At 67.4% G+C, this 54,484-nt stretch carries 60 protein-coding genes and 2 tRNA genes (1 of these 62 cut by a window edge); 22 read left to right on the top strand and 40 right to left on the bottom strand.

Features of this window, described 5'->3' with window-relative positions:
• Window positions 1–514 precede the first annotated feature (514 nt).
• On the top strand, window positions 515–1,945 hold the full coding sequence (locus IEX72_RS09280; RefSeq protein WP_188787106.1) for an outer membrane protein assembly factor BamB family protein: 1,431 nt from the start codon (window positions 515–517) through the stop codon (window positions 1,943–1,945).
• Window positions 1,946–2,011: 66 nt separating this feature from the next.
• On the opposite strand, the gene IEX72_RS09285 is transcribed toward IEX72_RS09280, so the two are convergent.
• On the bottom strand, window positions 2,012–2,275 hold the full coding sequence (locus tag IEX72_RS09285) for a winged helix-turn-helix domain-containing protein (protein ID WP_188787107.1): 264 nt from the start codon (window positions 2,273–2,275) through the stop codon (window positions 2,012–2,014).
• A gap of 158 nt (window positions 2,276–2,433) precedes the next feature.
• Here IEX72_RS09285 and pan1 point away from each other — a divergent pair, with 158 nt between their 5' ends.
• Window positions 2,434–3,651 (top strand): proteasome-activating nucleotidase Pan1, encoded by a 1,218-nt coding sequence (gene pan1, locus IEX72_RS09290; RefSeq protein WP_188787108.1) that lies wholly within the window; start codon window positions 2,434–2,436, stop codon window positions 3,649–3,651.
• Window positions 3,652–3,687: 36 nt separating this feature from the next.
• Here the strand turns inward: pan1 and IEX72_RS09295 are convergent, their stop codons facing one another.
• From IEX72_RS09295 to IEX72_RS09305, 3 genes are read right to left on the bottom strand one after another with little or no spacing between them, the layout of a single operon-like run.
• Window positions 3,688–4,128, bottom strand: coding sequence for a DUF7346 family protein (locus IEX72_RS09295; protein ID WP_188787109.1), 441 nt, complete (start codon window positions 4,126–4,128; stop codon window positions 3,688–3,690).
• Window positions 4,129–4,153: 25 nt separating this feature from the next.
• On the bottom strand, window positions 4,154–4,594 hold the full coding sequence (locus IEX72_RS09300; RefSeq protein WP_188787110.1) for a DUF7322 domain-containing protein: 441 nt from the start codon (window positions 4,592–4,594) through the stop codon (window positions 4,154–4,156).
• Between the two features lie 43 nt (window positions 4,595–4,637).
• The gene (locus IEX72_RS09305; protein WP_188787111.1) at window positions 4,638–4,826 is read right to left on the bottom strand and encodes a DUF7331 family protein; all 189 of its coding nucleotides are present in this window, start codon (window positions 4,824–4,826) and stop codon (window positions 4,638–4,640) included.
• 172 nt (window positions 4,827–4,998) lie between these two features.
• On the opposite strand from IEX72_RS09305, the gene IEX72_RS09310 reads away from it, so the two are divergent.
• The 4 genes from IEX72_RS09310 to sufD all read left to right on the top strand — a co-directional run bounded on the left by IEX72_RS09310 (window position 4,999) and on the right by sufD (window position 12,762).
• On the top strand, window positions 4,999–8,958 hold the full coding sequence (locus tag IEX72_RS09310) for a DNA polymerase domain-containing protein (RefSeq protein WP_188787112.1): 3,960 nt from the start codon (window positions 4,999–5,001) through the stop codon (window positions 8,956–8,958).
• Between the two features lie 127 nt (window positions 8,959–9,085).
• Complete coding sequence (locus IEX72_RS09315; protein ID WP_188787113.1) at window positions 9,086–10,015, top strand: ABC transporter ATP-binding protein; 930 nt, start codon at window positions 9,086–9,088, stop codon at window positions 10,013–10,015.
• 52 nt (window positions 10,016–10,067) lie between these two features.
• Entirely contained in the window at window positions 10,068–11,495 is a 1,428-nt protein-coding gene (sufB, locus tag IEX72_RS09320; RefSeq protein WP_188787114.1) for a Fe-S cluster assembly protein SufB, read from the top strand.
• 1 nt (window position 11,496) lies between these two features.
• Window positions 11,497–12,762, top strand: coding sequence for a Fe-S cluster assembly protein SufD (gene sufD / locus IEX72_RS09325; protein ID WP_188787115.1), 1,266 nt, complete (start codon window positions 11,497–11,499; stop codon window positions 12,760–12,762).
• 39 nt (window positions 12,763–12,801) lie between these two features.
• On the opposite strand, the gene IEX72_RS09330 is transcribed toward sufD, so the two are convergent.
• From IEX72_RS09330 to IEX72_RS09375, 10 genes are all read right to left on the bottom strand, one after another.
• On the bottom strand, window positions 12,802–15,855 hold the full coding sequence (locus IEX72_RS09330; RefSeq protein ID WP_188787116.1) for a DUF7286 family protein: 3,054 nt from the start codon (window positions 15,853–15,855) through the stop codon (window positions 12,802–12,804).
• The gene (locus tag IEX72_RS09335; RefSeq protein ID WP_229663806.1) at window positions 15,855–16,757 is read right to left on the bottom strand and encodes a DUF7284 family protein; all 903 of its coding nucleotides are present in this window, start codon (window positions 16,755–16,757) and stop codon (window positions 15,855–15,857) included. The genes IEX72_RS09330 and IEX72_RS09335 overlap by 1 nt, the downstream gene beginning before the upstream one ends.
• Window positions 16,754–17,167: a DUF7285 family protein gene (locus tag IEX72_RS09340; protein ID WP_188787118.1), complete on the bottom strand. Its 414-nt coding sequence runs from the start codon at window positions 17,165–17,167 to the stop codon at window positions 16,754–16,756. The genes IEX72_RS09335 and IEX72_RS09340 overlap by 4 nt, the downstream gene beginning before the upstream one ends.
• Window positions 17,145–17,624 carry a DUF7283 family protein gene (locus IEX72_RS09345; RefSeq protein WP_188787119.1) on the bottom strand — a complete coding sequence of 160 codons (480 nt, stop codon included), beginning with the start codon at window positions 17,622–17,624 and terminating at the stop codon, window positions 17,145–17,147. Before IEX72_RS09345 ends, IEX72_RS09340 begins: the two co-directional genes overlap by 23 nt.
• 69 nt (window positions 17,625–17,693) lie before the next feature.
• Window positions 17,694–19,445, bottom strand: a complete 1,752-nt coding sequence (locus tag IEX72_RS09350) for a type II secretion system protein (RefSeq protein ID WP_229663807.1) — start codon at window positions 19,443–19,445, stop codon at window positions 17,694–17,696.
• A complete protein-coding gene (locus IEX72_RS09355; RefSeq protein ID WP_188787120.1) occupies window positions 19,442–21,541 on the bottom strand; it encodes a type II/IV secretion system ATPase subunit in 2,100 nt (699 codons plus the stop codon). The genes IEX72_RS09350 and IEX72_RS09355 overlap by 4 nt, the downstream gene beginning before the upstream one ends.
• A 47-nt stretch (window positions 21,542–21,588) precedes the next feature.
• Complete coding sequence (locus IEX72_RS09360) at window positions 21,589–22,056, bottom strand: DUF7311 family protein (protein ID WP_188787121.1); 468 nt, start codon at window positions 22,054–22,056, stop codon at window positions 21,589–21,591.
• Entirely contained in the window at window positions 22,053–22,805 is a 753-nt protein-coding gene (locus tag IEX72_RS09365; RefSeq protein WP_188787218.1) for a DUF7310 family coiled-coil domain-containing protein, read from the bottom strand. The genes IEX72_RS09360 and IEX72_RS09365 overlap by 4 nt, the downstream gene beginning before the upstream one ends.
• 55 nt (window positions 22,806–22,860) lie before the next feature.
• Window positions 22,861–23,937: a phytoene/squalene synthase family protein gene (locus IEX72_RS09370; protein WP_188787122.1), complete on the bottom strand. Its 1,077-nt coding sequence runs from the start codon at window positions 23,935–23,937 to the stop codon at window positions 22,861–22,863.
• A 115-nt stretch (window positions 23,938–24,052) separates the two neighbouring features.
• Window positions 24,053–24,355, bottom strand: a complete 303-nt coding sequence (locus IEX72_RS09375) for a helix-turn-helix domain-containing protein (protein WP_188787123.1) — start codon at window positions 24,353–24,355, stop codon at window positions 24,053–24,055.
• A gap of 89 nt (window positions 24,356–24,444) precedes the next feature.
• Between IEX72_RS09375 and IEX72_RS09380 the strand changes: the two genes are divergently transcribed.
• Window positions 24,445–24,720 (top strand): DUF7111 family protein, encoded by a 276-nt coding sequence (locus tag IEX72_RS09380; protein ID WP_188787124.1) that lies wholly within the window; start codon window positions 24,445–24,447, stop codon window positions 24,718–24,720.
• A gap of 40 nt (window positions 24,721–24,760) precedes the next feature.
• Here IEX72_RS09380 and IEX72_RS09385 read toward each other — a convergent pair whose 3' ends face one another.
• Window positions 24,761–25,462 carry a protein sorting system archaetidylserine synthase gene (locus tag IEX72_RS09385; protein WP_188787125.1) on the bottom strand — a complete coding sequence of 234 codons (702 nt, stop codon included), beginning with the start codon at window positions 25,460–25,462 and terminating at the stop codon, window positions 24,761–24,763.
• Between the two features lie 82 nt (window positions 25,463–25,544).
• Here IEX72_RS09385 and IEX72_RS09390 point away from each other — a divergent pair, with 82 nt between their 5' ends.
• Window positions 25,545–25,997, top strand: a complete 453-nt coding sequence (locus tag IEX72_RS09390; protein WP_188787126.1) for a plastocyanin/azurin family copper-binding protein — start codon at window positions 25,545–25,547, stop codon at window positions 25,995–25,997.
• Window positions 25,998–26,051: 54 nt separating this feature from the next.
• Here IEX72_RS09390 and IEX72_RS09395 read toward each other — a convergent pair whose 3' ends face one another.
• Genes IEX72_RS09395 through IEX72_RS09410 form a run of 4 tightly spaced genes read right to left on the bottom strand, consistent with a single transcriptional unit; the run spans window position 26,052 to window position 28,752 of the window.
• On the bottom strand, window positions 26,052–26,696 hold the full coding sequence (locus IEX72_RS09395; protein WP_188787127.1) for a 30S ribosomal protein S3ae: 645 nt from the start codon (window positions 26,694–26,696) through the stop codon (window positions 26,052–26,054).
• Window positions 26,693–27,016 (bottom strand): KEOPS complex subunit Pcc1, encoded by a 324-nt coding sequence (locus IEX72_RS15235; protein WP_229663808.1) that lies wholly within the window; start codon window positions 27,014–27,016, stop codon window positions 26,693–26,695. The genes IEX72_RS09395 and IEX72_RS15235 overlap by 4 nt, the downstream gene beginning before the upstream one ends.
• A 46-nt stretch (window positions 27,017–27,062) precedes the next feature.
• Window positions 27,063–28,277: a hypothetical protein gene (locus IEX72_RS09405; RefSeq protein ID WP_188787128.1), complete on the bottom strand. Its 1,215-nt coding sequence runs from the start codon at window positions 28,275–28,277 to the stop codon at window positions 27,063–27,065.
• A gap of 7 nt (window positions 28,278–28,284) precedes the next feature.
• Window positions 28,285–28,752, bottom strand: coding sequence for a 30S ribosomal protein S15 (locus IEX72_RS09410; protein ID WP_188787129.1), 468 nt, complete (start codon window positions 28,750–28,752; stop codon window positions 28,285–28,287).
• A gap of 235 nt (window positions 28,753–28,987) precedes the next feature.
• On the opposite strand from IEX72_RS09410, the gene IEX72_RS09415 reads away from it, so the two are divergent.
• From IEX72_RS09415 to hflX, 6 genes are all read left to right on the top strand, one after another.
• Window positions 28,988–29,059: transfer RNA gene (locus tag IEX72_RS09415), tRNA-Ala, on the top strand.
• 40 nt (window positions 29,060–29,099) lie between these two features.
• The gene (locus IEX72_RS09420; protein ID WP_229663809.1) at window positions 29,100–29,555 is read left to right on the top strand and encodes a hypothetical protein; all 456 of its coding nucleotides are present in this window, start codon (window positions 29,100–29,102) and stop codon (window positions 29,553–29,555) included.
• A gap of 233 nt (window positions 29,556–29,788) precedes the next feature.
• Window positions 29,789–30,049 carry an antitoxin VapB family protein gene (locus IEX72_RS09425; RefSeq protein WP_188787131.1) on the top strand — a complete coding sequence of 87 codons (261 nt, stop codon included), beginning with the start codon at window positions 29,789–29,791 and terminating at the stop codon, window positions 30,047–30,049.
• Window positions 30,046–30,441 carry a PIN domain-containing protein gene (locus IEX72_RS09430; protein ID WP_188787132.1) on the top strand — a complete coding sequence of 132 codons (396 nt, stop codon included), beginning with the start codon at window positions 30,046–30,048 and terminating at the stop codon, window positions 30,439–30,441. Before IEX72_RS09425 ends, IEX72_RS09430 begins: the two co-directional genes overlap by 4 nt.
• A gap of 100 nt (window positions 30,442–30,541) precedes the next feature.
• Complete coding sequence (locus IEX72_RS09435) at window positions 30,542–31,234, top strand: DUF1405 domain-containing protein (RefSeq protein ID WP_188787133.1); 693 nt, start codon at window positions 30,542–30,544, stop codon at window positions 31,232–31,234.
• 78 nt (window positions 31,235–31,312) lie between these two features.
• A complete protein-coding gene (gene hflX, locus IEX72_RS09440) occupies window positions 31,313–32,638 on the top strand; it encodes a GTPase HflX (protein WP_188787134.1) in 1,326 nt (441 codons plus the stop codon).
• Between the two features lie 66 nt (window positions 32,639–32,704).
• Here the strand turns inward: hflX and moaC are convergent, their stop codons facing one another.
• Together moaC and IEX72_RS09450 are read right to left on the bottom strand one after the other, a co-directional pair.
• Window positions 32,705–33,280 carry a cyclic pyranopterin monophosphate synthase MoaC gene (gene moaC / locus IEX72_RS09445; RefSeq protein WP_188787135.1) on the bottom strand — a complete coding sequence of 192 codons (576 nt, stop codon included), beginning with the start codon at window positions 33,278–33,280 and terminating at the stop codon, window positions 32,705–32,707.
• Window positions 33,277–34,719 (bottom strand): NAD(P)H-hydrate dehydratase, encoded by a 1,443-nt coding sequence (locus tag IEX72_RS09450; protein ID WP_188787136.1) that lies wholly within the window; start codon window positions 34,717–34,719, stop codon window positions 33,277–33,279. Before IEX72_RS09450 ends, moaC begins: the two co-directional genes overlap by 4 nt.
• A 227-nt stretch (window positions 34,720–34,946) precedes the next feature.
• Here IEX72_RS09450 and IEX72_RS09455 point away from each other — a divergent pair, with 227 nt between their 5' ends.
• Window positions 34,947–35,315: an ArsR/SmtB family transcription factor gene (locus tag IEX72_RS09455; RefSeq protein WP_188787137.1), complete on the top strand. Its 369-nt coding sequence runs from the start codon at window positions 34,947–34,949 to the stop codon at window positions 35,313–35,315.
• 200 nt (window positions 35,316–35,515) lie between these two features.
• Here IEX72_RS09455 and IEX72_RS09460 read toward each other — a convergent pair.
• A tRNA-Arg gene (locus IEX72_RS09460) sits at window positions 35,516–35,589 on the bottom strand.
• Between the two features lie 64 nt (window positions 35,590–35,653).
• Window positions 35,654–35,941: a Sec-independent protein translocase subunit TatA/TatB gene (locus IEX72_RS09465; protein ID WP_188787138.1), complete on the bottom strand. Its 288-nt coding sequence runs from the start codon at window positions 35,939–35,941 to the stop codon at window positions 35,654–35,656.
• A gap of 117 nt (window positions 35,942–36,058) precedes the next feature.
• Here IEX72_RS09465 and IEX72_RS09470 point away from each other — a divergent pair, with 117 nt between their 5' ends.
• Together IEX72_RS09470 and IEX72_RS09475 are read left to right on the top strand one after the other, a co-directional pair.
• Complete coding sequence (locus IEX72_RS09470) at window positions 36,059–36,538, top strand: redoxin domain-containing protein (protein ID WP_188787139.1); 480 nt, start codon at window positions 36,059–36,061, stop codon at window positions 36,536–36,538.
• A 66-nt stretch (window positions 36,539–36,604) separates the two neighbouring features.
• Window positions 36,605–37,417: an HD domain-containing protein gene (locus IEX72_RS09475; protein WP_188787140.1), complete on the top strand. Its 813-nt coding sequence runs from the start codon at window positions 36,605–36,607 to the stop codon at window positions 37,415–37,417.
• Between the two features lie 18 nt (window positions 37,418–37,435).
• On the opposite strand, the gene IEX72_RS09480 is transcribed toward IEX72_RS09475, so the two are convergent.
• From IEX72_RS09480 to IEX72_RS09490, 3 genes are all read right to left on the bottom strand, one after another.
• Entirely contained in the window at window positions 37,436–38,350 is a 915-nt protein-coding gene (locus tag IEX72_RS09480; RefSeq protein ID WP_188787141.1) for a mechanosensitive ion channel family protein, read from the bottom strand.
• Complete coding sequence (locus IEX72_RS09485; protein WP_188787142.1) at window positions 38,347–38,595, bottom strand: YhbY family RNA-binding protein; 249 nt, start codon at window positions 38,593–38,595, stop codon at window positions 38,347–38,349. The genes IEX72_RS09480 and IEX72_RS09485 overlap by 4 nt, the downstream gene beginning before the upstream one ends.
• A gap of 82 nt (window positions 38,596–38,677) precedes the next feature.
• On the bottom strand, window positions 38,678–38,959 hold the full coding sequence (locus IEX72_RS09490) for a ribonuclease P protein component 4 (protein ID WP_188787143.1): 282 nt from the start codon (window positions 38,957–38,959) through the stop codon (window positions 38,678–38,680).
• A 104-nt stretch (window positions 38,960–39,063) separates the two neighbouring features.
• Between IEX72_RS09490 and IEX72_RS09495 the strand changes: the two genes are divergently transcribed.
• Genes IEX72_RS09495 through IEX72_RS09505 form a run of 3 tightly spaced genes read left to right on the top strand, consistent with a single transcriptional unit; the run spans window position 39,064 to window position 41,639 of the window.
• Window positions 39,064–40,161, top strand: a complete 1,098-nt coding sequence (locus IEX72_RS09495) for a glycosyltransferase family 4 protein (protein ID WP_188787144.1) — start codon at window positions 39,064–39,066, stop codon at window positions 40,159–40,161.
• A 37-nt stretch (window positions 40,162–40,198) separates the two neighbouring features.
• A complete protein-coding gene (locus tag IEX72_RS09500; protein WP_188787145.1) occupies window positions 40,199–40,486 on the top strand; it encodes a hypothetical protein in 288 nt (95 codons plus the stop codon).
• A 28-nt stretch (window positions 40,487–40,514) separates the two neighbouring features.
• Complete coding sequence (locus tag IEX72_RS09505; protein ID WP_188787146.1) at window positions 40,515–41,639, top strand: glycosyltransferase; 1,125 nt, start codon at window positions 40,515–40,517, stop codon at window positions 41,637–41,639.
• A gap of 13 nt (window positions 41,640–41,652) precedes the next feature.
• Here IEX72_RS09505 and IEX72_RS09510 read toward each other — a convergent pair whose 3' ends face one another.
• From IEX72_RS09510 to cyaB, 8 genes are all read right to left on the bottom strand, one after another.
• Complete coding sequence (locus IEX72_RS09510) at window positions 41,653–42,111, bottom strand: hypothetical protein (RefSeq protein ID WP_188787147.1); 459 nt, start codon at window positions 42,109–42,111, stop codon at window positions 41,653–41,655.
• A gap of 361 nt (window positions 42,112–42,472) precedes the next feature.
• Entirely contained in the window at window positions 42,473–43,522 is a 1,050-nt protein-coding gene (locus IEX72_RS09515) for an RNA-guided endonuclease TnpB family protein (RefSeq protein ID WP_188787148.1), read from the bottom strand.
• A 456-nt stretch (window positions 43,523–43,978) separates the two neighbouring features.
• Window positions 43,979–44,296: a PRC-barrel domain-containing protein gene (locus tag IEX72_RS09520; RefSeq protein WP_188787149.1), complete on the bottom strand. Its 318-nt coding sequence runs from the start codon at window positions 44,294–44,296 to the stop codon at window positions 43,979–43,981.
• Window positions 44,297–44,423: 127 nt separating this feature from the next.
• A complete protein-coding gene (locus IEX72_RS09525; protein WP_188787150.1) occupies window positions 44,424–44,882 on the bottom strand; it encodes a DUF5804 family protein in 459 nt (152 codons plus the stop codon).
• Window positions 44,883–44,951: 69 nt separating this feature from the next.
• Window positions 44,952–45,221, bottom strand: coding sequence for a hypothetical protein (locus IEX72_RS09530; RefSeq protein ID WP_188787151.1), 270 nt, complete (start codon window positions 45,219–45,221; stop codon window positions 44,952–44,954).
• A gap of 126 nt (window positions 45,222–45,347) precedes the next feature.
• Window positions 45,348–46,538 carry a tRNA sulfurtransferase gene (locus IEX72_RS09535; RefSeq protein ID WP_394354603.1) on the bottom strand — a complete coding sequence of 397 codons (1,191 nt, stop codon included), beginning with the start codon at window positions 46,536–46,538 and terminating at the stop codon, window positions 45,348–45,350.
• A gap of 77 nt (window positions 46,539–46,615) precedes the next feature.
• A complete protein-coding gene (locus IEX72_RS09540; RefSeq protein WP_188787152.1) occupies window positions 46,616–47,821 on the bottom strand; it encodes a methionine adenosyltransferase in 1,206 nt (401 codons plus the stop codon).
• A 150-nt stretch (window positions 47,822–47,971) separates the two neighbouring features.
• Complete coding sequence (cyaB, locus tag IEX72_RS09545) at window positions 47,972–48,571, bottom strand: class IV adenylate cyclase (RefSeq protein WP_188787153.1); 600 nt, start codon at window positions 48,569–48,571, stop codon at window positions 47,972–47,974.
• A gap of 125 nt (window positions 48,572–48,696) precedes the next feature.
• Between cyaB and IEX72_RS09550 the strand changes: the two genes are divergently transcribed.
• Window positions 48,697–49,731, top strand: a complete 1,035-nt coding sequence (locus IEX72_RS09550; RefSeq protein WP_188787154.1) for an FKBP-type peptidyl-prolyl cis-trans isomerase — start codon at window positions 48,697–48,699, stop codon at window positions 49,729–49,731.
• Window positions 49,732–50,008: 277 nt separating this feature from the next.
• Here IEX72_RS09550 and IEX72_RS09555 read toward each other — a convergent pair whose 3' ends face one another.
• From IEX72_RS09555 to IEX72_RS09565, 3 genes are all read right to left on the bottom strand, one after another.
• On the bottom strand, window positions 50,009–50,635 hold the full coding sequence (locus tag IEX72_RS09555) for an RAD55 family ATPase (protein WP_188787155.1): 627 nt from the start codon (window positions 50,633–50,635) through the stop codon (window positions 50,009–50,011).
• 25 nt (window positions 50,636–50,660) lie between these two features.
• Window positions 50,661–51,263 (bottom strand): nucleotide-binding protein, encoded by a 603-nt coding sequence (locus IEX72_RS09560; RefSeq protein WP_188787156.1) that lies wholly within the window; start codon window positions 51,261–51,263, stop codon window positions 50,661–50,663.
• 85 nt (window positions 51,264–51,348) lie between these two features.
• Window positions 51,349–51,723, bottom strand: coding sequence for a YlbF family regulator (locus tag IEX72_RS09565; protein WP_188787157.1), 375 nt, complete (start codon window positions 51,721–51,723; stop codon window positions 51,349–51,351).
• A 187-nt stretch (window positions 51,724–51,910) separates the two neighbouring features.
• Here IEX72_RS09565 and dph2 point away from each other — a divergent pair, with 187 nt between their 5' ends.
• The gene (gene dph2, locus IEX72_RS09570; protein WP_188787158.1) at window positions 51,911–52,945 is read left to right on the top strand and encodes a diphthamide biosynthesis enzyme Dph2; all 1,035 of its coding nucleotides are present in this window, start codon (window positions 51,911–51,913) and stop codon (window positions 52,943–52,945) included.
• A 25-nt stretch (window positions 52,946–52,970) separates the two neighbouring features.
• On the opposite strand, the gene IEX72_RS09575 is transcribed toward dph2, so the two are convergent.
• The 3 genes from IEX72_RS09575 to IEX72_RS09585 all read right to left on the bottom strand — a co-directional run.
• A complete protein-coding gene (locus IEX72_RS09575; RefSeq protein WP_188787159.1) occupies window positions 52,971–53,426 on the bottom strand; it encodes a TIGR00725 family protein in 456 nt (151 codons plus the stop codon).
• Window positions 53,427–53,475: 49 nt separating this feature from the next.
• Window positions 53,476–54,252, bottom strand: coding sequence for a YkgJ family cysteine cluster protein (locus IEX72_RS09580; RefSeq protein ID WP_188787160.1), 777 nt, complete (start codon window positions 54,250–54,252; stop codon window positions 53,476–53,478).
• A gap of 88 nt (window positions 54,253–54,340) precedes the next feature.
• A protein-coding gene (locus IEX72_RS09585) for an MBL fold metallo-hydrolase (protein WP_394354604.1) crosses the window boundary here: on the bottom strand, window positions 54,341–54,484 show its final stretch. It continues 675 nt past the right edge of the window; the window shows 144 of its 819 coding nt (coding positions 676–819); its start codon lies beyond the right edge, outside the window; the stop codon is at window positions 54,341–54,343.

The raw sequence follows: 54,484 nt of genomic DNA on the forward strand, positions 1-54,484 counted from the left end.
TCTTTGCGGCGATCCCCAGACATACCTCATCATCAGACTCTACCTTCATAACTTTCACTAGGCACTAAGGTCCCTCCCCGCCTGCGACTCGGTGCGCTCCTCACTACGTTGCGGTGCTTACGTCGTCTCGGCTGACGGGCGACCGGCCCCGTTCAGCCCCGCCCACATGGGCTGGCTAACCGGCCGCCGCCGGCGGGGACTGATACTGTCGGCTATAACTACGTGAAGATTTTCGACACCCCGGGGTGTCAAAATACGTCACGCGACTATCGCCGACAGTATGAAACGGGCGATTCGCTGGAGGAAGGCGGGCGATGCAAGCACGCGACTGCAAGAGCGCGCGCAGCGAGCTCCCCGAGTCCAGCGAAGCGGGGCTTTCGAGGTGTCTCCAGTTGCACCGCCCTCATCTGAACACTGCGCGGATTCAACCCCCGGGTGAACACCGTCGTGGGTTCGGAGGGGGGACGCGGGACTCGACCGAAACTGTTGATGCCGACGCGTAACCGCTACAGGTATGGATCGAACGCGTCGGCGGCTGCTTGCGGCGCTCGGCATCACCGGCGGCGGGGCACTCGGTGGGTGTCTTCGTCTGACTGACAGCGGGGAGGAGGCTTCCGCGGCCGAGTCGACAGCCGCTCGACCGTCGGAGCGGTCGACAGCGGGGACGGCTGCCGGCACGGAACCCGAGACCGGGACCGAGTCCCGGACCGACGGGGCAACGATCTCGTGTACGGCCGACACGCAACCGCCGACAGGAGCCGAGCGGTTCACCCACCCGTTCGGCGACAGCCGGAACTCGTTCGCGGTTCCGGAGCGGGATGCACCCGCAGAGCAACCGTGTCTGGCGTGGACGCAATCGCTTTCGGGACAGGCGAACCGCGTGTTCACCGGTCCGGTGGTCACCGGGGAACACGTTATCCTGTACTCGAGTCGGGAGTTCCGGGCGCGACGGAGAACGGACGGGATGGTGGCGTGGGACGGCGCCGGGACGCCGGGGGGTGGACTCAGCAAGATACGGCCGGTCGGGATGCTGGACGGAAACCTCCTCGTCTCCGGACAGAACCGCCGGACGTACGACCTGATGCTCGTCGCGATCGACGACACGGGAAGCGCGGCCAAGTCTGCGGTCGTGTACGAGGCAGTGGGGCTGAACGACGCACACATCCCGACCGGGAGAGTCGTCGGCGATCGGGTGTACCTCGTTAGCAGCGACAGCGCAAACGAGGAGACGCGAGTGCTCGCGTACGACTGGGCGGACGGGGCGGTGGTGTGGGAGAAACCGATCGGCGGCGTCGACCTGCGCCTCGAGGATATGGGTGCCGACGCCGACGCAGTCGTCATCACGTCCGACGAGACAGTCGAGGGGAAGAACAACGTCTGGGCGCTCGCCAGCGACGACGGGTCGGTCCGGTGGTCGACGCGGCTGCCGGTCGGTGAGGGGGTTCCCGTGCTCGACGACTCTCACCTGTACCTGCCGATCGAGGGGTACGACTCCGACTCGGTCACCAGCCAGGTACGTGCGATGTCGAAAGCCACCGGTGACGTCGCGTGGACGTTTGAGGTGCAGAACCCGCCGCGGACCGGGGTTTCGGTCGACGACGAGCGGGTGTACCTCGTCGCAGGCAACCAACTGTACGCCGTCGACTCCGACACCGGCTCCCCGGAGTGGCGGTTCTCACCGGAGACCGGGCCGGAGATCCGCGGCGACGCCAACGGGCTGCCGATCGTCTGCCGGAACACGCTGTTGCTCGGAAGTGCGTTCTCCGACGAGGCGCCAGCGCGGGTTCGCGCGGTGAACAAAACCACCGGCGAGCTCCGGTGGTCGTTCGGTGTCGACGGGACGAGCGTCCAGTCGCCGATCCCCGTCGACGGGGCGCTGTACGCGGTGGTCGAAGACCGGTCGGAGGAGGACACGCGGGCCGTGCTGTACAGTTTCTACAAATAAGCAAGGCGAGTGCCTCGGGGCTTGACTCCGACGTGAGAGTAACTAGGACCGACCCACCCGGCGGCCTCAGATGTCCAGCGTGTACAGCCGCTTACGGGCGTCGGTGAACGAAAACCGGGAGTTCACGACGTCCGCGTCTTCGAGTCGGGTGAGAGCGTACCGAACAGTTCGGGGTGGGAGAAGCGTCTCCTCGGCGAGTTGGCTCTGTGTCAGTGTGTCGTTGTAGTCGAGGACCTTCGCCACGAGCTTCGCGCTCGGAGGCATCTCCCGAACCTGGGTCCAACGGTCGGCCGATTCCTCGTCCGGTGCGAGTGGTTCTGTGGCACTCATTCGTGTCTCCCGATAGTGAATGTAGGGTAATAATATTTTCTGTGTATATTTATTACCCGATTGCATAAAACGTCGCAGGGCTCGGTGCCGACCGCATCGGGTGTGGGGAAATTTCGTCCACCCGAAGCCTCTTATGAAGCCGAAACGTACGACTGGTGATGACTGACACCGTTGACGACGTCCAGCTTCCGTACGATGAGGAAGCGGCGTCGCAGCAGGAGAAGATCGAGGCGCTTCGGGAGCGCCTCGACGTTCTCGAGTCCCAAAACGAGGAAATGCGGGACAAACTTCTCGACGCGAACGCGGAGAACAACAAGTACCAGCAGAAGCTCGAGCGGCTCACCCACGAGAACAAGAAGCTGAAGCAGTCGCCGCTTTTTGTCGCCACCGTCCAAGAGCTCAACGACGACGGCGTCGTGATCAAACAGCACGGCAACAACCAGGAGGCGCTCACCGAGGTGACAGACGAGATGCGGGGCGAACTCGAGCCCGACTCCCGGGTCGCTGTCAACAACTCGCTGTCGATCGTCAAGCGGCTCGACGACGAAACGGACGTTCGGGCCCGCGTGATGCAGGTCGACCACAGCCCCGAGGTCACGTACCAGGACATCGGCGGGCTTGACGAGCAGATGCAGGAGGTCAGAGAGACCGTCGAGATGCCGCTCGAATCCCCCGAGATGTTCGAGCAAGTCGGGATCCAGCCGCCCTCGGGCGTGCTGCTGTACGGGCCGCCCGGAACCGGGAAGACGATGCTGGCGAAGGCGGTCGCCAACGAGACTGACGCGACGTTCATCAAAATGGCGGGGTCGGAACTCGTCCACAAGTTCATCGGCGAGGGCGCGAAGCTGGTGCGTGACCTCTTCGAGGTCGCCCGCGAGAACGAGCCCGCGGTGCTTTTCATCGACGAGATCGACGCCATCGCCTCCAAGCGGACGGACTCGAAGACCTCCGGGGACGCCGAGGTCCAGCGCACGATGATGCAACTCCTCTCGGAGATGGACGGCTTCGACGAGCGGGGCGAGGTACGGATCATCGCTGCGACCAACCGGTTCGACATGCTCGACGAGGCGATCCTCCGGCCCGGCCGGTTCGACCGGCTCATCGAGGTGCCGAAACCCGGCCGCGAGGGGCGCGCGCTCATCTTCCAGATCCACACCCGCGACATGAACGTCGCGACCGATGTCGACTTCGAGCAGTTGGCCGACGTGGCCGACGACGCCTCCGGCGCCGACATCAAGGCGATCTGCACTGAGGCCGGTATGTTCGCGATCCGCGACGACCGCACCGAGATCGCGATGGCGGACTTCGTGGAGGCGTGGGAGAAGATCCAAGCCGACGCCGTCACCGAGGGCGAGCCGAGCCGCGCGTTCGCCTGATCCGCGGGTTCTGGTTCTTCCGACCGGGTTTCGCGCCTACTTGTCGCTGTCGCCGCCGACTGTCCGGATCGATGCGACCCCCGCCCGCGCCGCAGCGGTCGCGTCGTACCCCCGTTCGCCGTGGACGGTCGTCTCGGCCGCGAGGTCGGCGGCGCGGAGCTCCGTCACCACCCCGTGGAGGTCCGACTCACACAGGTCGGTGGTCGAGAGCAGCTCCGCGGCCGAAAGCGGCCCGCGGTCGACGAGTTCGATCAAGAGTCCCAGCGAGCGGTCGTCGTGCGTGGCGGCCACGACCCGGCGAACCGGTTCGGGCACGGCGGCCGCCCGAACCGACAGCGGGGCTTCGGACTCGAACGTCAGCGCGTTGTTGGGGCGGTACTCCTCCTCGCCGGTGTCGGGGTCGCGGATCCGACTCGATTCCGCGGAGCGCTTCACGAGGAGGTATCGGTCGCCGGCGTCATCGCGGACGGTCTGCATACTCGATTGGAGGAGGATAGTCGGCTTATTGGTTGCGTCCGTCGCTGGTTAGGTGGTTGGTCTCGCGTCCGCCGTCGACTCCGCGGTCGTCTTCGCCACTGCCACCGCCGGTGCCGTCCCCCTCAACGACGCGTTCCTGGTGCGTCCGGTAGAGGTCGTAGGTCCGGTAGAGCGCGACGAGTCCGACCGCGATCCCGGCTCCACCCACCGTCACCTGCCCCCGGAACAGGACCAACAACAGTCCGATGGAGACGCCGCCGAGCGCGATGTTGGCGTAAACCACCGCGGCCCAAAACAGCCTCGCGAGTTCACCATCGATTTCGATGCCGGCACCCTCGGCTCCGGGGTCAAGAGCCGGCGACTCCACGCTCGGGACCGAAACGAGGTCGTCTTCGGGGTCGCCCCACCGGGATTCGGGGTCCGGTTCATCGGGTTCGTCGGGCCACTTGTCGGACTCGGGAGGCACGATCAGAACACGGCCGGCGGCCGCAAAAACGGTTTGCCCCGGATCAGCACCGCTCGGCGAGCGACACCGTCCGCGACGCTTCAACCCACGCAAGCGGGTTCTGGGGGTCGTAGAACACCATCCCCTCGTCGACCTCGTAGGACTCGACCGCCGCGAGCCCGCTCGCTTCACCAAGCCGCGCGGGTGCGGCCGGCGACTGATCCGTCCGCTCGGAGTTCTCGGAATCCACCATCGTGATGTTTGGTATGCGGTAGCATAGTATATGTCTTGCGTCCGGGTCGGTTATCGCCGGGCGATCCGAAACCGCACGACCGAAGCGGGATCCAGCCGGACGCGGAGCGGGGTCAGTGGGTCCGCCCGGAGGTAATGCCGAAGCTTTTACTCGGGAGCGGCGAAGGATCGGTATGGAACAGGCAGGGCTCACCGACGGCTGGACCGACGGTGACGACGCCGGCGCCCGGCCGGACGCAGAGGCGGTCGCGGTCGCTGGCAACGGCGGCGGTCACGTTTCCGAGGTCGTCGACAGCGAGGACATCCGGTTTCCCGACGCCGACGGCACGGTCGAGTTGATGGTGACGCAGGTGAACTACTCGATCGAGGGCAGCGGGAGTCGGGAGTACCCGGTCGTCCACGTCTTTGGCCGCACCGCCGACAACGAACCGGAGCACGTCCGCGTCCTCGGGTTCGAGCCGTACTTCTACGCGCCCACGGAGAGCCTCGACGACGACATCCTCGACCGCGACGTCATCACCCGCACCGAGGACGGGTTCGAGAGCATCCGCGGCGACGACCTCACGAAGATCTGCACGCGAACGCCGCGGGACGTCGGCGCGATCCGCGACGACTTCGACCACTACGAGGCGGACATCCTCTTTCCCAACCGGCTGCTCATCGACAAGGACATCAAAAGTGGAATGAGCGTCCCCGCTCGCCGGCTCGACGACGGTTCGGTCCAGATCCCCCACGACGAGGTCGAGCCCGTCGAGGTCGCAGCCGACCTCCGCGTGAACACATTCGACATCGAGGTCGACGACCGCTCCGGGTTCCCGGAAGAGGGCGAAGAGCCCATCGTCTGTCTCACGAGTCACGACTCCTACCGCGACGAGTATATCGCGTGGCTCTACAACGCGCCGGCCACCGTCGATGGGGTGGAGAGCCCCGACGACCTCCCCGGCTACGAGCCCTTCCGAGAGGACACTGAGGTCGAGGTCCGTACCTTCGAACGTGAGGAGGCGATGCTCGACGCCTTCGTGTCCTACATCCAGGAGACAAATATAGATATTATGACAGGGTGGAACTTCGAGGACTTCGACATGCCCTACCTCCTCGATCGAATGGAGGTGCTCAACCCCGCCGCCGCCGAGGACCTCAACCCCGATCGGCTCTCCCGGATCGACGAGGTGTGGCGCAGCGGGTGGGGCGGCCCGGACGTGAAAGGTCGGGCCGTGTTCGATCTGCTCTACGCGTACAAGCGCACCCAGTTCACCGAACTCGAGTCCTACCGGCTCGACGCCGTCGGCGAACTCGAACTCAACGCGGGCAAGGAGCGGTACACCGGCGACATCGGGGACCTCTGGGAGGAAGAGCCCGAGCGACTGCTCGAGTACAACGTCCGCGACGTGGAGCTCTGCGTCGAGATCGACCGCAAACAGGACATCATCGCCTTTTGGGACGAGGTCCGCACGTTCGTCGGGTGCAAACTGGAGGACGCGCCGACGCCGGGCGACACCGTCGACCAGTATATTCTCCACGAGGCCCACAACCGCTTCGCGCTGCCGTCGAAGGGCAAGGCCGACGCCGAGGAGTACGAGGGCGGCGCGGTGTTCGATCCGATCTCGGGGGTCAAGGAGAACGTAACTGTTCTAGATCTGAAGTCTTTGTACCCTATGTGTATGACAACAATTAACGCCTCGCCCGAAACCAAGGTCGACCCCGAGGCCCACGGCGGCGAGACGTTCGAGGCGCCCAACGGGACCCACTTCCGGCGGGAGCCCGATGGGATCATCCGGGAGATGATCGACACCCTCCTGTCCGAGCGGGAGGAGAAGAAGTCGCTGCGGAACGACTACGACCCCAACACCCAACCGTACGAACAGTACGACCGCCAGCAGCAGGCTGTCAAGGTAATTATGAACTGTTTCACGCCGGACACCGAGGTTCTCACGCCCGCAGGCGTTCAGAACATCCGTGATCTCGGTGTCGGCGACGAGGTCTACTCGATCGATCCTGACACACTGCGGATGGAGACGAAGCCAGTCGAGGAGACCCACGAGTACCCGGAGTATCGCGGGGACCTCGTGGACATTCAGACGAATAAGACCGACTTCCGAGTGACGCCGAACCACCGGATGCTGGTGCGGAAGAACTCGAAGAACGGGGCGACGTGGGACGGCTACCGGTTCGTCGAGGCCGGCGACCTCGACGAGTACTCCAACTACGAACTCCCGCACGACTGGTCGGCCGACCACGGGGATCCGATCGAGGAGGTGGATCTTACGGAACTCCTCGACGACAAGTATGAGGTATGGGTTCGGCCATCCGTTCACGGGCATACCTTCACTGCGGAACTGGGGTGGACACCGCGGCGCGTTCCGAAGGCCGGTCGCGGAGAGACCGGGTACGTGTTCACCGCCGACGAGTTCGAGACCCACCGCGAGTACATCGAGTCGGTCTGTGTGACCAGTTTCGTCCACCGGGAGTCCGGACGGAAATGGGTGCCGCGCACCTACGACGGTGACGACTTCCTCGAACTCCTTGCGTGGTACGTCACCGAGGGCAACGTCCACACATCGAGCAAGAAGCAGTTCGGCGAGAACTACCGCGGGCCCGCGACCACGGTCAAGATCGCACGGAACGCGGGATCCGACGGTAGCGAGAACGCGATCCCGGACGGCGGCGACGGGGGAGAAACCGATCACGCGCGGATCGGATCACTACTCGACCGCTTGGGACTGGACTACTACGTCGACGACCGGTCGTACCAGTTCACCTCCCGGCTCTTCGGTGACCTTCTCGAGCGTCTGTGTGGCGAGGACAGCTTCACGAAGCGGATACCCGACCTCGTCTTCGGCGCCAACGAGGCGCAGAAACGTCTGTTTCTGGAGACGCTCGTCGCGGGCGACGGTGACCGCCAGGTAGGATCGTGGCGGTACACCACGTTGAGCGAACGGCTTCGCGACGACGTGCTCCGGCTGTGTACACACTTGGGCGAGACCGCGAGCTACAATCACGACAGCGGGTCGTGGCGGATCTACTGCACGGAGGGTGCCAAGAACTCGTTCCGGATGCACCGCAGCGGCGGCCGGAGCACTGCCGACGACGGCGTCTACTGCGTGACCGTCGCCGACAACAACACCCTGCTCGCGGGTCGAAACGGAAAGTTCCAGTTTGTTGGGCAGTCGCTCTACGGCGTTTTGGGGTGGGATCGGTTCCGGCTGTACGACAAGGAGATGGGCGCTGCGGTCACCGCAACGGGTCGTGAAGTGATCGAACACACTGCCGAGGCCGCCAACGAACTTGACAGAGAAGTTATATACGGCGATACTGACAGCGTTATGTTAGAACTCGGACACGATGTCTCCAAAGCAGACGCCATCGAGCAGTCCTTCGAGTTGGAGGAGTATATCAACGACTCCTACGACGAGTTCGCGCTGGAAGAACTGGACGCCGCCGCCCACCGGTTCCAGATCGAGTTCGAGAAGCTCTACCGCCGCTTCTTCCAGGCGGGCAAAAAGAAGCGCTACGCCGGCCACATCGTCTGGAAGGAGGGTAAAGACGTCGACGACATCGACATCACCGGCTTCGAGTACAAGCGCTCCGACATCGCGCCGATCACGAAGGAGGTCCAAAAGCGCGTCATCGAGATGATCGTCCGGGGAGAAGAGACCGACGACATCGCGGACTACCTCAACGGGATCATCGAGGATTTCGAGACGGGCGAGGTCTCCGTCGAGGAGATCGGCATCCCCGGCGGGATCGGCAAGCGACTCGACGCCTACGACACCGACACCGCACAGGTCCGCGGCGCGAAGTACGCAAACGAGTTCCTGGGCACCAACTTCGGCCGAGGGTCCAAACCCAAGCGACTCTACCTCCGGAAGGTCCACCCCTCGTGGTTCCGCGAGATGGAATCGCAGGGGTACGATCCCCAGCGCGACCCGCTGTACACCGAGTTCAAGCGCGACCCCGACGTGATCTGCATTGAGTACGACGACCAACTCCCCGACGCCTTCGAGGTGGACTGGGACAAGATGCTGGAGAAGACGCTGAAAGGGCCGATCGAGCGGATCATCGAAGCGTTGGGGATGTCGTGGGACGAGGTGAAATCCGGGCAGGAACAGACTGGCCTCGGGAGTTTCACGTAGCCGACCACAACCCACGTATTCAGAAAGCACAAAATAAATTTTCCTTACAATAAACCTTCGGCTGGCGAATGCGTAACCATTATGGGTGGCTCTACCCATATAACGAGTGCGAGGAACCACTACAACAATGGCCACACTTGAAATCAGCAACCTCCACGCAAGCGTCGCAGAGGACGGCGGCGAACAGATTCTTCGCGGCGTCAACCTGGAAGTCAACTCCGGGGAGATTCACGCCCTTATGGGCCCCAACGGGTCCGGAAAGTCCACGACCGCGAAAGTCATCGCCGGCCACCCCGCCTACGAGGTAACCGACGGGGATATTCTGCTCCACCTCGAAGAGAGCGACTTCGGCGACGACTTCGAGATCCCCGAAGACAGGCGAACCTGGAGCCTGCTCGACCTCGAACCCAACGAGCGGGCGGCGCTGGGGATCTTCCTCGGCTTCCAGTATCCCGCCGAAATCGAGGGCGTCACGATGACGAACTTCCTCCGGACCGCGCTCAACGCCAAACTCGACGAACGAGACGAGCTCTTCGAGGACGAGGACGGCGAGGAAGACGCGGACGCCGACGAGGACGTCGAAGACGCAGCCGGCTACGACTCCTCTCCGATGGAGGGCGCAGCCGACGAAGGCGAGATCGGTGTCGCGGAGTTCCAGCGGCTCCTCAAAGAGAAGATGGAGCAACTGGACATGGACGAGAAGTTCATGCAACGCTACCTCAACGCCGGCTTCTCGGGCGGCGAAAAAAAGCAGAACGAGGTGCTCCAGGCGGCCCTGCTGGAACCGTCGGTTGCAGTGCTTGACGAGATCGATTCCGGGCTGGACATCGACCGGCTCCAAGACGTCTCAAACGGAATCAACGCCCTTCGCGACGAACAGGGCACCGGAATCCTCCAGATCACCCACTACCAGCGGATCCTCGACTACGTCGAACCCGACCACGTCCACGTGATGCTCGACGGCAAGGTCGCAAAGAGCGGCGACGCGTCGCTCGCCGAGGACCTCGAAGACGAGGGGTACGACTGGGTTCGCGAGGAAGTCTACGAAGCGGCGTAACTACTGAGAGTTACGCACAGACATATAAGAAACAAGGATCAACAACATACGCATGAGCTCAAACGAGGAACTTCAGAACACGAACACCGAGGAGCGCTTCGACTTCAAGAAAGAAGAGAAGTCGGCGTTCCAGACCGAGAAGGGACTGACCGAGGAGACCGTCCGCGTTATCTCCGAGGACAAAGGCGAACCCGAGTGGATGCTGAAGCGGCGCCTCCGCGCGCTGCACCAGTTCCAAGCGATGCCGATGCCAACCGACTGGCCCGGCCAGCCCGACCTCTCGGAGGTCAACATCGCCGAGATCGTCCCATACATCCGACCGGACGTTGACGTCCGCGCGGGCGTTGACGACTGGACGGAACTCCCCGACGAAATCAAAGACACCTTCGACAAACTGGGCATCCCCGAAGCTGAGAAGAACGCCCTCTCAGGCGTCGGTGCGCAGTACGAGTCCGAGGTCGTCTACCAGAATATGCAGGAGCGCTGGGAGGAGAAAGGCGTCATTTTCTGCAACATGGACGAGGCCGTCCAAGAGCACGAGGAGATCGTCAAAGAGCACTTCATGACGAAGTGCGTGCCGCCGAGCGACAACAAGTTCGCCGCGCTCCACGGCGCGGTCTGGTCCGGCGGGTCGTTCGTTTACGTCCCGGAGGACGTGACCGTCGAGATGCCGGTCCAGGCGTACTTCCGGATGAACTCCGAGGGGATGGGCCAGTTCGAGCACACCCTCATCGTGGCCGAAGACGGCGCGGAGGTCCACTACATTGAGGGCTGTTCCGCCCCGAAATACTCCGCGTTCAACCTCCACTCCGGCGGCGTCGAGGTGTTCGTCGGCGAGGATGCCCACGTGCAGTACTCCACGGTCCAGAACTGGTCGAAGAACACCTACAACCTCAACACCAAGCGCGCGCTGTGTGAGGCCGGCGGCCGGATGGAGTGGATTTCCGGGTCGATGGGGTCGAAGGCGACGATGCTGTACCCCTCGACGGTTCTCAAGGGTCCGCGCGCCTCCGACAACCACATTACCATCGCCTTCGCGGGCGAGGGTCAGAACATCGACACCGGCGCGAAGGTCTACCACAACGCCCCCGAGACGAAGTCGACCATCGAGTCGAAGTCGGTCTCGAAAGACGGCGGCCGAACGAACTACCGCGGCCTGGTCCACATCGCCGACGGCGCCGAGAACTCCTCGACGTCCGTCGAGTGTGACGCGCTGATGTTCGACAACGAGTCGACGTCGGACACGATGCCGTACATGGAGATCAACGAGTCGAAAGTTGACGTCGCCCACGAGGCGACGGTCGGCAAAATCGGCGACGAGGACGTCTTCTATCTCCAGTCGCGCGGCCTCGACGACGACGACGCAAAGCAGATGATCGTCTCGGGCTTCATCGAGCCGATCACGGAGGAACTACCCATCGAGTACGCGGTCGAACTCAACCGGCTCGTCGAACTCGAGATGGAAGGGAGCCTCGGGTAGTATGAGCGGGACACAACTGCCGGCGAACCTCTCGGCTGAGATGGTCCAAGAGATATCAGAGCGCCGCGACGAGCCCGAGTGGCTGCTCGACGCTCGCCTCGAAGCGCTGGAGGCGCTCGATGACCTCGACCTGCCGGACGTCATCAAGACACCCGGCCGCCGGTGGACCAACCTCGAGGCGCTGGATTTCGGCTCCCTGGTCGATCCGCTGAACCAAGCCGACGAGACAGAGCGGACGAGCGACGAGGGCGTCAAGGTGCTTACGTTCGCCGAGGCGATTGAGGAACACCCGGACCTGATCGAGGAGTCGTTCGGGTCGACCATCGATCCGACCGAGAACTACCTCACGGCGCTTTCAGCGGCGCTTTTCACGACCGGAACGGTGGTCTACGTCCCCGAGGGCGTCGACGCCGAAGACGTGACCGTCCGCGCGGAGATGAGCTCCCGGTCGCTGTTCAGCCACACCCTGGTGATCGCCGAGAAGTCCTCGTCGGTCACCATCCTCGAGAGCATCGAGTCCGGCGAGGGGGCGGCGCAAAGCGCCTCCGGATCGGCGAGCGGGCAGAGCCCGCAAGACACCGTCGACGCCGAATCGCGGTACTTCTCGAACCTCGTCGAGATCGACGCCGGGGAGAATGCGTACGTCCAGTACGGGTCGCTCCAGAACCTCGTGGCTGACACCTACAGTTACGCGCTCAAGCGCGCCGATGTCGGCACCTACGGCACGGTCAACTGGATCGAGGGTAACCTCGGTTCGCGGCTGACCAGAAGCGACGTGGAGTCCGACCTCAACGGCGACTCCGCGGAGACGAAGATCGTCGGCGCCTTCTTCGGCCACGGTGACCAACACTTCGACGTCAACGCCCGCGTGCGGCACCACGGCGAGAACACTACGGCCGATCTCGTCACCCGTGGCGTGCTCGACGACGAGGCCCGTTCGGTGTACGAGGGCGTCCAAGACGTCGGCAACGACGCGTGGAACACCTCGTCGTACCAGCGTGAGAACACGTTGATGCTGTCGGACGACAGCGAGGCCGACGCGTCGCCGAAGCTGATCATCCACAACCACGACACCGAGGCGTCGCACTCCGCAACGGTCGGGCAGGTCGACCAGGAGGATCTGTTCTACATGATCTCCCGGTCGATCGGTCCGACCCGAGCCCGGAACATGCTCGTGGAGGGGTTCTTCGTGCCCGTTCTCGAGGAGATTGCGGTCGACGAGTTCCGTGAAGATCTCCAGGAACTCATCGCTGCGCGGCTCGAGTAGGCCGCGCGTCCGTTCGTCGGTTTTTTTATTCCGGTTGAGTCACTCCCGCGAACACTCCCCGGTCGGCGTCACGCACCGCGGCCCCGGTTTGGGATCGCGCCACGCGACCGACCGCTCGTCGGCGTTGCCGTCGGTGTCGCCGACGCCAAGCCCACCTGACGGCACAGCCACGACCGAAACCGTCCGCACGCTAAACTCGATCCGCTTGCTCCGGCCCATCGGCTCTGCGACGCTGTCGCCGTCAACATCGAGTCCGACCTGTTGTCCGTCGCGGACGTAGGTGGTCGACCCCGACTCGGTGTGTACGGCGAACCGGCCGTATGCCCCCTTCGACTCGATCACCCAAACGTTGACCGTCGCGACCCACGGGCTGAGACTGGGCGAGATCGGTAGTCCGGCGGGGACGCCACCGACCTTGCCCTTGCTCCCGCGCTCGATCGCGACCTCAGTCGCGTTCTCCGCGAGGTTGTTCGTCTCCCGTTCGACGATCTTCCGCCGCTCGGAGACCACACCGTCGACAGCGTCTTCCGGCACGCGGACGCGCTTTGCGGTCGCAACCCGGCGGAGGTCGACACGGAGCGCGGTTCGGAGCCGATCCTTGACCACGTCACTGTCGCCGCCGTGGGTTGACACCTCCGCGACCGCCGCCTCGGCCGTCGCTCGGGCGAGCGATCCGTCCGTCGCCGCGAGAGCGCGTTCCCCGGGGGTGTCCCACTGACTGAACGCGCGGTCGACGGCGTTGCGTCGCTGCTCGGTCGTGAGCGAGGTTTCCCGGGCGAGAGATTCGATCGCGGTATGTCTGACCGCCCGCATCGAGCGCTCCACGTTCGGTTCGAGCGCGTCGCGTCGGCTCCGGAGCGTCGGATCCGGGTGCTCCGCGAGCGTCCGGTCTGCGGCGACGAGTGCCCCGCCAGCGGTGTGCAGCGAGACACGTCCGGGATCGCCGAGCAGCGTCCGGGTGACGAGGTCAGCGGTGTCACCGTAGGGGATCGCAAAAACGTTCAGGTTCCGGACTGCGAGCCCGACGTACTGTTCGTCGTCGGCGATGCCGTCGACGAGCCGGCCGTCAACCGCCCCCGAGGAGAGGTACGCCGGGTCGCCGTCGGGGATGAACACCGTCGTCCCACGGACGCCCGTGTCGGATCCGACGGTAGCCCGCGGCGTGGGTGGTTCGGGGGTGAGGTCCGCGAGTTCGTTCGCTCGCTCTGGGGTGATGCCGGCGGCGTCCAGCGCCCGCCCGATGCCGTCGTTCCGGTCGTCGGTCCGGCCCGCGCGGCTGTCGAGGCGGGCGAGCACCCGATCGAGGTAGGCCACGCGGGCGGCCACCCGGCTCCGGTCTGCGACGCCGTGGTACTCCCGCGGTGCATCGACGAGTTCCGCCCGTCGATCACGGACGGCGGCGGCCAGCCGTGCGGCGCCGTTATCACCACCCGTCGCGGCGTCGCTCGCGGCGACAGTCACCGAGATGTTCCGTACCCGTTCACGGAGCCCCGTGAGGTCCTTGTAGATCCACGGGTCGAGACCGTCGGGACGGTCGCCGGCCACCGAGGTCGACGCGCTCGTCCGGCCGCCGGTCACCGCGTTCCGTGCGATCCCGTCTGCGCCGCCGAGGCCGGACACGACCGTCCGGGCCGCGGCGTTCGCATCTCTGAGGTTCGGACCATCGAGTACGCCGCCGGACTCGAAGGCCGGCCGGACGGGTCGGGATGGTGCACGGCTGTCGTCGAGGCGTGCGGTGGCGGTCACGCGAACCCGATGGGTGTCGCGCCACGACGCGGCGGTCGTCCGCGCGCTGATGTTTGGCTTGACCCAGGTCCGCTGGACGGTGTGTCGTTCGACGACCCGGCGAGTCGCTCGGTAGAGTAGCCGCTCACCCACTCCGACAGGCTCGACCGGGCGGGCGCTCCCCCCACCGGCGACGGAGACGGTCGTCGAAACGGAGGCGTACGCAAGCGTCCAGTTCTCACCCGGCGGGTCCGGGCCCGGTCGGTCCCCGCTGGTGATCGTCCGGCGGTCGGCCCCGACCGAGATATCGGCGCCGTAGCCGTTCTGCCGGATCGACTCCAGGGACTCGCCGTTCTCCCCTCGAAGCAGCGACAGGAACGCCGCGTCAGCGGTTCCGTTCACGCTGACCGACACCGTCCGGGTGGCCGGGAGCGCGCCGCTGCCACCGCCCGCCGCCCGCTCCGGTGCGTTGGGGTCCGGGAGTTCGCCGGTGACCGCGGAGACGACCTGCGAGTCGGCGTGCGGGGAGAGCAGGTCGGTCGCGCCGGTCCGGAGGGTCGCAGCGCGCACCCCGGCAGCGGCGTCGGGGTCAGTGCGGCCGAACGCCGCGCGTTGGGCGTCGAGCAGTCCGGCGTTCGTCGAGAGCGAGACGTGGTGGGTAGCGACAACGTTCGAGATCGGGAGCCCCGCGTACTGTCCGAGCCCCCGTGCCTGCGCCACGGCAGTGAGCCCGACCGTCATCCGCCGCGCGAGCCCGGGCGACTCCAAGGGGCCGGCGTCCAGCCGCTTTTGGAACGCGGTTGTGCGGTCGTGGAGCGCGAGGGTCGGGACAGCCACGGTCACGGTCCGGTTCAGACGTCGGGTGTCGACGACGCGGCCGTCGCGCTCGACGCGCAACACGAGTCCACGGACCGTCGCCCGGAGTTCGGTCCCGCCGTCGACGCCCGACACAGAGACGCGGTCTATCGCTTCTGACACGGTGTCGACCGACCCGCCGAGCGAGACGCGGGCAACGGCGTCGCCACGGCGGTGTTCGACCGGCGTGACCGCGTCGCGGGCCGACAGGAAGATCCGGAGTCGGAGATACCGGCGGAAGGTGTTCGGGCCCACGAGCGCGCTCCCGGGGCCGTCTTCGGCGGCAACAGTGACCGGGTCTCGTGCGGCGGCGCGGGCGGCGTCCCGGACGGCGGTCCGGAGCGCAGCGGTCGTTTCGGCGTCAACGCGCTCGGCGGCGGCGTCGGCGGACTTGTCGACGGGTCCGGGGCCGCGCGTCGACAGCGACGCCGCGAACGTCGCGCTCCCGACGAGCAGCAGCACGCCGATCAGCGCAAACGGGACCCGGGCGCGGTTGTCGTCGGCGAGCCGCATCAGGCCACCTCCGGCGGGGCGCTCCAGGTTCGGACCACGATCCGGACCGATGAGACAGAAGCCGCCTCCGCGGCGTCGCTCGGGTGGTCGTACTTGGATCTGAGCTCCGCCGTCATCCGCGTGGCCAGCGCTTCGGTGAGTCGTGCGTTGGCGGCGGCGGTGTCCTCAGTCGCAAGCGGCTCCGCGACCGACGCGTTCGTCGCCGCCGCGACCCGCGCGTAGCGGTGCGCCACGAGCGCGGCCTCCGGGTCGTCGCCGCGGAGCGTGATCCGCGCGGACCCGTGCGGGAGCAAGACTTCCACGGTTCGCGACGCGACGGCGTGCCCGAGGCCCCCGAACGTCGCCGTCGCGTGGGCCGGAACCGGTTCGACGCCCGTCGGGATCGTGAGGATCGCGGCGTGGACGCCGTCGCTCGGCGGTTCCGGGCCGACTCCGACGCGTCCGCCCACCGGTGCATCGGGGTATGGCTGCCACACGGCGTCGATACGGGCTCCCGCCCCGGTCCGTGCCCGCACCGCGTCGCGGACGGCGGACCGAAACCCCGCTCGCGTTCCGGTGATCGGGTTCCGTTCCGGCGGTTCGTCAGTGTGGAGCGCGACGCCGCTCGACGCGGTCGCGGCCCGGGCGAGGAGGCCGGCGAGGCTGCCGTGTGTCGTCCGGCGGAGTTCTTGATTCCCCGTCTGTCCCCGTCGGTCGGTGCCCCAGCCCGATCGGTTCAGTTCCCTGACGCCCGGTGCGAGCGAGTAGTTTACCGTCGCGGTCGTCGCCGCGAGCGCGTCGGCGACGGCATCGGCGCGGTCCGGTTCCGGCTCGGCCGCCGGCGTGTCGCTCCCCGTCACCACCACGCCGACGGCCGCGGAGATCAAGAGCAGGGCGACCACCGCGTCGATCGCGGCGTTCATCGCCACACCCAGACGCGGAGGCGCCCCCAGATCACGCCGCCCTCCGCGGTCGAAACCGCGACCGGCCGGGTAGCGGTGTCGACACCCTCGGATCCGGCGGGCGGGCGGGTCCCGCTCGTCCAGCGCCCGTCTTCGGTCGTAATCGCCACCGCGAGCAGGTAGCCGTCGGGCGCGACGCGCTCGGCCTGTGATAGCCCGGTCGGCGAGACCACGCCCCCCTCGTTGACAGCGTCGTAGACGCGCTCCAGCGTCGGCTCCGCGAGCGCGTTCCCGGTTTCGGTCGGTGTCACCCCGAGGAGCGTGGACGCGTACAGCGAGACGCCGGCACAGATCGCGAACAGCGCGACAAGTGCGACGATCGGCGTCGTCTGCCCGCGGCCGGCCGCCTCACGCGTCGACGAGGACGACATCGACCCCCTCCCACGAGACTCGGCGGACGATCAGCGTCCGGTCTACAGTGCGCCACGGGGCGTTGCTCGCGTTGGCTCGTGCGTCGACAACCGACTGCCGGAACTCGGTCGGCGACTCGAAGGCCCGGTCCGGTGGCGTTCCGTACAGCACGTCCCGCAGTTCCGAATCGCCCGCCGGAACCGGCGTGACCGGCCCGAACGAGAGCGTGGCGTGTGCGGTCCCGGCGTCCGACCGGAGCCCGATCCGGCGTGTCCCCAGCCTGACCTCGGTTGCGTCCAGCGGGTGTTCCGCCGTGGCGGTATACTCCGCGGCGGCGACCCGATCGATCGTCGCGCCCGCGGCGCCGGCGTCTGGTGGCGGTGCTGTGGGGAGCCCCGCCGCCGCGCCGAAGAGTGCAACGCCAGCCATCGACAGCCCGAACCACCCGTACCACGCCTCCATAGCGAAGTCGAACACGGGGTGGATGGTCCCGGGATGGGATTTAAAGTCTCGTGACGGCAGGGGCCACCGTCGTGGCGCCCCGAGTCAGAACAGCATCGACGCACCCAGAAACGCGACCACGTACGTCGGCGTCGCGGACAGAAGCGCAATCCCGACCCGGTAGCCGACCAGCGCCCGGTCGAGTCCGCGGTCGAGTCCAACCGCAACCGCGGTGAGGATCGTCGCCAGCGCGAGAACGTACACACCGACCGCGAGCCCGAGAGTCGACGGCGGAAGAACCGCAGCGCCCGGGGCCGACCCGGAGACCGATCCGCTGGTGGCGAGCGTTGACTCGGAGGCGGCCATCTGCGTCGCCATCGCCACGGTCGCGCCGCCGACGAGCGGGGCGAAGACCGCGGCCGTGTGCCGCAGCGTCCCGGTGATCGCAGCGAGTTCCCGCCGCGCCTCCGCCTCGACCCGCCGGAGCTCGGTGAGGTGATCCGCCAGCGTGACGAGCGTGGCCCCGGCGGGCCGCCCCTGTGCGGCCGCGACCGACAGGAGGGATGCCGTCGCTCGGGTTCGAGGGCTCGGAACGTCGGCCAGCGCGCCGTGTTCACCCAGAAACGCCCGCCGGACACCGACCCTGAGCCGGCGCTGGAGGCCCGCGGCCGTCGCAAATAGGTCGCTGGTCCGCCCCGTGGTGGCGTCTGCGGCGGATTCGACCGCGGTTTCGACGGACTCGCCCGCGGAGACCCGGCGTCCGACCACCGCGGTCGCGTCGGCGATCCCCGACTCGATGTCACGAACGTCAGCCCGGACGCGAGCCATCGGTCGGTAGTGGACGGCGAGGCCGGCACCGACGCCGACCCCGACGGCGGCGATCGGCGCGGCCCACGACGCGACCACAGACCCACCCACCCCGCCGCCGACGGCTCCGAGCGTCCCCGCAGCCACTCCTCGAATCCTTCCGGACGGCACGTCGGGGTGGGCGGATCGGACCCGCGCCGGGGGGAGCGCGATCGGCCGCTGGAGAAGCAGCCACGCGCCGGCGGCGACCAGCCCGACCGGGAGAACCGCGTTGTAGAGAGTGATAAACGCCGCTGCCGGGATCGAGACACCGCCGGCGCGGGCCGCGGGGACAACGCCGACGAGCGCGAGCGGCAGGAGCACGCCGAACGCGTAGATCCCGCTCGCGGGGGCGCGGACTTCCCCCGCGAAGGCGGCCATCTGGTCGTGTGCGCCGTCGAGGACCGTCTCAAGCGCGCGGTCGAGGGCGGCCTCCTGCTCGTCGGGTGGGGCGTCGACCGCCGACACGAGGAGCGACACCGAGCGATCGAGTGCGGGGAACCACGACCGCCACTCGTCGGCGAACCCCTCGAAGCCAGTCGCAGATTCCCCACGCGTGCGGTCGGTGTGGGCCGCGAGGCTCCGGGCGAGCGGCCCCGATCCCGATCGGGCCGCGAAGGTGGCAGCCCGCTCCGGCGTCGCCGCGAGCCTGAGCCGGAGCGCTGCCCGCGCCACCAGCCCCGGCGCGTCCCCGAGCGCCCGTGTTCGGCGGAGCGTCGCCGCGGCGACCGGAAGCCGGTGGCAGACGTGGGTCGCGCCGAGCCCGATCCCGATAGCGGCCGGTACCGCCGCCGGTAGCGGGACTCCCGGAAGTACGACAAGCGCGAGGAGACACGGGATCGCTGCGGGCACCGCAACGACATACCCGGCGCGGACCACAGTGTCGGCCCGGAGGTCGCTATCGAGGAACGCGAGCGCACGATGGAGTTCGCTCGTCGGCTCGACCGTTCCCGGGTACTGCTCCGCCACCCCCCGGGTGACCTTCCGGATCCGCGGGTCGACCCAGGTCACCGTCCGGCGCCTCCACGCACCCGGTCGCGGTCGTCCGGTCGGGTCAGTCTAGCGTCCGAGAGCCGCTTGAACCGGGTTGCGCGCCGCTCGACGGCGTCAAGCAGCGCCGCGTGTGACTCCCCGTCGGCACGGAGCCGCTCGAAGGCGACGCTGTCGCCGCGGTCGACGACGCCGGTCGAGCGGAGCTCGCCGTTGCCGCGATCGAAAAGCGGAGTAAACGACACGTCGCCGTCGCTGCCGCGCACCTCCTCGATGGCGGCGACGCGTCGGTCCTCGCCGTCGCGGGCGCAGGTCACCACCAGGTCGGTCGCAGCGAACGACGAGACCGGGACGCCGAGGTCGGAGACAACGCGCTCACACACCGCGGCCGCGGAGTCGCCGTGGATCGTCCCGAGCACCGCGTGGCCGTGAGCCCCGACCCGCATCGCCTCGTAGAGCGCACTCGCCTCCTCGCCGCGGACCTCACCCACGACGAGCGCGCCTTCACCCAGCCTGAGCGCCGACCGGAGCGCCTCGGCCGGCGGGATCGACCGGCCGGACGACCCGGCGTCGGGCCCCGATCCGACGCTCCCCCCCGCGTCGGTGTGAAGCGCCTGGACGTCGCGGTGGTGGTCCCGAAGCGACTCCACCGGGAGTTCGGGCGTGTCCTCGATGGTCACAACCCGCGTCGACACCGGGAGCTCCCAGAGCAACGCGCCCAAGAGCGTGGTCTTGCCGGCTCCGCGGGTGCCGGCCACGATGGTCGCCGCGCCGCGTTCGACCGCGAGCGAGAGTGTGGCGGCGGCACGCGGCGGGAGCGCGCCCGCAGCCACTAGCCGGGGGAGCGTCCACGCGTCGTCGTCGCGGACGCGGAACGCGAACCCGACGCCGTCGCTCGCGGGCGCGGTCACTCCGGCGACCCGCACCCGTCGCCCCGTCTCGGCGACGACCGAGGCGTCGAGTGTCGGCGAACTCCGGGAGAACGACCGGCCGCTCTCCCGGCGGAACCGCGAGGCGAGCGACGCCGCCCCGTCCGGGGTGAGCCGGACGTTCGTCCGCATACGCTCTCCCCCGACCACGACCTTGACCGGCGACTCGGTCACCGGCGCCGAGACGACAACGTCCGAGACGCGGTCGTCCGCGAAGAAATGCTCCAGCACGCCGAGACCGCGGGTGTGGCGGGTCAGGATCGCTGCAAGCGTCTCGACCGGGTCGTCGTCGCCCGCGACCCGCCGGACCGCCCGCCCCGGTGCCCGGGGCCCGCCGCCGACCGAGCCGTTGGCGAGGAGGTCGTATGCGGTCGCGAGCGTCGCCATCGCGTCGGTGGCGAGGTCGTGTGCGACCGGGCGGAGGTGGTAGACGGGGCCGTTGTCGGTCCGGTACCGGCGGACGCCGGCGTCCGTCGGGAGGTCGTGCGTCGCCTCACGCGCCGCATCCGCGGGCAGCCGACGAGAGATGAGTGCCTTCGAGAGCGTCGGCCCGACGAACGCGTGGAACGTGCAGCGGTCGGTAGCGTCGGTGTCGCCGTCGGCCGCGCGCCCCTCAGTGAGCCCCGACTCCGATCGCTCCGATACGCGGTCGGCGCCCGCGGCGAGTCCCGACTCGGCGGCGATCCGAGCCATCGCGCCGGCGCGTCCGGCGGCGCTGTGCGCTGCGGCGATGGGGTCCCGGCGTGCGTGGTCGGCGAGGTCGCGGTCGTGGAACGCCGCCCGTTCGACGAACCGACCCGCGGCGACGAGCACCCCGACCGACTCGTCGGTGTAGGTCCGCTCGACGCCGCTCGACCGCGTCCGGACGCCGTCCACGTCGCGGTCGGCGAGTGCACCGATCACGGTCGCCCGGCACTCGGGACTGGTCGACAGGTCGCCGTCGCCGGGGCACGCGTCGGCGTCAACCACGAGGTCCCGCCGGTCTGCTGTGGTCACGCCGCCGGTGCGTTCGACAGTGACGTGACACCGGCAGGTCGACTCCGCGACTGCGTCCCTCGCCGTGGTGTCGGCCGTCGTCGACCCGTCTCTCTCCGTGTCGGTCCCAACCGCCGTCCCGAGAGCCGCTGTGACCCCCGCGAGCGACCCGGCGGGATCGACTCCGAGCGACGGGATACCGTCCAGAGGCATACGCCGGGTGGTCCCGTTCCGGTATATAAATCATCGCCGCACACCGGTCACCAGTCGGCGGCCCTGGTGACCACGAGTTCGGGTCCGTCGTCACCGCGGACCAGCGCCAGGTCCACCGCGTGAGGACCCGGGTCACGGAACACGACCGGCCCCTGGGGTGTCCGGACGGGGATCGGTATCCCGAGGTGGTGGCGGTGGGTCGGCGACGACACGGCGTAGGTGACCGTCGACCGGTTTCCGGGGCCTCCAGGGGGGCCGCCGACCGCGACAAACCCGGGCTGTGCCGCGGTCAGCGACCGCTCCGGGAGGGTGAACGCGACGCGCCGCGTCGCCGCTGTCGACCGCGTCGGGACGGCGTCCTCCGTCGTCGCGAGCGCCCGTCCCGCGCGTTCGACTCGGTCGGCGGTCCTCTCGATCAGCGTGTCGCTCCGGGCCGTCCGCGCGTCGTCGACCGCCGGGAGCGCCACCGCCAGGGTCGCGACCGCGAGCGCGGCGGCGACGACCAGCCGGATCACCGGAACGCGTCGCGGAGCCGTGTGGCGAGCGACCGCTCTGCGTCGTCGGTCCGGGTCGCGTTATCCTCAATTCGGGTCGCGTTGTCGGCGGACCTACCCGACCCGACACTGGTGATCGCGCCGGGTCCGGCCGACCCCCCGTCGGTCGCGTTCGCGGTGGCGGGGCTGCTCCGCCCGTTCCCGGGCGGCCCTGTCGACGCCCCGGCGTCAGGTTCGGGTGTGCTGGGCGCGCCGGCGTGCCGCCCGGCGCCCTGATCGACTCCATCCCGGATCTGCGACCCCGCTTGCGGCCCGTCCTCCGGATCCGGTTCGGCAGTGCGGCGCCGAGGTGTTCGGTCGTCGCTCCCCTCACGGCGGCGGTCCCCACCCGGGTCCGGCAGCCGCTCGCGGACCAGCGTCGCTTCGGCTGTGAACCGCTTCTCCAGCGTTTCGGCCTTCGAAAGCGCGGCCGACGCCCGGCGTTCGACCCGTTCGTCGACGGTTTCGACGCCGTCGAGAAGGCCGCGAACCGCGTCGAGTTCGGCTTCGAGGTCAGTCACTCGGCGTTCGAGTGCCGCGACTCGGTCGGTGTCCGAGCCGTTGGCACCCCGATCGGGAGCCGCCACCGACTCGGGCACGTCTGAGGGGCCGGATCCGGGTTCGTCCGACCCGGTCGCCTCAGTCGTGTCGGCGGGGCGGTCGTGGGCGACGCGGTCGGCCGTCGGCGGTGTGGTGGTGCTCGGCTCACTCGGCGTCGTTTCCGTCGGCATACCGCCGGTGGCCGCGGCATCCGGTATGAACCTCCGGTTCGGAGCGGGGGACTGTTCAATCCAAACTCGACGCCGCGCGGTGGTACGGTCCCGCTGCGACCTCCTCCCGGAGGTCGCCGAGCGATTCGCGGGTCCCGTCGTCGCGCATCTCCGTGACCACCGCCAGCACCTCTTGGCGAGAGATTTTCACCCCGGTCGACGCCAGCGCGTCCTCCGGTCGGGCGAGCAGTTCGCGGAGAGTGCCGACCGCGAGCAGGAACGGGATCGCCCAGGCAGCCAGGGTGTTTCCGTCCCGCAGCGGGACCGCCTCCAGGTAGGTCTGGGCGTCGTCGAGGAACGACCCGGCGAACTCCGCGGTCCGGCGGACCACCGACGCCGCGCCCGACTGGTGGTCGTCGTCGAGGACCGCTTCCTGGGGCACGTTCTCGTCGGCCAGCCACTCTGCGGGGAGATAGACGTTGTCTTCGGCGGTGTAGTCGTCGTAGACGTCTTTCGAGATGTTCACGAGTTGGAGGCAGAGCCCGAACTCCTCGGCGGTGTCGTAGAGCCGGCGGCGGCGGTCGGCGGTCACGTCGTGGCGCGTCACCAGGTTCGTGATCAGGTTACCGACCGTCCCAGCGGCGTAGTAGCAGTACTCTTCGAGTTCACTCCGGGTTTGGATCCGGAGTCCGCCGTTGTTGTCGTACCGCTCAACGAACTCGGCCATTCCCCGAACCAACTCCCGCGCCGGTGGGACGACCGCGCGCTGGACGTCCGCGGGGAGGCTTCGGAAGGTGTCGATCACCCGGGGACTGTCGCGGACGACCGCCCAGTCGTCGGTCAGCTCCCCGTCGGCGGGGAGGTACGGCTCGACGGCAGCCACAAACACGTCGGCGTCCGTGTCGTCGTCGGGGTCGAGGACGGCGTCGTAGGTTCGGAGCAGTTCGGCCTGTTCAGCCGGCGGAATGTGGGAGGCGTCCTCGACAGTGTCGGCGATCCGGCAGACGAGATACCCGAGACAGATGTACGACGACATCGGCTCTTCGAGCACGTCCACGGTGAGCGCGAAGGTGCGGGACACCCCCTGTACCGAGTCGTGGCACCACTGGAGGTCGGCCCGGTCGACGTGGGGAGGGTCATCCTGCTGAGACATTCGGAGTAATCAGTCCTACGACGGGCGGAATAAAAAGCTTCGTGGGGCGCTTCGGGCGGCGTCGCGGACACACGCCAGCTTCTTGTTGAGTGTGGTGTCATCCACAACACATCGGTCACGCGTCCGACCTCTCGGGGGAGTCATCGGCAACGCACACTGAGAGCCACGTATAGTACGACTCGACGCCGTCAACGCCCGCATCGGTCAGCCGGTAGACGTCGTGGATCCCGTTGCGCTCCTCGGCAACGAGTCCGTGATCAACGAGTGCGTTGAGGCTGCCGTGGAACGCCGTCGGATCGATCCGGGTGTCGTAGGCGGCTTCGAGTTCCGATTTCAGTCGCTGGCCGCGGAGCGTCCCCGCGTCGTAGAGCAGCGCACAGATGTCCCGGCGCCGCCCGCTCTGGAGCCACTGCGTCATACCGGAGCGTGGCTCCGAACCGTCACACCGTTTTCGCTTCCGGTCCGAGGAACCGACACCTTCGACTGTCCCGCATCCCAAAACAGCGTATGGCGAGCGAAGAGACGACGACGAACGGCATCACTGCCCGGTACAGCGAAACCGAGACCGAACGGGTGCTCTCCTTCGAGGCCGACGGTCGGACGGCCGCGATTGCGCAGAACAGCGAGGGCTACGCAATGCTGAAGGTCCGCCCCACGACCGACGGCGACGAGTTGGAGCGCTACTACGGGTTCGACATGGCGCTCGACCACGCGGGCGAGTTGCTCGGCGTGTCGCCGCACGATATTCCGGTTCCCGACGCCGCGGCCGACATGGGAATGTAGGTCCGGGCGGACACGCCGACGTAGCGCGGACGACCGAGGTTCAATCCCGGCGCCAGTAGAACCGCGGTCCCAAAAACAGGTACGAAAGCGAGAGGAACAAGAGGCCGAATGCGAACCCGCGGCCGATCGAGCCGACCAGCTGGCGCCCCATCCGACCGCCGAGCCCGATCGCGGCCACCTGAACGATCCCCATCACCACCGCGTCTTGGGCGTGGAGGTCGGGGTAGGTGATCGGCGCGAGCATGAGACCCGCAAGCAAGAATGTCAGCGGCGCCAGGACGATCGGAGCGGTGAACCCCGCGAGGACGGTTGCGCCGAGGATTGTCGCCGCGAGCGTGGTCTGGACACCCTCGGTCTCGGCGGCGTCGCTGTCGTAGGCGGTGTAGAGTCCGAGCCGGGTCACTGCGGTCGCGACGAACAGCGCCGCACCGGCGACAGCAACCGCGCCGCGGGGAGTTGCGAGCCCCCACGCCTCGGCGACCGCCATCGTGACCACCAGCGCGGGGGTGGCGCCGAAGGAGCTGACATCCGCGAGGGAGTCGAGATAGGGGCCGACTGTGGTCCCGCCGCGGCGACGGGCCACCACGCCGTCTAGGGCGTCTGCGACGGACGCGAGCAACAACAACCGCGCCGCGAGCCCGATGTCGACGGTTGCGGCGACGGCCGCTAGAAACCCGAGTGCGGCGTTGGAGACTGTCACCACGTCGGCGAGCCCCAATCGACCCACGAACCGCGGCTTCATACCACGGCCGTCTCGGAGGACAGGTATACCTTTTTATATCCGGACCGCGCCGCATATACCGCTCGCCCCCCGAGATCCGAGTATGACAGAACACCAATCGCGGGACCTCAGTACCGTCACCCGTCGGCGTGTGCTCGCCGCCCTCGGGAGTGTTGGGGCGGTCGGCGTCGCGGGGTGTGCGGGCGGTGGGGACAGCCCCGAAGGCGACTACGATGTCGGCATGACGGCCGTCGCGTACGACCCCACGGAGATCACGGTCTCCGTCGGCGACACCGTTGTGTGGGCCAACACCAGTTCCCGCGGGCACACCGTTACGGCGTACGACTCGGGGATCCCCGACGAGGCGGCGTTCTTCGCCAGCGGCGGCTACGACTCGACCGAAGCCGCCCGGGACGCGTTCGGTTCCGAACTCGGCGGGCTCATCGACAGCGGCGACACGTGGTCGCACACCTTCGAGGTCGCCGGCGAGTACGAGTACGTGTGTCTCCCTCACGAGGCATCGGGTATGGTCGGAACTGTCGTCGTCAAGGAGTAATGCGGAGCCGCCCGGGTCGGCACTCGCGTCGGAAAAAGTGAGTCGGCCGGCCAGTCAGGCGTCGTCGACCGCGATGTCGCCCTCGTCGACGTCGACGGCAGCCTCCTCCTCGGCGGCGACCTCCTCGGGCCGCGCTTCGAGGGTGAGTTTCTGGACTTCGACCCGCCGGAGCGGGTAGATGGTCTTCGCGTCGCCGTAGATGGCCGACGAAAGCCGCCCTTCGATAACGCTGTCGATGAGTTCGTCGAAGGTCCGCTCGGCTGCGGCTTCCCTGACGAGGTCGATCATCACGCGCCGGATCGCCTTCTCTTGGTTCCGGTCGGCCTTCTTTGTGGTGAACGCGACGGGCTGGAGCTGGACGCGGTAGTCGTCCGTGGTCAGCACCGTGATCGCGACGTCGACCTTCGAGGCCCCACGCCGCACGAGGCTGCGGACGTAGTCGCGTGCGAGTTCGTGTTTGACGAACTCGGTGTAAGCCGCGTCACTGGACACGTCGTTCACCTTGAAAGTGAGCTTCGTGTTGTTCTCGCCCTGATCGCCGGTGATGTCGCCGAGGGTGACCTCGACGGTTCGACCGTAGACCTTGTCGGGCTCGTCCGCAAAGGTCGAGCCGAGTTCGGTCCGGTCGAACTGCTCCGGCGCGATCAGGTCGTACCATCGCTTGCCGTCTCGCTGCTTGGATACTGATCGTTCGCTCATGAGTTGTGTGTTCGTGTCGTGTCGACGATGGCGTCGGCCACCGTCAGGTTGACCACGGTGTCGTCCACCGTGGATTGGAGCCCGCCGGTCGTCTTCCGGGAGACGGTCGTCACGAGCTGGTCGCCCTCAACGGCCACCTCCATCGAATCGGTGTTGTCCGGACGGAGCGCCGCCGCCACCGTCTCGGCGTCGGCGTGGGTGGTCCGGAGGCGGGCGGTTCGCGACTGCGAGTCGCTTGCCCTCTCGGGCGTCGGTTGCGCGTCTGTTCGGTCGTGGCTCGAGTCGGATCGGTCGTGGCTCGAGTCGGATCGGTCGGTCATTGTGCGGGCCCCTCCGTCGTGTCGGTCGCCACGGCCGTGCAGGCGGTCACGTCGACTGCCTCCTGATCGCGGCGACCATCTCCGGGACGGGCGTGCCGGTGGCGATGCCCGCGAGCGCCCGAGTGGGCCCACCGGTCCACCCCACCGCCGCGGCGGGGAACTCGGCGGCGAGCGTCGCGGCGGCGTCGGCCGCGCCGGACTCACGAGCCGAGGTGGCGGCGATACCGTCGCCGACCGCAACAACGAGCGGTTCGGGCGACCGGAAATCCCGGGCGAGCCGTGCGAGCGTCGCCAGCCGACCCGGCGTTCCGGCTGCCGCCTCGTCAACCCGGGCGACGAACACGCCGTCGTGGCGGGTCGTCGACGCCGAGTCGAGCGCGCTGTGAACCGTGCGGCCGTGCTCGCGCCACGCGTCGAGGGCGGCGTCGCGGCCGCCGTGACCGAGCGCGAGCGCGACTCCCGTCCCGGGTCGCTCCCGAGCCGTGGCGGTCAACACGTCCGCGAACCCACCCAGGGTCGCGACCGGCGCGTCGGGCGTCGTGTACGGCCGGACCGCGCGTTCGACGGCGTCGGCCGCCCGCGGCACCGCATCGTTGTCGCCGGCGACTGCGAGCGCGACGCGCGAGGCGAGCGACCGTCGAGTTTCGGTGTCCGCCGCGGAGTCCGAATCCGCCCCGTTGTCGGAGCGCGACAGCGACGACACCGCGGCTGCCGCGGCATCGTGGTCGCCCGAAAACGGCGCGTGCAGGAGCGTCGAGTGGGTGAGGCCGTCGACAGCGTCGTCGACGGGGATCGATACCCCGGGACGCTGGACGGCCGAGCCGGCGTCCTCGGCGGCCGCGACGAGTTCGCCCGCGACCGATGCCGGGTGGGCTCCGTCGGCAACGACGCCGGCGAGCGCGAGCACCGGGTCGGGCGCAGCGGCGTCGGTCCCGCCCACCTCCGCGGCGATCCGGGACGCCCGGAGGCTTGCGGGGGCGGTCTCCGGTGCGACTGTCGCGTCCGCGTTTACGTACGCCGAACCGACACCGACAAACAGGCCGTCGTCGCCGCTGGACGGTCTGCCGGCGCCCAGCGCGTCGACGCGAACCTGGAAGGGGACGTCGACGCGCCGAAGCGCCCGAGCGAGTAGCCCTGCGGCCGCCAGCCCGTCGCCGTCCGCGCTGGCGAGCAGTCGGACGAACGACGCGCTCGACAGCGCCGCCGCGACGCTGTCGACGGGGTCGTCTGCGGCCGCGGTGGTGTCGGTTCGTGAGGCCATCGGGTGGTCAGTTTTCGAGGATGTCGACGGCGGCGTCGTAGGTGTAGACGAACTCCTCGTCGAGTTCGTCACCGCGGTAGTAGTCGACGAGCCGGCGGATCTTCGCCTCGGTGTTCTGCAGGGCGCGTTTGTTCTGCATGTCTTGGCCGTTCTCTTGGACGTGGCGACGGAGCCGGATCGCACGCTCCATCAGGTTCCGGAGGTCCTCGGGGAGCTCCGGTGCCGAGTCGTTGTCCTCGAGAATCTCGGTGACCTTCTTTCCGGTCGCGGCCTTGACATCGGGGACGGGAACGCCTTTGACGCCTTCGTCGCGGAGCTTCAGCCCGATCCCGCTCGGATCGTGGCCCTGCTCTGCGAGTTCGACGACGCGTGCTTCGATGTCGTCTGGGTCGACGTCACTCCACTCCGGGGGGTCGTCTGCCACCGGCCTGTCCGAACCGGACGAGCCGCGGCGGCGGGTGTGCATTCGTGCCATTGTGTTGGTTGGAACGGCACAGGCCGCAGAAGATACGATGTGATGCAGTCGAGGGTGTCGACCGCATCGCACTTCCGCAATCCCAAGCCGCGAGAACGCGGCGAGTCGGACTTGCGGCCGTGCTGTTCCCGTGTAGAAACACCACAGACGGCGACAAAAGGGTTGCGACCCGCGGCCGCGGGTGACCGAGTCGAAGCGCTTAAGAACGGAACAACAGTACGATCCGATGTCGTTCGGGCTCGTAGATCAGCGGTAGATCATCCCCCTGGCACGGGGAAGGCCGCGGGTTCAAATCCCGCCGAGTCCACTTCTTCGCTCACTTCGTTCGCTCAGTCGTGGACTCGGCGATGTCACGCTCGCTCCCTCCGGTCGCTCGCGTGACTCCCGCCGAGTCCGTAACTGTCGTGTGGCGACAGACCGTTTGTAGAACGGCGGGCTATTTCGAGCTCTCCGGCCCGATGCAGGCGGCCATCGAGATCTTGATGACGGCCGCAGCGTACGAGGAGAAGATAGAGGAGACTGATACTGTCGGCTATAGTCGCGTGACGTATTTCGAGACCCCGGGGTGTCGAAAATCTTCACGTAGTTATAGCCGACAGTATGAGAAGGCAATCAACGCGACCGAGGAGAAGAAGGAGCGCGGTGATGATCTGGGGCGTCCGCGGTTCGGGATGGCCCACGATGAAGAGAGGCGTCGACAGGTTCCTGGGAAGCGTTGGGAGGATGTGATGGAGATCTTCGAGATGCGTGAGGGTGGGCACACGTACAAAGAGATCACCGAGGAAGTTGGGGTTCGTCGGTGACAGCGTATCTGATTGTTGATCGGCGAGAGCGGTACAAAAAAGCAGCCACAACTTCATAGTCTGGTTGTTTTTAGCCGAGCCGGATTCGCAAATTCCAGTCATCTGAGCGTGTGTAGCTGTAGGATCGAACCGCCGGACAGGGACTTCTATCGGGATTTTTGACCCTCCAACGTCACCGGACCACAACCGGCAGCAATCTTAATGTGTACACACACTCATACACAAAGCAACGGATGGCATCGAAGAACATCAGCATCAAAGAGGACGTATACGAGCGGCTCAAGGCGCACAAACGCGGCGACGAGAGCTTCAGCGAGATGCTCGACCGTATCCTCCACGAACTCGACTCCGACTGGCGAACGAACGTCGGCTTTCTCGCCGGCGAGGAGGCGGCGGACCTCAAAGCGGAAGTCACGCGGGGGCTCGCGGACACCGACGATTCCTTGGAGGAACTCGGTGACGGGATCGACGAGCGCCTCTCGGAGGACATGTGAAGCTCGTCGACGCCTCGTTTCTCGTCGACTACGCCACGGGTGACGACGGTGCGGTCGCCTACCTTGCCGCGCACGACCAAGAGGAGATCGGCGCTTCGACCATCGTACTCTCCGAACTGTATCGCGGGTTGATGATCACTCAGGAGATGACACGGGAGGAAACGAGGGCGAAGTACGAATGGGTGGTACCCATTCCGTTCACGGACGGGACTGCCGCGGAAGCGGCCGAGATCTACGTCGAACTTCGTGCCGACGGGAAGATGATCAACAAGAGCGATATCTATATCGCCGCGACAGCACGGTCTCTCGACGTTCCGCTCGTCGTCGCCGACGATCATTTTACTCATATCGACGGGCTGGGCGTGGAAACGTACCGGGAAAGAGGCGAGTGATATTTCGGTTCGTTACGCAGGAGATCACCCATCTGGGTCTGCATCGGCAACTACTCACAACCGCAACGCTTGTACCCCCGCCTCGACAGACCTACTCACGATGGCGTCGATCCCCGCCACAGACGACCTGCCGGCGTACCTCGCTCCCCTCCCCACCAGGGTCGAAACCCTGACGCTCCGCCTGGTCTGGGTGGTCGTCGCGGTCAACCTCGCGGGCACTGTCTTCGGGTTCTGGTACTACCGGTTCCAGCTGGGGAACACCGCGCTCGTGATGTGGCCGGTCGTCCCCGACAGCCCGATGGTGACGCTGTGTATGATCGCGAGCCTGGTGTCGTGGAAGGCGGGCCGAAATCGGAACTGGCTCCACGCCTTGGCGTTCGTTGGGAACCTCAAGTACGGCCTCTGGGTCGTCGTCGTCCAGCTCACCATCAACGACGTACTCACCAGCGGCGATCCCTACTACTGGTTCCTACTGGTCGGCCACCTCGGAATGGCGCTTCAGGCGCTCGTGATCCACCGCTACGCGAGGTTCACGGTTCCGGCCGTCGGCGCCGCCGCCGTCTGGTTCGGGTGCAACGACATCGTCGACTACTTCATCCCCATCGTCGGCGACTACCACCACACGTACTTCGGCCCGCACCTCGTCAGCGTCGGCAACCACAACGTCGTTGCACACGACATCGCCGCGGCCGCGGCGGTCTCGCTGACGCTCCTCGCGACGTTTCTCGCGCTCTCGATCCGCGTTCGAGGGGTCAAAAGTGGGAGCCGAACGCGATCCGCCGGGTCCGGGTAGCGTTCAAGTGGTTCGACGGCCTACTGTCCGGGAGACAGTGTCAGGATCACGCCCGCGGACCACCGGAGGGAGGCACCGATGAGCGACGGAACCCCGGTCGTCGTCGCCAAGCGCGTCGACAGCGGCGAGGACGCCGATCTGAGTGAGATCTCGGATCTGGCCCGCGCGGCAGGGTACGACGTCGTCGCGACCCGGTCACAGTCTCGGACGGAGGACGCCGCCTACCACTTCGGGGAGGGCAAAGCCGCGGAGCTCGCCCGGGCGGTCGCCGAGACGGGCGCCGCGGCGGTCGTCGTGGACAACCGGTTGGGGCCGTATCAGACGTACAACATCGGCGGGAAGCTCCCGACCGGCGTCGAGGTGATCGACCGATTCACCCTCATCCTGGAGATCTTCGGCCAGCGCGCCAACGCCCGGAAGGCACAACTCCAAGTCGAGCTCGCGGAGCTTCGGTACGAACTCCCGCGCGCGGAGGCGAAAGCGTCGTTGGCGAAGCGCGACGAGCGGCCGGGGTTCATGGGGCTCGGGGAGTACGACGAATCTCGGGAACGCGACATCAAAGCCCAGATCTCCCGGATCCAACAGGAGTTAGACGACATCGCCGACAAGGAGGAAAGCAGGAGAGAGCGACGCCGGGAGTCAGGGTTCGACCTGGTTGCGCTTGCGGGCTACACCAACGCCGGGAAGTCAACCCTGATGCGCCGGCTTGCGGACGACTTAGACGTCGGCGAGAACGAGGGCCTCCACCCGGACCTCGACCCGACCGCCGAATCGGAGGACCGGCTGTTCACAACCCTCGGGACCACCACGCGCCGGGCCGACACCGGAACCCGGGACGTGCTCTTGACCGACACAGTCGGGTTCGTGTCGGACCTCCCGCACTGGCTGGTGGAGTCGTTCGAGTCCACGCTAGATTCGGTCTACCGTGCGGACCTCGTGTTACTCGTCGTTGACGCCTCCGAGTCCGTCGAAGCGATGCGCGACAAGTTGGTGACTTGCCACGATACCCTCTATGAACGGAACGAGGCGCCCATCGTCACGGTGCTCAACAAGATCGACCGAGTTGACGGTCCCGAACTCGAGCGGAAGCGGGCGGCGCTGGACGCGCTGGCGCCCAACCCCGTGGCGGTCTCGGGACTCACCGGTGAGAGCGTCGGCGAGTTGACCGACCGGATCGAGGCCGAACTCCCGGCGTGGCGGGAGGAACGACTCCTGTTGCCGCTGGCCGACGGCGCCATGAGCCTGGTGTCGTGGCTCTACGACCACGGCAACGTCGAGCGCGAGGAGTACACCGGCGAGGAGGTGGTAGTGGAGTTCTCGGCCAGGCCCGCGATCGTCGAACAGGCACGATCGAAGGCCGCCGAGGTCCGCGCACCCGCCGGCGAAACAGAGTCTGCCGACTAACCGGTGATCGGGGTCGCCGCCCCGCCGGTTCCCACCACAGGTCCCCGGTCCGGCGGTTCCGATCCGCTACGTCCCGTCGACCCGTCGCTTCTCCTTGGACACCACCCGTACGTCGGTGATGCGGGTGTCGGGATACTGGCCGTCGTCGGTCTTCTCGGCGGCCTTGACCATGTCCCAGATCACGTTCAGCCCCGTTGTGACGCCCTCCAGCGCCTCCATCTCGCAGCCGGTCTTGCCGGTTGTCTCGACGGTAACGGCGAGCGCGACGCGGTCCGAACGGACCTCGAAGTCGGTGTCGACGTTCGTGATCGGGATCTGGTGGCACATCGGGATCGTCTCCCAGGTGTGTTTGACCGCCTGGACCGCGCCGACCCGCGCGGTCGCGAGCACGTCGCCCTTGTCGATGCCGTCGTCGCGGATCGCCGCCGCCGTTGGCGGGGTCAGGTGGACAGTGCCGCGGGCGACCGCGCGGCGGTTGGTGTCGGGTTTTTGTCCGACGTCAACCATTTGGACGTCGCCCGACTCGTCAACGTGGGTGAGATCAGCGTCGGTGTCGGCGGCCGGGTCGGTGTCGGCGGCCGGGTCGCCGTCGCCGGCGGCGCCCTCAGCGGCGTTCTCGGGCGACGCCTCCTCGCGGGTCATTCTCCCACCGCCCGGTCTCGGAGTGCCGCTGGCAGCCGATTCAGCAGGTCCGTCGCGAGGAGGCCGCGGTCGCGCTCCTCGGCCGCAGCATCGCCTGCGCGTCCGGTTGCGTACGCCGCGACCGACGCCGCCTGTGGCGGCGGGAGCACACACGAGAGCGCGCCCGCCGCGCCCGCGAGCACGTCGCCAGTACCGCCGACCGTCATCGCCGCGTTGCCCGTGCGGTTCACGCGAGTCTCGTCGCCGTCGGAGACGATATCGTAGGGGCCTTTCACGAGGAGGAGGTGGCCGAGGTCGGCTGCGAATTCGGCCACCAACTCCGCCCGGGTCCGCCAGTCGGCGGCGGTGTCGCCGCCCATCCCGCGGAGTTCGCCCTGGTGCGGAGTACACACCAGCGTCGCGTCGGTGTCGGTGTGGGGGACGGCCGCCAGCGCGTCGGCGTCGACAACCGCGACGCCGTCGTACTCCGAGAGGAACGCCCGGACCGCGGTCTCCGTTCGGGTGTGGTCGCCCAGGCCGGGGCCGAGCACAACGGCGTCGTGACCGTCGGCCGCCGCGAGGAGGTCGTCGACCCGTTCGGGCGTGAGCCGGTCGCCGTCGTACGGTCGGACGATCAGGTTCTCGGTGTACCCCTGGACCGCCTCGGTTACCGAGGAGGGGCACGCAACGCGGACCAGGTCCGCACCCGCCCGGAGCGCCGCCTGCCCGGAGAGTGCGGGCGCGCCGGTGTAGGGGCCGCCCCCGATCACGAGCACCTCGCCGGCGTCACCCTTGTGGCTATCGGGGTCGCGGTCGAGAAAGCGCAGGTCGCCGGGGCCGACGAACCGCTCGGCGGCGGCCGGGATCCCGATGTCCGCCACCGTCACCTCGGCGTCGAGCCCGTCGAGGCCGGGCTTCCGGTCGTGGAACGTCACGATTCGATCCGCGTCCACGGCGACGCCTCCCGCTTCGCCGGTGTCGGCGTCGACGCCCGAGGGAACGTCCACTGAGACGACTGTCGCCGTCGCGTCGGCCATCGCGCGCGCGGCGGTCGCTTCGGGTTCGCGGAGGTCGCCGGTCACCCCGGTTCCGAGCATCGCGTCGACGACCACGTCCGGGTCCCCGAGGTCGAAGTCGGCGGAGTCGGTGACCGTCCGCGTGTCGTACGCCGCAGTCCGGAGGGCGTCCCAGTTCTCGCGGGCGATCCGCGTTCGGATCGTCGCGGGTCGGCCGAGCAGGTGGACGGTCACCTCGTAGTCGTCGAGAAAGCGGGCGGCGACAAGGCCGTCACCGCCGTTGTTCCCCCGACCGGCGACGACAGCGACAGCCGCCCCGGGGGCCGCCCCCCGGCGCACCGCCCGAGCGACGGCGTTACCGCTCGACTCCATCAACTGCTTCCGCGGGACTCCGAGTGCCGCAGCGTTGCGGTCAACCGCGGCCATCCGGTCGCGTGAGATCATTACGTACCGGTGGGGGCGACTCGGATTAAAAACCGGTGGAACAACCGGTGACAAAGTCTGATACGTGTCGTATCCACTCGGACGGGCTACGGATCGGTCCTCGTCCATTGTCGGCCCTTCCCCCCGGAACAGCTGGTGTCGCGTGGTGTGACCGATCCGATCACACGTGACTGAACGTGTGTCGGAAATGCGAAACGTTTAGCCCCCTAACACCGGTATGAATCGGTATGTCGAGTCTGCAGCCGTCGGACACCGATCACAGCGCCGTTGAGGAGGACGGCAGCCTCCGCGTCCTGCCGCTTGATGACGATGAGGCCGGGCGGCTCATTAACTGTCTCACTTCTGATATTGCACGGTCAACGCTCGCCGCGTTACAGCGAGAGTCGGCGACCGCCTCCGAACTTGCCGACGCGGCCGGCACCTCGCTGCAGAACGTCAGACACCATCTTGACAGCCTCCGGGACGCGGGGTTGGTCCGAGTTGTGGGAACAAAATACTCCGTGAAGGGTCGCGAGATGACGGTCTACGGCACGACTGAGGGGTCGCTTGTGGTCTGCGTCGGCGAGGACTCCGAACGGCTTCGGGCGTTCGAGTAACCGATCCGACTCAACGGGACCCTCGCGAGCCTCGCGAGCGAGGGGTCGTCACGGAAGTGAGTGCAACAGACGGACGTGACGGGACCCTCGCGAGCCTCGCGAGCGAGGGGTCGTCACGGAAGTGAGTGCAACAGACGGACGTGACGGGACCCTCGCGAGCCTCGCGAGCGAGGGGTCGTCACGGAAGTGAGTGCAACGAACGGACGTGACGGGATTCGAACCCGCGCTCTAGGGGTTAGGAACCCCTCGCCCTGATCCACTAGGCCACACGTCCGACCGGAGCGGAGGACGACCGTCGGAAAACACGCAGCGGAGAACGTGCCGGGGAGGAGAGGGGGTCAGTTCGTCTCGGTCGAGGTCTCAGTCGTCGCGGACCCGGACGGTGCGGTCTCCGAGTCGGCGTCGGCGACGACGTCGCCGTCCTGGTCGCTCTCGCCTTCCAGGTCGCTGAGTTCGTCTTCGATCTCCTCTCGGCCGCGCCTGAACTCGCCCATCGCCTGCCCCGTTGATCGGGCCAGTTTCGGGATCTTGTTGGCGCCGAACAGGAGCACCAGAATGAGCAGGACGACGAGCACTTCCGGGCCGCCCGGCAGGCCCGGGAACAGTGGGGTGATGGTTCCGAACATCGCTACACGGTCTTTGCCCAGTCGCGATTATAGGCTTTTTGCTCGTGATACGACGATCCCGCCGGGCCAACACCCCGCGAAAGCAACATTGAATCCGGAGGCGGTCGGAGGAGGTGTATGGTCTCAGTCGGCGACACCGCCCCGGATTTCACCGTCCCGCTCGCGCACGGGTCCATCGACTCGTTCACGCTTTCGGAGCGCCTCAACGAAGCGCCGCTGGTGCTCGCGTTCTTTCCCGCGGCGTTCACACCGACCTGCACCACCGAGATGTGCACGTTCCGCGACCGGCTCTCGGAGTTTGAGGCGATCGACGCGACCGTGTACGGCGTCAGCATCGACACGCCGTTCACGCTCAACGAGTTCAGAGAGCGGAACGGGTTGAACTTCGGACTCTTGGGCGACTCCAACCGGGAGGTCGTCGACGCCTACGGTGTGTCGATGGACTTTGCGGCCTACGGCGTCGATCGTGTCGCCAAACGTGCGGTCGTGATCGTCAACGCCGACGGGACGGTGACCTACACGTGGGTGAGCGACGACCCCGGCGCCGAACCCGACTACGACACTGTCGCCCGCGCGGCCGACGAGGCCCGGGTGTAGCAGGTCGTCGCACCGCCGAGCGCAGCCGACCCTGAGGTACTTGTCCGTCCCCGGCCACCATCCGGTATGACCCGCTCGCCCGGTAACGGCGGTCGCGAGTACGACGCCGACGCGGCGCACAACTTCCCCGACGGCCGACTGAACGAGGTGTTACCCGTGCTCCGGTCCGATCCCGAGATCACGACGTACCTGGAAGCGCAAAACGTCAACGCCGTGGCCCGCAAGAAGTACAACGACCACGGCGCCAAGCACATCGAGATCGTCCGCAACCGCGCACTGTGTCTCTATGACCTCCTGAAGGGGGGTGACGTGGCGTTCAACGGCGCGTCACAGCAGGGGCTCGGCGAGGCCGACGAGGCGGTCATCGTCGCTCTGGCGGCGACGCTCCACGACATCGGCCACGTCGTCCACCGCGACGACCACGCGTACTACTCGATCCCGCTGGCGGCCGACCTCCTCGATCGGCTGCTTCCGGAGTTCGGCTTCTACGACGCGGGCGAGGCGGTCCGCGTGAAAGGCGAGGTGCTCCACGCCATCCTGTGTCACCACACCCCCGAGGACCCGCTCACGACCGAGGCGGGTGTGATCCGCGTCGCCGACGCCTTGGACATGGAGCGCGGCCGCTCGCGGATCCCATACGAGGAGGGCGGCCGCGGGATCAACACGCTGTCGAGCCAGGCAATCGAGGACGTCTCGCTCCGTTCTGGAAACGGGAAGCCGGTGCTTGTCGAGATCAAGATGGTCAACGCCGCGGGCGTCTACCAGGTTGACAACCTGCTGAAAGCGAAACTCGACGGGTCGGGCTTGGAAGACCACATCAGAATCGTCGCGGTCAACACGAAAGGCGACAATCCGCTCGTCGAACGGCTCGAGTTGTAGCTCGTCTCGCGACGCCGCCTACTCCCCGGCGGGTTCGACCTCTCCCGGTCCGGAGACGGTGAGTTCGCCACCCAGCGTCCGGTTGGGGTAGGGGATGTTGATATCCTCGTCGTCGAACCGGCGTTTCACCGTTTGGACGTACTCCCCGCGGGTGCGTACGAAGTCCGACCGGCTGGGGTCGTCGATCCAGATTCGCGATGTGAGCGTCACCGACGAGTCGCCGAGTTCCGTCAGCCGGACGCTCGGCGCGGGGTCCTCCAGGATGTCCTCGTGGGTGCGTGCTTCTTCCAGGATGATGTCGGTCGCCGTCTCGATGTCGTCGTCGTAACCGATCCCGAACGGCACCTGGAGCCGGAGTGTCCCCTTCGCGACGGGGTTTTTGATCACGCCGTCGGTGAGTTGGGAGTTCGGGACGGTCAGAAGTTCGTTGTCGAACGTCTTGACCCGGGTGACCCGGAAGCTGATGTCCTCGACAATCCCGGAGTTGCCGTCCCACTTGATCCAGTCACCGATCTTGAACGGCTTGTCGGTGTAGATGAAGATGCCCGCAACGAAGTTCTGCAGCACGTCCTGCATCGCGAACCCGATCGCCAGCGTCGCCGCGGCGGCAATCGTCGCGAGGGACCGCAGGAAATCCGGGTATCCCGCGGCCCCGAAGGCGGCGGTGATCGCCGCGAAACCGACGAGCACGGCGATCAGGCGTCGGATCGGTCGCCGGGCGTGCGGTTCCAGGTCCCGGGAGACCATCATCCGGTTGACGAGCGGGATGAGGACGTTCCGGCCGGCCAGATACGCGCCCACGAACACCGCGAGGAACGCGAATAGCTGCCCGAGCAGCCCCGCAGCCGTGTCGGGGAGTCCGATCCCCGCGAGGAAGCGGCTGATCGACCCGCTCAGCCCGACGCCGACCTGCAGCGCTCCCCCGAAACTCATCGGTGCAAGACTCCCGTGTTCCCCCTGGTTTCGACGACCTCGGCGTCGGCACGGGTAGCGAGGTCCGCGGCGAGGTCCGCAACGGTCGTGCCACCCTGCGATGCGCGGAGGAACTTCACCTTGAGCAGGTCACGGTCGGAGAGCTGATCGGCCGCCTCCTCGACGACCGGGTCAACTCCATCCTTGCCAACCCACAGCGTCACATCGAGGTCGTGGGCCCGCTTCCGCAGTTCTTGTCGGTTCATACCTGCGTGATACGACAGCGTCCGGTTTGAAAGTTGAGATTTTCGGTCGTCGGTGTCGGGGTGCCGGCTCGCGGCCCCGACGCTACCCCTCGTATGGATACCGTGCGGTCGCGCCGCAGGCCAGACACCGGATCGCGACGTGGCCCGATCGGAGCCGAACCCGGGCGGTCGCGCCCGGCCGAAGGTACGCGTCGCAGTCGTCGCAGCTGAAGCGGCGGAACCGCCGCTGGAGGCTGATCCGGTGGCGCTCGCCGATCCGACGGGCCAACCGGACGTACTCTCTGGCGCGGTCGATGTCGCCCTCGGCGGTCGCCTCCCGAGCGAGGTCCTGAAGCCGGTCGATTCGCTCGGCCGGGATGCCCATACCCAGGGGGATGCGGGCAGCGTCAAAGGCGTTCCGAACCCGTGTCGTGTCCGCGAGGTGCGAAACGACAGGCTCTAAGCCGGCCCCAAAGAATCCCACACGACGTGGCGCTCCGCGTGCTCAACCACCTCGAACTGGAGTCCCGGCTGTCGCGCAGCGGCATCGGTACCGCGACCGATCATCAGCGGGCCGCCTTGGATCGCACCGACGTTGAGGTGACCACGTCGCCGTGGCGCGGCGGCGACCCGGCGGCCGGACTCCGGTCGCTCGCGGCGGGTAAGAGACTGTTCCGCGAGTACGACCTCGCCCACTGCAACCTGGTCGGCCCGGGGTCGCTCGCGGTCGCGCGACACGCCGTTCGGAACCATATTCCACTCGTTCTCCACGCCCACGTGACCCGCGAAGACTTCGCGGAGTCGTTCCGCGGGTCGACCACGGTCGCGCCCGCCCTGGGCCGGTATCTGAAGCGGTTCTACTCGCAGGCCGACCTGGTGCTCTGCCCCTCGGAGTACACCAAGCGAGTCCTCGAATCCTACCCGGTGACGCCACCGATCCGCCCGGTCACCAACGGCGTCGACGTCGACGCGCTGGCGGGGTTCGAGGACCGCCGGGAGGCGTACCGCGACCGCTATGATCTCTCGGGGACGGTGGTGTTCCTCGTGGGCAACGTCTTCGAGCGCAAGGGGCTGTCGACGTTCTGCCGGGTCGCGGAGGCGACCCCCTACGACTTCGTGTGGTTCGGACCGTACGACACCGGGCCGCACGCGTCGAAAGCCGTCCGGCGGTGGACGGAGAACCCGCCGGAGAACGTCACCTTCACCGGGTGGGTCGACGACATCCGCGGCGCGTACGGCGCGGGCGACATCTACCTCTTCCCGACGAAGAACGAGAACCAGGGGATCGCCGTCCTCGAGGCGATGGCGTGCGGGAAAGCGGTCGTTCTCCGCGATATCCCGGTGTTCGAGGAGTTCTACACCCACGGCCACGACTGTCTCAAGTGCGAGACCGACGCGGAGTTCCGCGAGGCGGTCGAACGGCTGGCGGGCGACGACGACCTCCGGGCGCGGTTGGGCGAGAACGCGGAAGCGACGGCGGCGGAACACAGCCTCGACCGCGTCGGGGAGACGCTCGCCGAGACCTACCGGGAGGTCCGCGACGCGAAGCGGGCGGGGCGGCCGGTCGAGGTCGAGGATAAGAGGTGACGGTGGCTGTCTGCCCGAAAACCACCATCGGGTGGGAATGGAAGGGGCCGCGTTCTCGACGACGGTGACGAGCGCACAGCTCTCGTCAGCCAACCAGAACGCGAGCGTTCTGGTGAAGGTGGCCGACGTAAGGACCGCAGGAGTGAGCCGGGCGAGACCGGAGGTCTCGCTGGAAACCGGCGGCTCACCGCTGGTGACGGAGCGAACGACGAGGACCGCAACGAGGCCCCCGAGTCGAGAGCGCGGGGGCTTCCGGGGTGTCCACGATACCATTCCCAGCAGTTCCGTCCTGGACAAGGCCATACCCTCGCTGTTCCGCAACTGATTAACCACACCTCCGAGAACCACGCCCGATGGCTCCCGCCTCGGTTGCGGCGTTCACCGACACCTACCTCCCGACGGTCAACGGCGTCTCCTACACCGTCCGGACGTGGCGCGACCGGTGGCGCGAGCGCGACGGACGGATGGATGTCGTCTACCCGGGCAGCGACGACTACGCCCCCGCGCCCGGCGAACACCCCGTCGGGAGCCTCCCGTTCCCGATGTACGAGGGGTTCCGGCTGGGGTTGCCGAAGGTCCCCGGTGCGGTCAGCGGCGTCGACCTCGTCCACACCCACACACCCTTTGCGGTCGGGTTGGGCGGCGTCCGGTTCGCCCGCCGCGCCGACCTCCCGCTCATCACGTCGTATCACACCCCGACCGCGGAGTACGCGGAGTACCTCACCTCGCAACCGTGGGTGGAACGCCGGGTCGAACGGCTCGCCGAGCGGTACGAGCGGTGGTTCCTCTCGCGGGCGGACGCGATTGTCTGCCCCAGTGAGGACGCGAAAGCTCGGATCGACCGCAACGTGACGGTCGACACGCCCGCGGTCGTGGTCCCGAACGGCGTCGACACCGAGTTTTTCGCGCCCGACGACGGCGACGCGTTCCGGGAGCGATACGACCTTCCCGACGGGACGCTGCTCGGCTACACCGGGCGCCACGGCTACGAAAAGCACCTCTCGGAGTTCTTGCGGGCGGCCGAGGGAATCGACGCCACGGTCGTCGTCGGCGGCGACGGCCCCGCACGGGAGGAGTTGGAGGCGCTCGCCGCCGACCTCGACATCGACGCCCGCTTCCTGGGGTTTCTACCCCGCGGGGACCTGCCCGAGTTCTACTCCGCGCTCGACGCGTTCGTCTTCCCCAGCCCGGTGGAGACCCAGGGGCTCGTCGCCCTGGAGGCGAACGCCTGCGGGACGCCCGTGGTGGCGGTTGACGCGGGCGCGCTCTCGAACACGGTCGAGGACGGTGCCAACGGCTACCACTACGCCCGCGGCGACACCGACGGGTGCCGAGACACGATCCGGCGCGTACTCGACGAGCGGGCGTCGCTGTCGGCGTCGTGTCTCGATCGTCGCGAGGAAACGGGCGTCGGCAACGCGATCGCGGAGCTCTCGGCGCTTTACGACCGGATCCTCGCGGAGAACGCGGAGGGGTGAACCGCCGCAGAAGCTACTCGTCGATATCTTCGACTGCCTGGGCGATACGCTGCAGTTGGCGGGTCGCGTCGCGGACCTCGTCGCGGAGCTGTCGGACCTCCCGGACGAGTTCCTCGTTGTCGTCGCTTTCTTCCGCGCCGCCACCACCCATCCCCGGCGGGCCGCCACCGCCGCCCATTCCGGGGGGACCGCCGCCGCCACCGCCCATCATCCCGCTCATCATCTGCGCGAATGGGTTGCCGCCGCCACCACCGGGGCCGCCGCCGCCCATCATCTCTTCGGGGCCGGGGCGGTCGCCCTCTTCGCCCTCCTCGGCGCGGCGTTCCCGGATCTCCTCAACGCGCTCCCGGAAGGATTTTTCCTCGTCGGTGGACTCCTCGCCCGTAGAGTCATCGCCGGCGTGCCCGCCGTCGTCACCGGCGGTACCGGCGTCAGTTGGTTCCTCGGCTGCGTCGTCTGGGTCGTCCGACATACCTCCGCGTATACTGTCGTCCCGCAAATGGCTGTTGGTCGGTGGTCGGGGACCCGTCGGGTGCACTCGGGGTTGACATCCTCCCCGCGCTAAAGGGCGAGGATTCCCCGAAGGGGATATTCGGGTTGCGCGTTTCCTCGGTTCTCAAGTACGCTTTCGCGTGGAACGTCAGCGGTAGCCGTCCAGTTGTGACCAAGGACGTGCGTTGCAGCGCGTACAGCCCTGTCAATGGGGCCTTCCTCCCCGCATACAGCGGGCGTCAACAGCGTGGAACGACGTTGCACGAGCAATCGGGCGTAGCCCGATGATGACGACTGGCTATTCACCCAGCGAGGTCGCACGGTTCGCGTCAGCCGAACTGCTACGCCGTGCACGGTTCTCCCTCCCGTTGTGCGATGTTCTCTGAAGCGTTCAGGTCAGCGTGGCGTCCACGACCGCACTCCGAACACAAAAAGTGGTCTTCATCACGAGTTCCCATCGAACCACACGCCGAACACTCCTGACTGGTACGGGAGGGGTCGACCTCCTCGACACGGATACCAGCGCGTTCGGCTTTGTACGTCATGAACTGTTGGAGTTGGTGGAAATGCCACGAGTGGACACCCGACCACGAACTGTTCTCGCGGATACCTTCGAGGTCTTCTATCCGAATAACGGGGTTCTCGAACTGTTCCGCGAACCTGATGAGACGACGGGAGAGTTTGTGGTTCAAGTCCTTGATTCGACGCTGTTCTTTGTCACCCACACGGTTTCGTGCGCGAAGCGCACCCGCCTCTGAAAGCGACTCGCGTAGGGAACGATATTTGCGCCGAACGTACTTCGCCTCATCACCCGACACCAGCATCGACTCACCCTCGCCGTAGGCCGTCACAGCGAGGATGTGCCGTTCACCAATGTCGACACCGATGGCCGTTTCGCCCGACGTATCGGCGTCGTACTCGATGTTGAACGTACAGAACCAATCGTCGCCACGACGGTAGATCTGTAGGCGGGTTTTGTTGGCATCGCCTTTGACCAGTCGGTCTACAGGGTCAACAATGTCGTCGTACACTTCGATGGGAGTGTACCACCATTGAGAGATACACGGGGAGCCAACGACGACTGTGCCGTTCTCAGTTGTGTCGATTTCCCAGTTCTGATTGTTGACGGCGAACGGCTGACTCTCTCGGTAGCGAACTTCCCCATCCTTACTGTGGTCGGCTTTCGCCTCTCGGATGGCTTGGTTCTGGATGGCCGAGTAGAGGTCGTTGTCAATGCTGGCAGTGGTCACGGATTTGTCGAAGTCGCCGTTCTCCCATCCGTCGATACAGAACTGCTTGGTGTCACGGTAGAGGCGAGCGGCGTGTTGCCACTCCTTGCGCCGTGAGAGGGATGGATTATGGAACTTCGTGGTGATAGTCACCGTGACCATTACAACTGTAATCAGATATGCTGTAATAAGAACCTGTTGGAATATCAGGCTGTGCTATCGACGGTGGTTCGTGAAAGGTAGTGTCGGATTCATCCCCGCGCTAAAGCACTGTCTCTTACCAATAAGTCCACCAAGTTCCAAACAGACGTTTCAGACGCTGTCGACCCCAATCTACACTCAGAAGATCGAGGTAAGGAGTGAGTCGGGCGGTGATCTCGGCAGTCGGGGGTTACTGAACACGGGTAACCAAGATCGCCAAAATCGGTCCATAACGGTATAACGCCCGCAGATATCGATATTTTGCCCGAAGTAATCGACCTCGGCAACAACTCGATTTGTGGGTAAAAGACAGCGCTAAAGCATGGGGCTTTCTCCTCGATTCTCCGTAATCGCAGACGGTCCGGCTGGGTGGATCGCCGGCCGTCCGGCGGAACATGTCGGCGGACCCGACGTGGACTACGCGATCGCGGAGTCGTCGCTCTCCTCTCCGTCGGGGTGAGTCATCTGCTCGATGACGTCGTGGAGCGTCACGTCGTTGATCAGGACAATGTCGCCGACGGCCCGGACCCACCGGTACGGCAGGATGACGCCCTTTTGCCCGGCGACGACATCCGAAAAGAGTTCGTCGTTGAGTTGTGTGAGCGCCAACCCGGTGACCGCGCGGCTCCCGGTGAGGTCAAGCCGAACGTCGGCGACTTCGCCGACAAAGACGCCTTCGTTCGAGTACACCTCACGGCCGACAAGCGTCGTGATCTTCTGGGGAGTGTCGTCCATACTCCGGTGATCGTGAGCGTCCGTCTTAATTGTTCGTAGCCGAACGGCCGTAGCGCCCCGGAGCGACCGGGTGCGGCAGACGTGCGTCGGACGCTCGAGTTCCCGTGACGGCCGCGCCCGCGCCGACTCACCCGGCGTCGAACTCCGGGCCAGTCACCCGGACAGTCACCGTCTCCTCGACCGCCCGGAGGTCGTAGTCGGGCACCGTGCCGTCGGGGCGTCGGGTCACATACATGGGCTCGACGAGCCGATCCCCGTCGACACCGTAGACCGCAAGCCGGTCGCCGGTGGCTTCGGGGTCGACGTCGCCGTCGCGGATCGCGGTCGCGAGGTCGCGGGTCAGCCACTCTGTCTCCGAGACGCTGGGGTCGCGAATCAGGGCGCGGTCGACGAACCGGACCAGATACCAGTTGAGGTCGTTACACAACGATACGGCCGCGCCCAGGCTCACCGTGTCGACCGCGAGCGAGTTCTCGAAGGGGGCGTGGCGCTTGTAGGTGGCAAGAGCCTCCCGGGCGGTCTCCCGGGAGAGGAGTTCGTACTGCACGTCAGTGTCCCCGGCGCCGAGCAGACAGACCCGCGTCACACTCAAACTGTAGTCGGAGCACGCAAATCGGTTGCGGTGGCCTCCTCGGGCGGACCGCGCGGGGCTGCGCTACCGGTTCTCGACGTCGTCAAGCCAGGCGTTCGCGCACATCTCGTCGCAAAACGAGAGGAGGCGACGCTCGTGCGTCAGTTTCGCGGCGCCGTCTGTCGCCCGCTCGCGGTCGAGTTCGACCTGATAATGCGGGAGTCGGCGATCGACGCCGTCACCGCACGTCGGGCATGCCTCGGTGGCGGCGTCCCACTCCGAACGGGACACCACCTGCCGCACGGTCCACTCGGATCCGGGGGGTGCCGGGGAGGGGCTACACGTCTTTGACATTGACGAAACGTTGGGCCTGCAGGTATGTAAATCCATTTTGACCCGGTCGATCACACATATCCTGAACGATCGTCACTATTTTTACGGGGTTCGGTGACGAGACACACACCGCGGAGCGGCGACGAGTCACACGGGAACGATCTCCGCGTTCCGGCCGGCCGCCCGGGCCGCGTCGAGCAGCCCCTCGGGTTCGGCGTCGACAACTCCGTCGGGCGTCGCGTTCGTCTCCGGGTGCGCCGGTGCGATCCGCTCGCAGCCGACAGGGACCGTCGACCCGGCGTAGGTGCCGAGTTCGCGGGCTTCGGAGACGATGTCGGCCTTGTCGGCGGCGAACAGCGGGCGGTGGACCGGCCGCGACGACGCGGTGTCGGTAACCGCGAGGTTGGCGCCGGTCTGGCTGGATTTCTGGCCGACGGACTCGCCGGTGGCGAGGCTGTGGGCGTCCGCGCGGTCGGCAACGCCGTCTGCCGCCGCGACCAGCACCCGGCGGAGCGACACCATTCGAGTGTCGTGGGTGGCCGCGACGACCCGCTCGATCAGCGGGCCGCCCTCAACGACGCGCGGGCGGAGGTCGGCACGAGGCGCCCGTGGGGCGAGGGTCCCAACCGCCTCGATCGCCCGAGCGCGGTGGTCTGCGCCGCCGTAGTCGCCGAGGTCGACGTACACCGGAACGGGAGTACACCCGCGGCGGAGCAGCCGCCACGTCGCGACCGGGGAGTCGATACCGCCGCTGATGAGGACCGCAACGCGGCCTTGGGTGCCGACCGGGAGCCCGCCCGGCCCCTCGATCCGCCGGACCGAGACGAACGCCTCACGCTCTCGGGCTTCGATCCGGTAGGTCAGGTCGGGGTCGTCGAGGTCGACGTCGGCGCCCGTCGCTGCGCCGACAACGCGACCGACCTCGCGTTTCAGATCGGCGTTCGCGAACTCGTGGACGCCGTCGGGGCCGACACGATCGCTGTCGACGGCGTAGGTCTCCGCCGGAGTGTGTGCCCCGGCTGCTGCCAGGGTGTCGGCCGCGTCGCTGATCGCCGCCAGGTGCGGGTCGGTGGCGACCGCGGGGCGCGCGAACCCCACCCCCGGGATGGTCGCCGCGGTCCGGGCCGCAGCTGTCGGGCGATCGGTCCGGACCACGATCCGCGACCACGGGCGCTCGACGTCGGCGGTGATCCCCTCGGCGGCGAGCGCGGCGTCGACATCGGCGGCGACGCGCTCGGCCATCCGCGCGCGGACCACGCTGCTTTTGACACCGAAATCGCCGTGGCCGAGGAGGACCGCGTTCGTCGGATCCAGTGGGTCTGCGCTGTTCGGAGACACGTGTCACTCCTCGTTCGACGGCGACACAAATCACGCTATCGGCGTGGTCCCGGACCGGGACTCGCGTCCGGGTCGGCTCAGAAGGTCGACAGCTCGCCGTCGATGACCTGCCTCGTGATGTCGGTCACGTCCGCTAGCCGGTCGTCAACCCGCGCGTGGATCTCCGGTTCGATCTCCGCGAGGTCGACTCCCGGTTCCGTGACGACCTCCGCGTCAGCGACGTGGGGTTGGTCGATCGGGCGCCCGATCTGCGAGAGCAACCGGACCTGGAGGTCGCGGATGCCGTCGACGTCGGCCGCGACCGTCTCGGCGATGTCGGTCGAAAGCAGATTGTATATCTTCCCGATGTGGTTTACTGGATTTTTCCCGGAGGTCGCCTCCATGCTCATCGGGCGGTTCGGGGTGATGAGCCCGTTTGCGCGGTTACCGCGGCCCACCGAGCCGTCGTCGCCCATCTCCGCGCTGGTGCCCGTGACTGTGAGGTAAATCGAGCCCTCATCGTAGTTGTCGGCGGTGTTGACGTCGACGCGGACCTCGCGGTCGGTCAGCCGCGCGGCGACGGTCTCGGTGAACTCCCGGACCCGCTCGACCGCGTCGTCGTAGGCGTCCAGATCCGGGATGTAGGCGTCGATCACGGCGGCGGCGACCGTGATGTCGATCCGGTTGCTCTCGCGTTTCCCCATCACCTTCACGTCCGGACCGAGTTCGGGGTTGTCGTCGGCGTACGCGCCGTTGAGTTCACGCTCGACGGTCAGGACGATCTCCTCGGTTTCCGTGAGCGGCGCGTGGCCGACGCCGTAGGAGGTGTCGTTGGCCATCGGGACCTCCGCGCCGTCCTCCCCGAACACGTCTTGGAGGTCGCCGGAGCCCTCGCCCAGCCGAGTGTCGACCACGATGTCGGTTCCGACGTCGAGTTCGGGGACATACTCGTTGAGGTATTCGCGGGCGGCCGAAAGCGCCGTGGCGTCCACCGGGAGTTTCTGCCCGTCGTACTCCGTGGTGGCGCGGCCGACGATCAGGACGTAGATGGGTTCGACCATCTCGCCGCCACCGTACCGCGGTGCCGACTCCCCGGCGACTAGCTGCGTCTCGTCGGTGTTGTAGTGGAGAACGCGCCCGACGCGCTCGATGTAGAGCTGTGAGAGCGCCTGTGAGACGCTCTCGGCGAGCCCGTCGCAGATCGAGTCGGGGTGGCCAATCCCCTTCCGCTCGACGATTTCGACTCCTTGGTCCTCGACTGCAGCCCGTTCCGCCGCCTTGACGTTGATGTTCCGTTCGGTCATTTGCCGAGCGTTCACCCCGGCCGATCCTATAACTTGCGGAACTGTTTGGAACGAATATTATTACCTCTAGACATCATTTGGGCGGCGTGCAAAGCGTCGCGCACCGAACAGCGCGGCGTGCAAAGCGTCGCTCGTCGAACGGGACGGGGTTCAGTTCTCCGCGTCGAGCAACAGCCCGAGGTAGGAGGTCCGGATCTGGTCGTCGGGGTCGAGTCCGAGATCAGAGAGCACGTCCGCGGCCCCCTCCCGGACTTCGGCGACCGCGTCGCTCGCGGCCGTCTCGGCTTCGACCTCCACGAACTCTCCCAGCCCGTCGACGCGGTCGAGCGAGACGGTATACCCGTCGAGTTCGAAGAACGTGCGGTCCTTTTCCACCACCGCCGCCGGCTCGAACCCCAGCCCCGCGAGAATGTCTGCGGCCTCGTCGCCGTCGACGACCTCCGTTTCGTGTTCCTCGCGGGTCTTCGATTCCGCCTCGACCAGCGGCCCCTTGTACGTCACTCTGGTCGTCGGCTCCGCGTCCGCCACGTCCGAGTGGTCACCCGGTGCCTGCGCGCCCGACGCTCCGACCCGTTCCCGGGTCTCCGCACGGAGCCGCAACGCCTCGTCGGTCTCGGCGAAGTCCCGATGCGGGGCGTCGTAGTAGGTGTCGACCTGTCGGACCCGCCGGTCGAGCGACGCGCCGGCGTCGTTGAGCGCTTCTCGCACGGAGTCGTGGTCGGCGCGGAGTTTGAGTTCGACCTCGTACACACCGGCCGGTCGGACGGCACCCGCAAAAACAGTCCGTTTCCGGGGTCCCGTCGGGCTCCGGACGGGGACGGCCCGCGCCGGACCGAAACGTGATTCTTAAGAGTCGCACGGGTGACTATCCGGATATGAGTGACGAACAGCAGGCCGATGCCGACGACTCGCCGGACGACGGCGACGTCCCCACCGACGAACCGAACGGACACGACGATGCCGACGTCGCCGGGGAGTCGTCCGAAGACGTCTCCGAGGAGACGCCCGACGACGTCGTCGAGGACGGCGACTTCGTCAGACTGGCGTACACGCTCCGGACGACCGACGACGGCCAGGTCGTCGATACGACCGACGCGGACGTCGCCGAGGACGCCGAAATCGACACCGACGAGTACGACTTCGAGCCGCGGATCATCGTGATCGGCGCCGGACACGTCTTCGAGAGCGTCGACGACGCGCTGATCGGCCAAGCCGTCGGCGCAACCGGGACGGTCGAGATCAGCGCCAAGGAGGCGTTCGGTGAGTACGACGACGACGAGGTCCGGACGGTGTCGGCCAACAAGATCGACGAAGAGAACCGGTACCCCGGCGCGCAGGTCCAGATCGACGGCGACCAGGGCCGGATCATCACCGTCGTCAGTGGCCGCGCTCGCGTCGACTTCAACCACCCGCTGGCCGGCGAGGACCTCGAATACGAGTACGAGGTTCTCGACCTGGTCGACGACCGCGAGGAACAGGCACAGAGCCTGCTCGGCATGTATCTCCAGCAGTCGCCCGAGGTCTGGATCCAGACCGACACCGTCGAGGAGGAGCAGGTCGTCGAGGTCGACGACGAGGACGAAGAGGAGGTCGAGACCGAACTCGAAGTCGTCGAGACCGAAGAGGAGACGCTGTACATCGAGGCCACCCCCCAGATGACCATGAACCAGCAGTGGATGTTCTCGAAACAGCAGATCGCCCAGGACGTGATGGACCGACTCAACCTCGACCGGGTCATCGTCCAGGAGACCATCGACGGGAGCGGTGGGATGATGGGCGGCCTCGGCGGCATGATGGGCGCCGGCGGTGCCGGCGGCGCTGCGCCCGAGGACATCGAGGACGCCATCGAGGACGTCGACGTCGACGCCGACGAACTCGCCGAGGAACTCGACGCCGACATCGAGGAGTAACCCCCGGACGCTCGCGACCGACTTCTGCCGCCGGACCCGTTCTTTCTGTCGCCGTTCGTGGACCGGCTCCTGCCGCCGGACCCGTCCTTTCTGTCGCCGTTCGTGGACCGACTTCTGCCGCCGGACCCGTCCTTTCTGTCGCCGTTCGTGGACCGGCTCCCGCTCGGCGGCCTCGACACGCCGCGGAACCGGTCGGCGGTGACGCTCGCGGTCACAGCGCTGTTCGTCTCCTTCGGCGTGCTGTCGGCCTCCGGCGGACGACGCTACCGGCGGTCGGCTACGCGATGTCCCGGCTGGTGTCGACGGTGACGCGCTCACCGAGCCGGAGTTTGATCGTCTCCTCCGGCGGGCGACCGCCGCGGAACTTCGGCACCGCGAGCCGGTTTTCGACCTCGGAGCCGTCGATCCGGGTCCGGAGGTCGAACACCACGTCGGCCATGTGCTTCGTGAATCCCCTGTTCTCGGGCTCCTCGCCGGCCTTCATGCCGTGGAGGACCGCCAACCCGCCGGTGTTGACCATGTGGGTCTGGAGTTCGTTCAGGAACTGTCGGTACCGGGCGGGTTCGGTCGTCTCTAAAACGTCGACGGCGTCAATGACGAGGTTCGCACCCTCGGGGAGGTCGCGAATAAACCGGTTTGCGGTGTCCAGCGGCGCGTCGCCGCCGACATCCCGGAGCGCGGGGTCACCGACCGGACCGGTTGTCCGGTCGAGCGCGTCCTGGACTGCCTGGTCCGACCGGATGGTGGTGAGATACAGCGTCGACCGTACGCCCGTGAGCTCGTAGAGGAACAGCTCCGACTGGCTGGCGGGGTCCGCGGCGAGAAACACGATGCTCCCCGGGGGGATCCCGCCGTCGAGTTGGCGGTCGAGGATGTCGATCCCGGTCGAGAGCCGTCCTGTCACACGGGCCGGTTGGACGCCGCCCGGCTTATGTTTTCGGCTGGTGTCGGAGCGTCCGCGCGAGGCGTTGGTACGCCCCCCGTACGTCCGGGTCCGCCAGCGGGTCCGGGGCGTCGGGGACGGTCGCGACCACCGGACACCCCAGGAGGTCGTCAACGCCGGGCGGTGCGATCCGCGCGCGGGTCACCACGGCACCGACCACCGACGTCCCGACCGCCCGCGCCATCGCTGCGGTCTTGGCTGCGTCGCGGAGTCCGGCCACGCACGCGGTCGACACCAGGAGGGCGCGGTCCGCGATCCGGAGCGGGACGGTCGCGTCCGGGCCGGCACCGGCGGGACAGTCCACAAGCGCGAGGTGAGAGTCGTGCGCGCGGAGGTGTCGGAGTCGGTCGCCAAGACCCTCCGGGAGGTCGCGAGGCGCCGGCACGACGCGCGTCTCCGACGGAGCGGTGGGGTCCGGGTGTCCCGGGCCGTTCGGCGGACAGTCGCGTGGGACACCGGCCAGGGCGTGGAGATTGGGGAGGTCGCAGTCGGCGTCAACCGCGAGGGTCGGCCCGTCGATCGCACGCGCCAACCCCAGGGTCGTGGTCGTCTTTCCGCTACCGCCCTTGCCGCCGGCAATCGCAAGCATACCGGGGGTGGTCACGGCTTGGTATTTCAAGCCTGGCCGCGACTCGCCGAGCCACAGACACCAAGCGAACCCTAATCGCGGAGAGCTACTCCTGACAGCAGCCGCCGGCCTCGCCGCCGAAATCGACCGCGAGCGGCTCCGAGATCGCCTCGTTGATCGATTCGAGCCGCTCTTGGAGTTCTTTTTGGGCGTCGAGGTAGTCTGCCATCTTCGGCATGGAGTGGAGGTCCTCCTGGGCCGACTGGACCTCGCGTACGAGTTCCTGGGTCGCGCCACCGGTCTTCCGGGCCTGCACGTACCGATCCCGGACCGCGTGGAACTCTGCGATCTGCGATTGGACCTCGTCGTCGGCCTCGACTGCGGCTTTCGCCCGCTCGAAGGCGTCGTACTCGGGCGTCTTGGCGATCGCGTCTCCCAACTCGCGGCCGAGGGTTTCGAGCCGGTCGGTCTGAACGCTCATCAACCGGAGTTGGGACGGGGTCGATTTCAACCTGCCGGAGGGATGGGACCGACCCGCGCCTGACGATGGGACCGACCCGCGCCTGACGATGGGACCGACCCGCGCCTGACAGTTCGGGCGGCCGCACGCGACGGCCCACACTTGGGGACCGCCGGGGTTATGGACCTCGGCGGAGTAGCTCTCTATAATGAGTCAGGATGCTACCACCGAGGGTGACCTCCGAAACACCGGGATGTCGCTGCGGCACGACCGGGAGTGGGACTACGAACTCGACCGTATCGTCGACGCCGTCGAGGACAGGGACGCCGACCGTGTCGGTCTCCAGTTCCCCGAGGGGCTGAAACGCCGCGGCCCGGCGGTCGCCGACGATCTCCGCGCGCTGTGCGACAACGACGTGACGTTCTTGCTCTCCGGGCAGCCCTGCTACGGCGCCTGCGACCTCGACACGTTCCTGATGCGCCGGACCGACGTGTTCGTCCACTTCGGCCACTCCCCTATGAAGGAGTCCGACAAGATCATCTATGTCCCCCTGTTCTCGAACGTCGACCCGTTCCCGATCATGGAGGAGGCCGTCGACGACCTCCCGGAGGAAGACGTGGGTCTCGTCACCACCGCCCAGCACATGAACCGCTTCGACGAGATGGTCGAGTGGCTCGAAGAGCGCGACTACGACGTCCACACCCGGCGCGGCGACGACCGACTCACACACGAGGGCCAGGTGCTCGGCTGCAACTACGCCTCCGCCGACATCGACGCCGGCCAGGTGCTCTACGTCGGCGGCGGGAAGTTCCACCCCCTCGGCCTCGCTATGGAACACCCCGACAAGCGGGTCCTGATCGCCGACCCCGTCAACAACGTGGTGACGCTGGCGGACACCGAAAAGTTCCTGAAGCAGCGCTACGGCGCGGTCCACCGCGCGATGGACGCCCAGAAGTGGGGCGTGATCTTCTGCACCAAGATCGGCCAGGGCCGGATGGACGTTGCGGAGTCGATCATCGAGGACAACGACGACGCCTACCTTATCACGATGGATGAGGTCACACCTGACAGGCTCCGGAACTTCGACATGGACGCGTTCGTCAACACCGGCTGCCCGCGGATCACCACCGACGACGGCCCGCAGTTCCACAAGCCGATGCTCACCCCCGGGGAGTACCGGATCGCGGTCGGCGACAAGCCGCTCGATTCGCTGTCGTTCGACACCTTCCACGGCACCTGGTAGTCGCCGCGGAGCGGTTCGACACCGACTACTCCTCGTCGATGCCCACTGCGGTCTCGACGTAGCGAACCGCTTCTTCGGCGCTTTCGACGGTTTCGACGTGGTCAGCGTCGTGCGTGCCGAGTCCGGCTGTCGGCCGGTCGTAGATCGACGCGTACCCGAGTTCCGAGAGCGTCCCGCCGCCGCCGTCGACCGCGACGACAGCGTCGCCGTTCATCACCACCAGTGCGTTCCGGGCGTGGCCCAGCCCCGTCGCGATCGGGTCGTCGACGTAGGGGTTGGCGTCGTCGGGGTCGTCGGTCGAGAGGATCCCGATGGTGTGGCCGCCCGCCTCCGAGGCGCCGCGGCAGGCCGCCTCCATCACGCCGCCGTAGCCGCCGCAGACGACGGTGTGGCCGTATTGGGCGAGTAGCCGCCCGACTGCCTCCGCGGTTTCGGCCTCCAACTCGGTGACGGTGCTGCCGCCGATGACGCTAACGCGCATACCGGCGGCTCTCGGGGCGGGGTGGTAGTGGTTTCGACCGCGCCGGCGGTCACTCCTCGCCGGCGACCGGCGCCCCGTCCGGCCGCTTCGCGCCCTCGGAGTCGTGGACGACCACGCCGTCGGCGTCGGTCGGTTCGTACTCGTCGCGGACCGCGATCGCTTCCGCCAACTCGCGGACCGCGCGCTCTTTCAGCGCCGCCGCCAACTCCTCGGCCTCCGACCGGGAGATGTCGCGGCCGAGCCCCTCGCACTCGTGGGCCCGAACCATCCTCTCGGTGTCGGCGGAACCGTCCGCGGCGGGTCCGTCTGCCCGCGGGACCGGAGGTCCCGCACTGTCGACGGCTTCACCCATCGGCTGTGTGGTCCCGCCGAGCGCAACGCTGAACGGGTAGGTTGCACAGATCAGCGGCCGGTCGTCGTGGACGGTACAGGCACCCGTCCCGTCGGTCTCATCGTAGAAGGTGCAGTCGCCGCAGGCGTCAGTCTGCAGCGCCCACTCGAAGGTCTCGCCCTCGGGGCCCTCGGGACCCTCGGCGATCCCGTACGGCATCGGCCGCGCGACGTCGCGCCAGTCGTAAGCGGTTCCGTCGTCACCGTGGGCCCCGTTTTCGTCAGCGTCCGCAGCCCCCTGTAACTGCCGCACTTCGTCGGGGAACACCGTCGCGGTGTGGGGCTCCCGATCGCCGTCGTCGGTCGTGTGCCCTTTGCAGCACGCACCGCACCGCGTGCACTCGAACCCGATCGACTCGATGGCGTCCGCGAGATCCGAGACGCGGAGGTCGCGGGCGCGGTCGAGTTCCGTCTCCAACGCCGGGGGGTCGCTCACGCCCTTCTCTCGCGGCGGCGCGAACAAAACTCTCCCGGTGGTCGCACACCGCGGCTGGGCGGTCGCGTCCGGCCGACCGTCGTCGCCGCTACGTCGGCGTGACGGCCCCGGTTTCGGGGTTGAACGCCACCCGCCCCTCGACGTCGAGTTTCTCCAGGTGCGCCACGGCCGTCGCCCGTGCGAGGTCCTCGAATCCGGAGAGATCCTTGTCGTAGGCCGCGTTGACGACCGC

The sequence above is a fragment of the Halobellus salinus genome (assembly GCF_014646875.1).
Lineage (GTDB): Archaea > Halobacteriota > Halobacteria > Halobacteriales > Haloferacaceae > Haloquadratum > Haloquadratum salinum.

What these genes read in the sequence shown, in the direction of transcription:
- IEX72_RS09280 (WP_188787106.1), top strand. Translation starts at nt 515, where the DNA reads ATGGATCGAACGCGTCGGCGGCTGCTTGCGGCGCTCGGCATCACCGGC.
- IEX72_RS09285 (WP_188787107.1), bottom strand. Translation starts at nt 2,275, where the DNA reads ATGAGTGCCACAGAACCACTCGCACCGGACGAGGAATCGGCCGACCGT.
- pan1 (WP_188787108.1), top strand. Translation starts at nt 2,434, where the DNA reads ATGACTGACACCGTTGACGACGTCCAGCTTCCGTACGATGAGGAAGCG.
- IEX72_RS09295 (WP_188787109.1), bottom strand. Translation starts at nt 4,128, where the DNA reads ATGCAGACCGTCCGCGATGACGCCGGCGACCGATACCTCCTCGTGAAG.
- IEX72_RS09305 (WP_188787111.1), bottom strand. Translation starts at nt 4,826, where the DNA reads ATGGTGGATTCCGAGAACTCCGAGCGGACGGATCAGTCGCCGGCCGCA.
- IEX72_RS09310 (WP_188787112.1), top strand. Translation starts at nt 4,999, where the DNA reads ATGGAACAGGCAGGGCTCACCGACGGCTGGACCGACGGTGACGACGCC.
- IEX72_RS09315 (WP_188787113.1), top strand. Translation starts at nt 9,086, where the DNA reads ATGGCCACACTTGAAATCAGCAACCTCCACGCAAGCGTCGCAGAGGAC.
- sufB (WP_188787114.1), top strand. Translation starts at nt 10,068, where the DNA reads ATGAGCTCAAACGAGGAACTTCAGAACACGAACACCGAGGAGCGCTTC.
- sufD (WP_188787115.1), top strand. Translation starts at nt 11,497, where the DNA reads ATGAGCGGGACACAACTGCCGGCGAACCTCTCGGCTGAGATGGTCCAA.
- IEX72_RS09330 (WP_188787116.1), bottom strand. Translation starts at nt 15,855, where the DNA reads ATGCGGCTCGCCGACGACAACCGCGCCCGGGTCCCGTTTGCGCTGATC.
- IEX72_RS09335 (WP_229663806.1), bottom strand. Translation starts at nt 16,757, where the DNA reads ATGAACGCCGCGATCGACGCGGTGGTCGCCCTGCTCTTGATCTCCGCG.
- IEX72_RS09340 (WP_188787118.1), bottom strand. Translation starts at nt 17,167, where the DNA reads ATGTCGTCCTCGTCGACGCGTGAGGCGGCCGGCCGCGGGCAGACGACG.
- IEX72_RS09355 (WP_188787120.1), bottom strand. Translation starts at nt 21,541, where the DNA reads ATGCCTCTGGACGGTATCCCGTCGCTCGGAGTCGATCCCGCCGGGTCG.
- IEX72_RS09365 (WP_188787218.1), bottom strand. Translation starts at nt 22,805, where the DNA reads ATGCCGACGGAAACGACGCCGAGTGAGCCGAGCACCACCACACCGCCG.
- IEX72_RS09370 (WP_188787122.1), bottom strand. Translation starts at nt 23,937, where the DNA reads ATGTCTCAGCAGGATGACCCTCCCCACGTCGACCGGGCCGACCTCCAG.
- IEX72_RS09375 (WP_188787123.1), bottom strand. Translation starts at nt 24,355, where the DNA reads ATGACGCAGTGGCTCCAGAGCGGGCGGCGCCGGGACATCTGTGCGCTG.
- IEX72_RS09380 (WP_188787124.1), top strand. Translation starts at nt 24,445, where the DNA reads ATGGCGAGCGAAGAGACGACGACGAACGGCATCACTGCCCGGTACAGC.
- IEX72_RS09385 (WP_188787125.1), bottom strand. Translation starts at nt 25,462, where the DNA reads ATGAAGCCGCGGTTCGTGGGTCGATTGGGGCTCGCCGACGTGGTGACA.
- IEX72_RS09390 (WP_188787126.1), top strand. Translation starts at nt 25,545, where the DNA reads ATGACAGAACACCAATCGCGGGACCTCAGTACCGTCACCCGTCGGCGT.
- IEX72_RS09395 (WP_188787127.1), bottom strand. Translation starts at nt 26,696, where the DNA reads ATGAGCGAACGATCAGTATCCAAGCAGCGAGACGGCAAGCGATGGTAC.
- IEX72_RS15235 (WP_229663808.1), bottom strand. Translation starts at nt 27,016, where the DNA reads ATGACCGACCGATCCGACTCGAGCCACGACCGATCCGACTCGAGCCAC.
- IEX72_RS09405 (WP_188787128.1), bottom strand. Translation starts at nt 28,277, where the DNA reads ATGGCCTCACGAACCGACACCACCGCGGCCGCAGACGACCCCGTCGAC.
- IEX72_RS09410 (WP_188787129.1), bottom strand. Translation starts at nt 28,752, where the DNA reads ATGGCACGAATGCACACCCGCCGCCGCGGCTCGTCCGGTTCGGACAGG.
- IEX72_RS09420 (WP_229663809.1), top strand. Translation starts at nt 29,100, where the DNA reads ATGTCACGCTCGCTCCCTCCGGTCGCTCGCGTGACTCCCGCCGAGTCC.
- IEX72_RS09425 (WP_188787131.1), top strand. Translation starts at nt 29,789, where the DNA reads ATGGCATCGAAGAACATCAGCATCAAAGAGGACGTATACGAGCGGCTC.
- IEX72_RS09435 (WP_188787133.1), top strand. Translation starts at nt 30,542, where the DNA reads ATGGCGTCGATCCCCGCCACAGACGACCTGCCGGCGTACCTCGCTCCC.
- hflX (WP_188787134.1), top strand. Translation starts at nt 31,313, where the DNA reads ATGAGCGACGGAACCCCGGTCGTCGTCGCCAAGCGCGTCGACAGCGGC.
- moaC (WP_188787135.1), bottom strand. Translation starts at nt 33,280, where the DNA reads ATGACCCGCGAGGAGGCGTCGCCCGAGAACGCCGCTGAGGGCGCCGCC.
- IEX72_RS09450 (WP_188787136.1), bottom strand. Translation starts at nt 34,719, where the DNA reads ATGATCTCACGCGACCGGATGGCCGCGGTTGACCGCAACGCTGCGGCA.
- IEX72_RS09455 (WP_188787137.1), top strand. Translation starts at nt 34,947, where the DNA reads ATGTCGAGTCTGCAGCCGTCGGACACCGATCACAGCGCCGTTGAGGAG.
- IEX72_RS09465 (WP_188787138.1), bottom strand. Translation starts at nt 35,941, where the DNA reads ATGTTCGGAACCATCACCCCACTGTTCCCGGGCCTGCCGGGCGGCCCG.
- IEX72_RS09470 (WP_188787139.1), top strand. Translation starts at nt 36,059, where the DNA reads ATGGTCTCAGTCGGCGACACCGCCCCGGATTTCACCGTCCCGCTCGCG.
- IEX72_RS09475 (WP_188787140.1), top strand. Translation starts at nt 36,605, where the DNA reads ATGACCCGCTCGCCCGGTAACGGCGGTCGCGAGTACGACGCCGACGCG.
- IEX72_RS09480 (WP_188787141.1), bottom strand. Translation starts at nt 38,350, where the DNA reads ATGAGTTTCGGGGGAGCGCTGCAGGTCGGCGTCGGGCTGAGCGGGTCG.
- IEX72_RS09485 (WP_188787142.1), bottom strand. Translation starts at nt 38,595, where the DNA reads ATGAACCGACAAGAACTGCGGAAGCGGGCCCACGACCTCGATGTGACG.
- IEX72_RS09490 (WP_188787143.1), bottom strand. Translation starts at nt 38,959, where the DNA reads ATGGGCATCCCGGCCGAGCGAATCGACCGGCTTCAGGACCTCGCTCGG.
- IEX72_RS09500 (WP_188787145.1), top strand. Translation starts at nt 40,199, where the DNA reads ATGGAAGGGGCCGCGTTCTCGACGACGGTGACGAGCGCACAGCTCTCG.
- IEX72_RS09505 (WP_188787146.1), top strand. Translation starts at nt 40,515, where the DNA reads ATGGCTCCCGCCTCGGTTGCGGCGTTCACCGACACCTACCTCCCGACG.
- IEX72_RS09510 (WP_188787147.1), bottom strand. Translation starts at nt 42,111, where the DNA reads ATGTCGGACGACCCAGACGACGCAGCCGAGGAACCAACTGACGCCGGT.
- IEX72_RS09515 (WP_188787148.1), bottom strand. Translation starts at nt 43,522, where the DNA reads ATGGTCACGGTGACTATCACCACGAAGTTCCATAATCCATCCCTCTCA.
- IEX72_RS09520 (WP_188787149.1), bottom strand. Translation starts at nt 44,296, where the DNA reads ATGGACGACACTCCCCAGAAGATCACGACGCTTGTCGGCCGTGAGGTG.
- IEX72_RS09530 (WP_188787151.1), bottom strand. Translation starts at nt 45,221, where the DNA reads ATGTCAAAGACGTGTAGCCCCTCCCCGGCACCCCCCGGATCCGAGTGG.
- IEX72_RS09540 (WP_188787152.1), bottom strand. Translation starts at nt 47,821, where the DNA reads ATGACCGAACGGAACATCAACGTCAAGGCGGCGGAACGGGCTGCAGTC.
- IEX72_RS09550 (WP_188787154.1), top strand. Translation starts at nt 48,697, where the DNA reads ATGAGTGACGAACAGCAGGCCGATGCCGACGACTCGCCGGACGACGGC.
- IEX72_RS09560 (WP_188787156.1), bottom strand. Translation starts at nt 51,263, where the DNA reads ATGCTTGCGATTGCCGGCGGCAAGGGCGGTAGCGGAAAGACGACCACG.
- IEX72_RS09565 (WP_188787157.1), bottom strand. Translation starts at nt 51,723, where the DNA reads ATGAGCGTTCAGACCGACCGGCTCGAAACCCTCGGCCGCGAGTTGGGA.
- dph2 (WP_188787158.1), top strand. Translation starts at nt 51,911, where the DNA reads ATGAGTCAGGATGCTACCACCGAGGGTGACCTCCGAAACACCGGGATG.
- IEX72_RS09575 (WP_188787159.1), bottom strand. Translation starts at nt 53,426, where the DNA reads ATGCGCGTTAGCGTCATCGGCGGCAGCACCGTCACCGAGTTGGAGGCC.